The sequence below is a fragment of the Rhodococcus sp. 06-418-5 genome, from assembly GCF_002258285.1.
GTDB lineage: Bacteria > Actinomycetota > Actinomycetes > Mycobacteriales > Mycobacteriaceae > Rhodococcoides.
On record NZ_NOYE01000031.1, the window covers coordinates 113589 to 170585 of the forward strand.

General features: G+C 65.4%; 57 protein-coding genes and 1 tRNA gene (1 of these 58 cut by a window edge). 22 read left to right on the top strand and 36 right to left on the bottom strand.

Annotation, left to right across the window (positions count from 1 at the left end; translation table 11 throughout):
• From CH274_RS21845 to CH274_RS21855, 3 genes are all read left to right on the top strand, one after another.
• Positions 1-1553, top strand: the 3' portion of a protein-coding gene (locus CH274_RS21845; RefSeq protein WP_179275820.1) for a DEAD/DEAH box helicase. Its footprint begins 817 nt before the window's first position; only the last 1553 of its 2370 coding nucleotides appear in the window; the start codon falls outside the window, past its left edge; its stop codon occupies positions 1551-1553.
• A gap of 351 nt (positions 1554-1904) precedes the next feature.
• On the top strand, positions 1905-2441 hold the full coding sequence (locus CH274_RS21850) for an FAS1-like dehydratase domain-containing protein (protein WP_094658924.1): 537 nt from the start codon (positions 1905-1907) through the stop codon (positions 2439-2441).
• A gap of 82 nt (positions 2442-2523) precedes the next feature.
• Positions 2524-3786 carry an alpha-hydroxy acid oxidase gene (locus CH274_RS21855; protein WP_094658925.1) on the top strand — a complete coding sequence of 421 codons (1263 nt, stop codon included), beginning with the start codon at positions 2524-2526 and terminating at the stop codon, positions 3784-3786.
• 239 nt (positions 3787-4025) lie between these two features.
• On the opposite strand, the gene CH274_RS21860 is transcribed toward CH274_RS21855, so the two are convergent.
• From CH274_RS21860 to ssd, 7 genes are all read right to left on the bottom strand, one after another.
• On the bottom strand, positions 4026-4391 hold the full coding sequence (locus tag CH274_RS21860) for an Rv3654c family TadE-like protein (RefSeq protein WP_094658926.1): 366 nt from the start codon (positions 4389-4391) through the stop codon (positions 4026-4028).
• Positions 4388-4720, bottom strand: a complete 333-nt coding sequence (locus CH274_RS21865; protein WP_256993657.1) for a TadE family type IV pilus minor pilin — start codon at positions 4718-4720, stop codon at positions 4388-4390. Before CH274_RS21865 ends, CH274_RS21860 begins: the two co-directional genes overlap by 4 nt.
• A 2-nt stretch (positions 4721-4722) precedes the next feature.
• Complete coding sequence (locus CH274_RS21870) at positions 4723-4926, bottom strand: DUF4244 domain-containing protein (RefSeq protein WP_032395244.1); 204 nt, start codon at positions 4924-4926, stop codon at positions 4723-4725.
• 63 nt (positions 4927-4989) lie between these two features.
• On the bottom strand, positions 4990-5562 hold the full coding sequence (locus CH274_RS21875; protein WP_179275840.1) for a type II secretion system F family protein: 573 nt from the start codon (positions 5560-5562) through the stop codon (positions 4990-4992).
• Positions 5559-6338, bottom strand: a complete 780-nt coding sequence (locus tag CH274_RS21880; protein ID WP_094658928.1) for a type II secretion system F family protein — start codon at positions 6336-6338, stop codon at positions 5559-5561. Before CH274_RS21880 ends, CH274_RS21875 begins: the two co-directional genes overlap by 4 nt.
• A complete protein-coding gene (locus tag CH274_RS21885) occupies positions 6335-7519 on the bottom strand; it encodes a TadA family conjugal transfer-associated ATPase (RefSeq protein WP_094658929.1) in 1185 nt (394 codons plus the stop codon). The genes CH274_RS21880 and CH274_RS21885 overlap by 4 nt, the downstream gene beginning before the upstream one ends.
• On the bottom strand, positions 7516-8631 hold the full coding sequence (gene ssd, locus CH274_RS21890) for a septum site-determining protein Ssd (RefSeq protein WP_094658930.1): 1116 nt from the start codon (positions 8629-8631) through the stop codon (positions 7516-7518). Before ssd ends, CH274_RS21885 begins: the two co-directional genes overlap by 4 nt.
• Positions 8632-8965: 334 nt before the next feature.
• Between ssd and CH274_RS21895 the strand changes: the two genes are divergently transcribed.
• Positions 8966-9811 carry an HAD-IB family hydrolase gene (locus tag CH274_RS21895; protein WP_256993658.1) on the top strand — a complete coding sequence of 282 codons (846 nt, stop codon included), beginning with the start codon at positions 8966-8968 and terminating at the stop codon, positions 9809-9811.
• Between the two features lie 403 nt (positions 9812-10214).
• On the opposite strand, the gene CH274_RS21900 is transcribed toward CH274_RS21895, so the two are convergent.
• The 5 genes from CH274_RS21900 to CH274_RS21920 form a co-directional block, all read right to left on the bottom strand.
• Positions 10215-10961 carry a hypothetical protein gene (locus CH274_RS21900; protein WP_032395248.1) on the bottom strand — a complete coding sequence of 249 codons (747 nt, stop codon included), beginning with the start codon at positions 10959-10961 and terminating at the stop codon, positions 10215-10217.
• A gap of 40 nt (positions 10962-11001) precedes the next feature.
• Positions 11002-12675 carry an ABC transporter ATP-binding protein gene (locus CH274_RS21905; RefSeq protein ID WP_094628731.1) on the bottom strand — a complete coding sequence of 558 codons (1674 nt, stop codon included), beginning with the start codon at positions 12673-12675 and terminating at the stop codon, positions 11002-11004.
• Position 12676: 1 nt separating this feature from the next.
• The gene (locus tag CH274_RS21910) at positions 12677-13615 is read right to left on the bottom strand and encodes an ABC transporter permease (RefSeq protein WP_094628733.1); all 939 of its coding nucleotides are present in this window, start codon (positions 13613-13615) and stop codon (positions 12677-12679) included.
• A complete protein-coding gene (locus tag CH274_RS21915) occupies positions 13608-14531 on the bottom strand; it encodes an ABC transporter permease (RefSeq protein WP_094628735.1) in 924 nt (307 codons plus the stop codon). Before CH274_RS21915 ends, CH274_RS21910 begins: the two co-directional genes overlap by 8 nt.
• Positions 14532-14678: 147 nt before the next feature.
• A complete protein-coding gene (locus tag CH274_RS21920) occupies positions 14679-16301 on the bottom strand; it encodes a peptide ABC transporter substrate-binding protein (RefSeq protein ID WP_256993659.1) in 1623 nt (540 codons plus the stop codon).
• Positions 16302-16745: 444 nt separating this feature from the next.
• Between CH274_RS21920 and acs the strand changes: the two genes are divergently transcribed.
• Positions 16746-18689 (top strand): acetate--CoA ligase, encoded by a 1944-nt coding sequence (gene acs, locus CH274_RS21925; RefSeq protein WP_045198427.1) that lies wholly within the window; start codon positions 16746-16748, stop codon positions 18687-18689.
• A gap of 41 nt (positions 18690-18730) precedes the next feature.
• Here the strand turns inward: acs and CH274_RS21930 are convergent, their stop codons facing one another.
• Both CH274_RS21930 and CH274_RS21935 read right to left on the bottom strand, forming a co-directional pair.
• The gene (locus CH274_RS21930) at positions 18731-20575 is read right to left on the bottom strand and encodes a glycosyltransferase family 39 protein (RefSeq protein WP_256993660.1); all 1845 of its coding nucleotides are present in this window, start codon (positions 20573-20575) and stop codon (positions 18731-18733) included.
• 152 nt (positions 20576-20727) lie between these two features.
• Positions 20728-22098 (bottom strand): MFS transporter, encoded by a 1371-nt coding sequence (locus tag CH274_RS21935; protein ID WP_045200857.1) that lies wholly within the window; start codon positions 22096-22098, stop codon positions 20728-20730.
• A 247-nt stretch (positions 22099-22345) separates the two neighbouring features.
• Here CH274_RS21935 and CH274_RS21940 point away from each other — a divergent pair, with 247 nt between their 5' ends.
• Together CH274_RS21940 and CH274_RS21945 are read left to right on the top strand one after the other, a co-directional pair.
• Entirely contained in the window at positions 22346-22840 is a 495-nt protein-coding gene (locus tag CH274_RS21940; protein ID WP_032395253.1) for a phage holin family protein, read from the top strand.
• A gap of 21 nt (positions 22841-22861) precedes the next feature.
• Complete coding sequence (locus CH274_RS21945) at positions 22862-23794, top strand: alpha/beta fold hydrolase (protein ID WP_094646660.1); 933 nt, start codon at positions 22862-22864, stop codon at positions 23792-23794.
• Here the strand turns inward: CH274_RS21945 and marP are convergent.
• Genes marP through nth form a run of 4 tightly spaced genes read right to left on the bottom strand, consistent with a single transcriptional unit; the run spans position 23791 to position 27114 of the window.
• Positions 23791-24981, bottom strand: a complete 1191-nt coding sequence (marP, locus tag CH274_RS21950; protein WP_032395255.1) for an acid resistance serine protease MarP — start codon at positions 24979-24981, stop codon at positions 23791-23793. The genes CH274_RS21945 and marP overlap by 4 nt on opposite strands.
• Positions 24978-25664 (bottom strand): NUDIX hydrolase, encoded by a 687-nt coding sequence (locus CH274_RS21955; RefSeq protein WP_094659133.1) that lies wholly within the window; start codon positions 25662-25664, stop codon positions 24978-24980. The genes marP and CH274_RS21955 overlap by 4 nt, the downstream gene beginning before the upstream one ends.
• Before the next feature lie 23 nt (positions 25665-25687).
• Positions 25688-26296: a TlpA family protein disulfide reductase gene (locus tag CH274_RS21960; RefSeq protein WP_179275841.1), complete on the bottom strand. Its 609-nt coding sequence runs from the start codon at positions 26294-26296 to the stop codon at positions 25688-25690.
• A gap of 50 nt (positions 26297-26346) precedes the next feature.
• Positions 26347-27114 carry an endonuclease III gene (gene nth / locus CH274_RS21965; RefSeq protein WP_032395257.1) on the bottom strand — a complete coding sequence of 256 codons (768 nt, stop codon included), beginning with the start codon at positions 27112-27114 and terminating at the stop codon, positions 26347-26349.
• Between the two features lie 92 nt (positions 27115-27206).
• Between nth and CH274_RS21970 the strand changes: the two genes are divergently transcribed.
• Positions 27207-27476: a hypothetical protein gene (locus CH274_RS21970; RefSeq protein ID WP_094658932.1), complete on the top strand. Its 270-nt coding sequence runs from the start codon at positions 27207-27209 to the stop codon at positions 27474-27476.
• Positions 27477-27743: 267 nt separating this feature from the next.
• Entirely contained in the window at positions 27744-28418 is a 675-nt protein-coding gene (locus CH274_RS21975; protein ID WP_027494494.1) for a Crp/Fnr family transcriptional regulator, read from the top strand.
• On the opposite strand, the gene CH274_RS21980 is transcribed toward CH274_RS21975, so the two are convergent.
• Positions 28415-29206 carry an MBL fold metallo-hydrolase gene (locus CH274_RS21980; protein ID WP_032395259.1) on the bottom strand — a complete coding sequence of 264 codons (792 nt, stop codon included), beginning with the start codon at positions 29204-29206 and terminating at the stop codon, positions 28415-28417. The two genes, CH274_RS21975 and CH274_RS21980, sit on opposite strands and share 4 nt — an antisense overlap.
• 58 nt (positions 29207-29264) lie before the next feature.
• Here CH274_RS21980 and CH274_RS21985 point away from each other — a divergent pair, with 58 nt between their 5' ends.
• Positions 29265-30119, top strand: coding sequence for a Gfo/Idh/MocA family protein (locus CH274_RS21985; RefSeq protein ID WP_094658933.1), 855 nt, complete (start codon positions 29265-29267; stop codon positions 30117-30119).
• A 67-nt stretch (positions 30120-30186) separates the two neighbouring features.
• Here the strand turns inward: CH274_RS21985 and CH274_RS21990 are convergent, their stop codons facing one another.
• Together CH274_RS21990 and CH274_RS21995 are read right to left on the bottom strand one after the other, a co-directional pair.
• The gene (locus CH274_RS21990) at positions 30187-30645 is read right to left on the bottom strand and encodes a RidA family protein (protein WP_032395261.1); all 459 of its coding nucleotides are present in this window, start codon (positions 30643-30645) and stop codon (positions 30187-30189) included.
• Positions 30646-30649: 4 nt separating this feature from the next.
• Positions 30650-30817, bottom strand: coding sequence for a DUF4177 domain-containing protein (locus CH274_RS21995; protein WP_094609297.1), 168 nt, complete (start codon positions 30815-30817; stop codon positions 30650-30652).
• Positions 30818-30864: 47 nt separating this feature from the next.
• Between CH274_RS21995 and CH274_RS22000 the strand changes: the two genes are divergently transcribed.
• Genes CH274_RS22000 through CH274_RS22010 form a run of 3 tightly spaced genes read left to right on the top strand, consistent with a single transcriptional unit; the run spans position 30865 to position 34400 of the window.
• Positions 30865-32220 carry a wax ester/triacylglycerol synthase domain-containing protein gene (locus tag CH274_RS22000; RefSeq protein ID WP_094658934.1) on the top strand — a complete coding sequence of 452 codons (1356 nt, stop codon included), beginning with the start codon at positions 30865-30867 and terminating at the stop codon, positions 32218-32220.
• Between the two features lie 45 nt (positions 32221-32265).
• Complete coding sequence (locus CH274_RS22005; protein WP_094658935.1) at positions 32266-33273, top strand: ArsA family ATPase; 1008 nt, start codon at positions 32266-32268, stop codon at positions 33271-33273.
• Positions 33270-34400: an ArsA family ATPase gene (locus CH274_RS22010; RefSeq protein WP_032395265.1), complete on the top strand. Its 1131-nt coding sequence runs from the start codon at positions 33270-33272 to the stop codon at positions 34398-34400. Before CH274_RS22005 ends, CH274_RS22010 begins: the two co-directional genes overlap by 4 nt.
• A gap of 44 nt (positions 34401-34444) precedes the next feature.
• On the opposite strand, the gene CH274_RS22015 is transcribed toward CH274_RS22010, so the two are convergent.
• Positions 34445-34768, bottom strand: a complete 324-nt coding sequence (locus CH274_RS22015; protein WP_008712729.1) for a WhiB family transcriptional regulator — start codon at positions 34766-34768, stop codon at positions 34445-34447.
• A gap of 294 nt (positions 34769-35062) precedes the next feature.
• On the opposite strand from CH274_RS22015, the gene CH274_RS22020 reads away from it, so the two are divergent.
• Positions 35063-37411, top strand: coding sequence for a penicillin-binding protein (locus CH274_RS22020; protein ID WP_032395266.1), 2349 nt, complete (start codon positions 35063-35065; stop codon positions 37409-37411).
• A gap of 66 nt (positions 37412-37477) precedes the next feature.
• Here the strand turns inward: CH274_RS22020 and CH274_RS22025 are convergent, their stop codons facing one another.
• Positions 37478-37942 carry a GatB/YqeY domain-containing protein gene (locus tag CH274_RS22025; protein WP_032395267.1) on the bottom strand — a complete coding sequence of 155 codons (465 nt, stop codon included), beginning with the start codon at positions 37940-37942 and terminating at the stop codon, positions 37478-37480.
• Positions 37943-38118: 176 nt separating this feature from the next.
• Here CH274_RS22025 and CH274_RS22030 point away from each other — a divergent pair, with 176 nt between their 5' ends.
• Together CH274_RS22030 and CH274_RS22035 are read left to right on the top strand one after the other, a co-directional pair.
• On the top strand, positions 38119-39087 hold the full coding sequence (locus CH274_RS22030; RefSeq protein ID WP_032395561.1) for a metallophosphoesterase: 969 nt from the start codon (positions 38119-38121) through the stop codon (positions 39085-39087).
• Positions 39088-39104: 17 nt separating this feature from the next.
• Positions 39105-39178: transfer RNA gene (locus CH274_RS22035), tRNA-Pro, on the top strand.
• Between the two features lie 169 nt (positions 39179-39347).
• Here the strand turns inward: CH274_RS22035 and CH274_RS22040 are convergent.
• The 3 genes from CH274_RS22040 to CH274_RS22050 all read right to left on the bottom strand — a co-directional run bounded on the left by CH274_RS22040 (position 39348) and on the right by CH274_RS22050 (position 42304).
• Positions 39348-40334 (bottom strand): 4,5-dihydroxyphthalate decarboxylase, encoded by a 987-nt coding sequence (locus CH274_RS22040; protein WP_094659135.1) that lies wholly within the window; start codon positions 40332-40334, stop codon positions 39348-39350.
• A gap of 180 nt (positions 40335-40514) precedes the next feature.
• Positions 40515-41495 carry an NmrA family NAD(P)-binding protein gene (locus CH274_RS22045; RefSeq protein WP_256993661.1) on the bottom strand — a complete coding sequence of 327 codons (981 nt, stop codon included), beginning with the start codon at positions 41493-41495 and terminating at the stop codon, positions 40515-40517.
• On the bottom strand, positions 41492-42304 hold the full coding sequence (locus CH274_RS22050; protein WP_256993662.1) for a polysaccharide deacetylase family protein: 813 nt from the start codon (positions 42302-42304) through the stop codon (positions 41492-41494). Before CH274_RS22050 ends, CH274_RS22045 begins: the two co-directional genes overlap by 4 nt.
• Before the next feature lie 99 nt (positions 42305-42403).
• Between CH274_RS22050 and CH274_RS22055 the strand changes: the two genes are divergently transcribed.
• Positions 42404-43279, top strand: a complete 876-nt coding sequence (locus tag CH274_RS22055; protein WP_256993663.1) for a LysR family transcriptional regulator — start codon at positions 42404-42406, stop codon at positions 43277-43279.
• A gap of 18 nt (positions 43280-43297) precedes the next feature.
• On the opposite strand, the gene CH274_RS22060 is transcribed toward CH274_RS22055, so the two are convergent.
• From CH274_RS22060 to CH274_RS22070, 3 genes are read right to left on the bottom strand one after another with little or no spacing between them, the layout of a single operon-like run.
• Positions 43298-44542 (bottom strand): aminotransferase class I/II-fold pyridoxal phosphate-dependent enzyme, encoded by a 1245-nt coding sequence (locus CH274_RS22060; protein WP_094658936.1) that lies wholly within the window; start codon positions 44540-44542, stop codon positions 43298-43300.
• A 27-nt stretch (positions 44543-44569) separates the two neighbouring features.
• Positions 44570-44986, bottom strand: a complete 417-nt coding sequence (locus CH274_RS22065; protein WP_094658937.1) for a tautomerase family protein — start codon at positions 44984-44986, stop codon at positions 44570-44572.
• 44 nt (positions 44987-45030) lie between these two features.
• Positions 45031-45666 (bottom strand): carboxymuconolactone decarboxylase family protein, encoded by a 636-nt coding sequence (locus CH274_RS22070; protein WP_094658938.1) that lies wholly within the window; start codon positions 45664-45666, stop codon positions 45031-45033.
• 71 nt (positions 45667-45737) lie between these two features.
• Between CH274_RS22070 and CH274_RS22075 the strand changes: the two genes are divergently transcribed.
• From CH274_RS22075 to CH274_RS22095, 5 genes are all read left to right on the top strand, one after another.
• Entirely contained in the window at positions 45738-46661 is a 924-nt protein-coding gene (locus CH274_RS22075) for a LysR family transcriptional regulator (protein WP_094658939.1), read from the top strand.
• Between the two features lie 273 nt (positions 46662-46934).
• Positions 46935-47360, top strand: coding sequence for an SRPBCC family protein (locus CH274_RS22080; protein WP_052049550.1), 426 nt, complete (start codon positions 46935-46937; stop codon positions 47358-47360).
• Between the two features lie 86 nt (positions 47361-47446).
• Positions 47447-48349 (top strand): ABC transporter ATP-binding protein, encoded by a 903-nt coding sequence (locus CH274_RS22085; protein WP_094658940.1) that lies wholly within the window; start codon positions 47447-47449, stop codon positions 48347-48349.
• Positions 48350-48354: 5 nt separating this feature from the next.
• Positions 48355-49092 carry an ABC transporter permease gene (locus CH274_RS22090; RefSeq protein WP_256993664.1) on the top strand — a complete coding sequence of 246 codons (738 nt, stop codon included), beginning with the start codon at positions 48355-48357 and terminating at the stop codon, positions 49090-49092.
• Positions 49089-49844 (top strand): ABC transporter permease, encoded by a 756-nt coding sequence (locus tag CH274_RS22095; protein ID WP_094658942.1) that lies wholly within the window; start codon positions 49089-49091, stop codon positions 49842-49844. The genes CH274_RS22090 and CH274_RS22095 overlap by 4 nt, the downstream gene beginning before the upstream one ends.
• 50 nt (positions 49845-49894) lie before the next feature.
• Here the strand turns inward: CH274_RS22095 and CH274_RS22100 are convergent, their stop codons facing one another.
• From CH274_RS22100 to CH274_RS22130, 7 genes are all read right to left on the bottom strand, one after another.
• The gene (locus CH274_RS22100) at positions 49895-50866 is read right to left on the bottom strand and encodes an LLM class F420-dependent oxidoreductase (RefSeq protein WP_032395274.1); all 972 of its coding nucleotides are present in this window, start codon (positions 50864-50866) and stop codon (positions 49895-49897) included.
• A 9-nt stretch (positions 50867-50875) separates the two neighbouring features.
• Positions 50876-51676: an SDR family NAD(P)-dependent oxidoreductase gene (locus CH274_RS22105; protein WP_094658943.1), complete on the bottom strand. Its 801-nt coding sequence runs from the start codon at positions 51674-51676 to the stop codon at positions 50876-50878.
• 29 nt (positions 51677-51705) lie between these two features.
• Positions 51706-53505, bottom strand: coding sequence for a glycoside hydrolase family 15 protein (locus CH274_RS22110; RefSeq protein ID WP_179275822.1), 1800 nt, complete (start codon positions 53503-53505; stop codon positions 51706-51708).
• The gene (locus CH274_RS22115; RefSeq protein ID WP_032395277.1) at positions 53502-54191 is read right to left on the bottom strand and encodes an HAD family hydrolase; all 690 of its coding nucleotides are present in this window, start codon (positions 54189-54191) and stop codon (positions 53502-53504) included. The genes CH274_RS22110 and CH274_RS22115 overlap by 4 nt, the downstream gene beginning before the upstream one ends.
• A gap of 98 nt (positions 54192-54289) precedes the next feature.
• On the bottom strand, positions 54290-54763 hold the full coding sequence (locus CH274_RS22120) for a Dps family protein (protein WP_032380678.1): 474 nt from the start codon (positions 54761-54763) through the stop codon (positions 54290-54292).
• A gap of 144 nt (positions 54764-54907) precedes the next feature.
• Complete coding sequence (locus CH274_RS22125; protein ID WP_176459424.1) at positions 54908-56440, bottom strand: catalase; 1533 nt, start codon at positions 56438-56440, stop codon at positions 54908-54910.
• A 91-nt stretch (positions 56441-56531) separates the two neighbouring features.
• On the bottom strand, positions 56532-56966 hold the full coding sequence (locus CH274_RS22130) for a Fur family transcriptional regulator (protein WP_094658944.1): 435 nt from the start codon (positions 56964-56966) through the stop codon (positions 56532-56534).
• Between the last annotated feature and the right edge of the window lie 31 nt (positions 56967-56997).

A 56997-nucleotide genomic window follows, 5' to 3' on the forward strand; every position in this document is an offset into this window, starting at 1 on the left:
CACGCACCGTCGCATTGTGGGAACCGCCGCTGCTCGAGGAGATCACCGGCGAGAACGGTGCGCCGGTTCGCAAGTCGGCCGGGGCCGAGGCGTCGCGCATCATGGCCGACCTGTTGGTGGAGGGCGCGCGAACCCTGGCATTCGTGCGGTCCAGACGCGGAGCCGAAGTGACCGCTCTGGGTACCCAGCGAATTCTTGCCGACGTCGATCCGCAGTTGGTACGACGCGTGGCCGCCTATCGCGCAGGGTATTTGGCCGAGGACCGGCGCAAGCTCGAATCCGATCTGTCCGACGGCACCCTGCTCGGCGTGTCCACCACCAATGCGCTCGAATTGGGCGTGGACATCGCCGGTTTGGACGCGGTGATCGTCGCCGGCTTTCCCGGCACCGTCGCGTCGTTCTGGCAGCAGGGCGGCCGGGCAGGACGACGCGGGGAAGGCTCGTTGCTGGTACTGGTGGCGCGTGACGATCCCCTCGACACGTATCTGGTGCATCACCCGGCGGCCCTGCTGGACAAGCCTGTCGAGGCCACCGTCACCGATCCCACCAACCCGTACATCCTGGCTCCGCAATTGCTCTGCGCTGCAGTCGAACTACCGATCACCCTCGTCGAGGCCGAGGAGCTGAACGCGGAATCGGTGCTCGAGGAACTCGAGCTGAAAGGCTACGTACGCAAGCGTCCGCACGGGTGGTTCATCACCCCCGAGGGACAGCAACTCTCGCCGCACGGCGCGGTCAACATTCGCGGCGGCACCGGGGTGCAGGTGGCCATCGTCGACGGCGAGTCGGGCCGCATGCTCGGCACAGTCGACGGGGGAAGAGCGCCCGCCACCGCCCACCCCGGTGCCGTCCACATCCACCAGGGCGAGTCCTTCGTCGTCGACGAACTCGATCTCGATGCCGGTCTCGCACTGGTGCACGCCGAGCAGCCCGAATGGAACACCTCGGCGCGCGAGATCACCGACATCTCGATCACCGCGGTGCACGAATCCGTCGACTACGGCGAGGTACGCGTCGCGCTGGTTCAGGTGAACGTCACACATCAAGTCGTCGGATATCTGCGACGCCTGCTCTCCGGCGAGGTACTCGATTCAATCGAACTCGACATGCCCGCACAGACTCTCGACACCCGAGCCGTCATGTACACCATCACTCCGGAGTTGCTCGAGCACAGCGGAGTTCCGTACGAACGATTCCCCGGATCACTGCACGCCGCAGAACACGCCGCGATCGGATTGCTGCCACTGGTGGCGACCTGCGATCGCTGGGACATCGGCGGAGTGTCGACGGCACTGCACCCCGACACCGGCCTGCCGACGGTGTTCGTCTACGACGGATACGACGGCGGAGCAGGCTTCGCCGACCGAGGACACGTCGCCATCGCAGACTGGCTCACCGCCACGAAAGACGCCATCGTCTCGTGCGAATGTCAGACCGGATGTCCCTCGTGTGTGCAATCACCCAAATGCGGAAACGGCAACGATCCACTGGACAAAGACGGCGCTGTTCGAGTGTTGACGGCGGTGTTGTCGGCCATCACTCGGGAGGGGTGAGCCGGCCGCCCCAGTTCGGCCGCAAACGCGCGCGCATTCGCTGAACGCGAGCGAAGTTGCTGCCGCATCGGGGCGGATCTGCGCGCAGCGGTGCCCCAGTTCGGCCGCAAACGCACGCGCATTCGCTGAACGCGAGCGAAATTGTCGCCGGATCGGGGCAGATCTGCGCGCACCTGGCAAAAGCGCGCGCGTTTGCGAACCTGCGGCGAGTCGCACCCTGGCGAATCTCCAGCACACCGCCGACTCCACTGTGATCGTTCGCAAATATGCGCAACTCTGACGACCTGTCAGTTCTGAGTCTGTTCCAATGTCGATGACTCGACAAAGCCGGAGGACTTGTGGAGGTCCGACATGCCTGTGACCGATCGCGTGACGGGCCGGTATGCAGCGGCTGTTCCGGCCATCGTGGAAAAGGTGGGTTGTCACTATCTCCCGCCGCAGGACTACGAGATCGGGCGTGAACAGATTCGAGAGTTCGCCCGGTCCGTCCAGGACGACCATCCATCGCATCACCTCGAACGTGCCGCAGCCATTCTCGGCTACGACTCGTTGATCGCCCCCGTCACGTTCGTCAGCGTCATCGGCACGCGGCTGTTGCCCGAACTGTTCGAGCACCTGCTGATCGGCTACTCCGTGAGCGACGTGCTGCACACCGATCAGCAGATCGTGCTCCGACGACCGTTGCAGGTGGGCGACCGGATCAACTCCGACCTGTGTCTGGAATCGTTTCGACAGTCCTCGGGCAGCGACGTGATGGTCACCAGCAACACCCTCACCGACGCGTCAGGAATCGAAGTGATCACCTGTCGAACCACATTCGTGGCCAGGACCGGTGGATACACCGAACCCGCGATGGCCACGGCGCTCCGCACTCTGATGCGGAGCTGACGGGGCACCACCCTGCGCGTCGCTGCCGGGACCTCGGGTGGTGTGGTGGGAGGAGATCCGCCCACAGAATCGAGACCATGACATGCCCATCACCCGGCAGATTCCCAAAGCTACCGACCTGCGCGAGGTCCTCTCGTTCAAGAAGCCCGATCTGAACCTGCGCCGCCGACGCCTGAGCGCGGCACTCACCATCGACGATCTCCGCACCATCGCCCGTCGACGCACCCCGCGCGCGGCGTTCGACTACACCGACGGTGCCGCCGACGCCGAGATCTCACTCTCGCGAGCTCGTCAGGCCTTCCGCGACGTCGAATTCCATCCCTCGATCCTGCGGGACGTCTCCCACGTCGACACCTCGACGACAGTGTTCGGTGGGCCGTCCGCGCTCCCGTTCGGCATCGCGCCGACGGGATTCACCCGCCTGATGCAGACCGAGGGTGAGTACGCCGGGTCTGCCGCAGCCGGAGCGGCTGGAATTCCGTTCTGCCTCTCGACCCTGGGCACCACGTCGATCGAGGACGTCAAGGCCACCAACCCGAATGGGCGCAACTGGTTCCAGCTCTACGTCATGCGCGACCGCGACATCTCGTTCGGGCTGGTCGAACGCGCCGCGAACGCAGGCTTCGACACACTGCTGTTCACGGTCGACACACCGGTTGCAGGAGCTCGCCTGCGCGACAAGCGCAACGGGTTCTCCATCCCGCCGCAGTTGACCGCGTCGACGATCGCCAACGCCATTCCGCGTCCATGGTGGTGGTGGGACTTCCTCACCACGGCCAAGCTCGAGTTCGCGTCACTGTCTTCCACTGGCGGCACGGTCGGCGAGCTGCTCAATTCGGCGATGGATCCGTCCATCTCGTTCGAGGATCTCGACGTCATCCGGGAGATCTGGCCCGGCAAGCTGGTCGTCAAAGGTGTTCAGTCGGTGGCCGATTCGGCCCGTCTCGCCGAACTGGGAGTCGACGGCATCATCCTGTCGAACCACGGAGGCCGACAACTCGATCGCGCTCCTGTCCCCTTCCACCTGCTGCCGCAGGTCGTGCGCGAAGTCGGCTCCGACTTCGAGGTCGCCGTCGACACGGGCATCATGCACGGTGCCGATATCGTCGCCTCCATCGCGATGGGGGCGTCGTTCACACTCGTCGGCCGGGCGTACCTGTACGGCCTGATGGCCGGAGGTCGCGCGGGCGTCGACCGCATGATCGAGATCCTGCGCGAGGACATCGTGCGCACCATGCAACTGCTGCAGGTCAATTCGATCGCCGAGCTCACCCCGGAGCACGTCACTCAACTGACTCGATTGGCCCCACTGCAGTCCGGGGCCCGCACCGTTACTCCACACTGACCGCTGAAGTCGGACCGTCGAGGCCCGTGGGGCCCGTCGGGGCCGGGTTGGAGGTCGCGGTTCGGCGCAAATGCGCGCGCATTCGCTGAGCGCGCGCGAAATAGCCGGCTCGAACGGGGCGAGTCCGCCCGCACCTGACAAACGCGCGCGCGTTTGCGAACCAAGGCGGGCGCGCCTGACAAACGCGCGCGCGTTTGCGAACCAGGGCGGATCCAGACGGGTCCCCGGCGGACGTCCGGTCACCCCGGACCCGCCCGCGCCGAGGCGATGGCGTCGGACATTCCGAAGCGACCGAGGAACACCGGTTGGCCCACCGTGACGATCACGTCCCACTCGTCGATCGTGCACTCCCGCAACTGGGTACCCAGACGCACCGCCAACCCCCGCGCCGTCTCGCACGCATCGGCCACCCCACGATCGAGAGCCCCCGCACCCGCCAGCGCCGCGAGATCGGCCGCCGACTGCGCCTGATGACGAGCACCCACCGCCGAGCCGACGTGGATCACCATCACAACGACAGCGATCAACGCCGACATCGCCAGCGCCGCCAACACCGTCGCCCCGCCCTCGTCGTCCTGCAGCGCCCTCCCGAAAGCGGGCCTCATTCCGCTGCAACCGGTTCCGCAGCAGCAACCGCCTCAGCTGACAATGTCAACCCCGGCAGCGGACTCGCCACCTCCACCCGAGCGACGAAGAACTCACCGTCCTCGGTCACCGTCACCCGAGCGCCGTCGGGCCCGACCCGTTGCCCCACCGAGACAGCCTGCGCACCATCACCTCTGGCCGCCAACCGAGCAGCTTCTCTGGCGGCATCGACGCACCCGATGTGCATCGTCACCGACACGATCGCCCCGATACACACCACGATCACCGCGACGATGGACGCGATCGCGAACGCCGCCTCCACCGTCACGGCCCCGTCATCATCGCCCAAGATCAGACGGCAGTGTTCAACGCTCGATCGATGATCCCGGTCAACGCCGTCACGATGCTGTTGCCGGTCACCACCGTGTACAACACCGCCCCGAACGCCGCGGCCGCGATGGTGCCGATGGCGTATTCCGCGGTCGACATGCCGTCGTCCTCCACGCCGAACAGCATGATTCGAGTCTTCAACTCCTGCAGTGCATTCTCGATCATCTCGATTCCCCTCCCTGTTCTCCGATGCAGCATCTCCGCATCGGACACTCGAGTGCGCGGCGGTCACAGCAGACCGCCGCCCAGTACGTTGCCCGCCAGTCCGATCACCACGGGGATGATGCCGAGGCAGATGAAGGCAGGCAGAAAGCACAGCCCCAGTGGCCCGCTGATCAGCACACCGGCGCGCTCGGCGGCAGCAGCCGATGCGTCTTCGGCCCGGGTTCGTTGGGTCGCAGCGAGTTCCGTCATCGCCGACGCCATGGACGACCCGGCTCGGGCAGATCGCCGTGCCATCCTCGCCAGAGCCTCGGTCTCCGGATCCTGCGCGACGGCGTCCCACGCTGTGGTGGCGTCGGCTCCGAGTTCGAGCAGATCGGCGGCCTTGCGCAACGCGACACCGAACGAGATCGGAGCGGAATGTGCCGCTGCCGCAGCGGCAGTCGCCACGGGAAGGCCCGAACGTAGGCACGCTGCGAGCAGATCGAAGGTCGTGGCCACCGCGAGCGGGTCGGGGGCAGGCGCATCGTCGGCGTCGGCATTCGCACAACCGTCGGGTGCCAGCCTGTGCAATCCGCTCGCGACCGTGGGCAGCGTGATCAGTGCCGATGCCAGACAGAGCACCGTCGCCCACATCAGGTCGTCACCTTGCCGGTGATCGCGTCGGTCCACAGCAGTCCCGCGCAGCCCAGGGCCGTGCCGATGAGTAGAAGCATTCCGCCGAGCCCGCCACCGAGCAGGATCTGCAGTGGATTGGCTCCCATCAGCTGACCGAGCGCGACTCCGAGGATCGGTAGTCCGGCCAGGACCAGCGCGGTGGCGCGGGCTCCGGCGAGCGCTGCGTCCGTTCGTTCGCGAAACCGTCTACGCCCCAGCATGTCCTCACGGGTGGCGTCGAGCAGTTCGGCGAGCGCGAGTCCGTGCTCATCCGCCACCCGCCACGCTGCGGCCAATCGGGCCAGCTCCGCGTCCAGCAATGAATCGGACGCAGCGATGCCGTCGGCAGCCCTGCCGCCCAGCCGGGCCCGCGACGCCGCGCCGCGCAGTGCCGTCGACGCGATTCCGCCGCACTCGTCGGCCGCAACCGCGCTGGCCGTGGCGGGATGGGATCCGACGCGGAGCTCGCCGATGACCACCTCGACTCCGGTTGCGAGCCAGTTCAATTCCTCGGCCCGCCGATCGCGTTCGAGTCTCCGACGGAAACGCCGCCATCCGGTGCCACCCGCCACCGCCGCCGCGCTCACGGCCCAGAACCCGCCGAACCACCACACCGTCCCTGCCACGACCAGAGCGCAGCCGGTCGGCATCAGCCATCGCGGCGCGCTCGACGCCGTTCGTGCCTCCCGCGGCAGCCGACGAAAACTGCTCGGCCACAGTACGACTGCTGCAGCGAGGACCACGAGCGCGGCCGTCATCGGTTGTCACCGCAGCGGCGATCGAGCAGTTCGAGGAGTCGATCTCGCCCCGGCGTCGCGTCGGCAGCCGCCGACCAGGCCGGAGCGATGTGTACACGCCCGGTGGGATCGACGTCGACCACTCCGATCTCACGTAGTCGTCGGGTACCGTCGGCGCTGCGGTGGACGTGCAACACCACCTGAACCGCCGCGGCAAGTTGGCTGTGCAGCGCGTCTCGACCCATTCCGCCCAGCGCGGCAAGAGCTTCGAGCCGGGCGGGCACCTCCCCCGGGGAGTTCGCGTGGATGGTTCCGGCTCCGCCGTCGTGACCTGTGTTGAGCGCCGTCATCAGGTCGATCACCTCGGCCCCGCGCACCTCACCGACCACGAGTCGATCGGGTCGCATTCGCAAGGCCTGACGCACCAGCTGCCGCACCGACACCTCGCCGACACCTTCGACGTTGGGTGCGCGGGCCACGAGACGAACAACGTGCGGATGGGCCGGTGCCAACTCGGCCGCGTCCTCGACACAGACGATCCGTTCGGACGGATCCACTTCGCCCAGCAGCGCAGCAAGAAGGGTCGTCTTCCCTGCCCCGGTACCGCCGACGACCAGGAAAGCCAAGCGACCGAACACGATTCGACGCAGTAGCTCGTACCCGTCCTCGGTCACGGCTCCCGATGCGCGGAGAGCGGAGAGTCCCTGCGTCGCGGGTCGCAGCACCCGGAGCGACACGCACGTTCCTCCGCTCGCCACCGGTGCCAGCACAGCGTGCAGGCGGACGCCGAACGCTCCCTGCCCGACGCCGGGCAGTCGGCCGTCGACCCAGGGCTGCGCGTCGTCGAGTCGACGGCCGGCCGAGAGGGCGAGCCGTTGCGCGAGCCGGCGAACGGCAGCCTCGTCGACGAAACGAACTCCGGTGCGCTCGAGTCCGCGCCCACGATCGATCCACACCTGATCCGGTGCGGTGACCAGTACGTCGGTCACTCCCGGTTCGGACAGCAGCGGCTCCAACGGCCCCGCGCCGGTCAGCTCGGTTTGCAGAACCCTCAGGGCCGCAAGCATATCGGTGTCGCCGATGACCCCGCCTGCTTCCGCTCGAATGGCTGCGGCGACGGTGGCGGGAACCGGAGCGTCGGCCGATGCAGCCAAACGATCGCGGACGCGGTCGAGCAGATCCGCGGTGACGACGGCGCTCATGCCGCCCTCCGCTGCCCACCGGGCTTGTGCGCGAACGTATCGAGCACGGCGTCGGCTGCTGCGGCCAGCGGCGAACGACGGCCCAGCACCAGACCTCCTCGTTCGAGGCGCTCGGCCAGTGCAGGCTCGGCCCGCATCGACGTCAACAGCGGAAGCCCGAGGGCGACGGCGATGTCGTCGGCCCTCAGCCCACCCGGAGCCGGCCCGCGAACGACCAGTCCGACATTGGCATTTCGATCCACCACGTGCGCGGCCACCGCCTCGGCCGACGTCACGGCGCGCAGCTCGGCCGGAAGTACCAGCGTGACGAGGTCCGCCGCGGCATACAGAGCGTCGGAGACGTCGCTGGGATGACGCGGGGCGTCGCACACCACGAGATCGCCCGCTGCGCGTCCTGCATCGAGTACAGCCGCCACTGCGACGGCAGAGAGTCCGATACCTCGGCCGTCGGCTCGGCCCAGTGCCAGCACCGACAATCCGGAGCGGGAGGGCAGGGCCCCGTGCAGAGCGTCGGCGGAGACTCGGCCGCCCTCGACGACCAAGCCGGACCACCGCAGACCTGGAGCATTCTCCCAACCGAGCAGCAGGTCCAGGCCGCTGCCGTACCGGTCGCCCTCGACCACGAGGGCACGTCGACCCGAACGGCTGCTGCACAGTCCGAGTGCGGTCGCGAAAGTGGATGCGCCCGCGCCACCGCGAGCGCCGACCACAGTGATCACGCCGCCGTCTCCGGATGGTGCCGACGCGGGTTCGCCGAGTATCCGCACGAGTACGTCCTCGTCCCACGGCAGGGCGATCACATGCTCGGCACCGAGCGATGTGGCGATTCGCCAATCGTCGAGCGTCGGCGGTGCGGACGTGACCAGAATGACCCCCGGTCGTCTCGGAAATCCCGCCGACAGTGCCGTCTCTGCGGACGCGAAGTCGACCAAAATAATTCCGCAACGGTCCCACATCGAACGTGTCGAGCCGATACCGACCAGTAAGTTCTGCTCTTCCACAACACAATCCGCGGCCGCGGCGATTCGGTAGACGTCCTCGCGCAGTCCGCGAAGCTCGATCGACATCGTCACTGCCGGGTGCGCGGTCCGCTGCCGCGAGTCCGTTTCCATGCGCCAAGCGTGCGTGAGAATCTGCTCGAGATGCGCGCGACTTGGGGAAATGTGGATAGATTCGGGCCTGTGGATGAATACCGGTACTGCTGTACCAATTTTCGACCTACCCCAGAAAAGAGGACGACCCTCGCCAGGGGGGGAGGAGGCGAGGGTCGTCTGGTTCAGCCCCGGGGGGTCGGGCTGAACACCGCCCGGAATGAACCGGGCTCGTAGAAAATACTACACCCGTGGACGTCCTTGTTTGCAAGTTCAACCGTCGGCTTTTCTCGACCGCGTCGAACCGAGTCCGCCAGTGGCACCGCGCAACATCCAACGGTCACCACCGGCCACTATGGTGACAAACGTGACCCAGAGCGCGAGCAACGACGACGTCCCGGCCGGCCGACGCACAGCGCGCGTCGCGGCATTCTTCGACCTCGACAAGACGATCGTCGCCAAGTCCAGCACTTTGGCATTCAGCAAGCCGTTCTTCGACCAAGGACTCATCAACCGGCGCGCCGTTCTCAAGAGCAGCTACGCACAATTTCTGTTCCTGCTGTCCGGAGCCGATCACGACCAGATGGAGCGCATGCGCGCGCACATCGCGAGCATGACCGCAGGCTGGGACGTCGAACAGGTGCGAGCAATTGTCGCCGAAACGCTGCACAACATCGTCGACCCCCTCGTGTTCGCCGAAGCCGCCGATCTCATCGCCGACCACAAGCTCCGTGGACACGACGTCGTGGTCGTCTCGGCGTCCGGTGACGAGATCGTGCGCCCCATCGCCGAGCTGCTGGGGGCCGATCACAGCATGGCGACGACGATGGTGACCGTGGAGGGCAAGTACATCGGCGAGGTCGACTTCTACTGCTACGGCGAGGGCAAGGTCGACGCCATGAACTCTTTGGCCGCGCAACATGATTACGACTTGGCGTCGAGCTACGCGTACTCGGATTCGATCACCGACGTGCCGATGCTGCGCGCAGTCGGGCATCCCACGGCGGTCAACCCCGATCGTGCACTGCGCAAGGAAGCGGCCTCCCGCGGATGGCCGATTCTCACCTTCTCCAACCCGGTCTCGCTGCGATCACGAATCCAGACCCCGTCAGGCAAAACCGTAGCAGCAAGCGCCGCAGCAGGTTTCAGCGCTCTCGCGGCCGGCGCGATCACCTACGGACTGCTCCGAAGAAAAAGATGACGTCCAACCCCTTGATGTGAGGAGCGTCACGGGGTACAAATGACGTACGGAAGAACGGAAGGCCAAGAACGAATCGGAAGAGAAGATTCGCTCTCCCGACCGGGATTCCCAGCACGGACACCGGCACCCACGCGGAGCTTGCCACCTAATGGCAGAAGCGCTGTGGGCCTGCGACATTCGTCAGTGATCAGCAAGAACCCTGCACCGGTTGCAGGGATGACCTCATCACCGTCGAATTCTCGCCGAGGCCACGTGGTAGTCCATCACAGCCCACCTGTGCACGCTTGGTAACCAGGCGCTCCGTGCTAACGGGCGGCGACGTCGACGCAAGTCGGCATCGCCGCCCTTTTATATGCTCACTACTGCAGGCTCCGCTCGCGGCCCTTTTACGTGTGCACAACTCCTACTGAGCAGCCTCGGCAATCGAAGTCGCTTCTGCCGCACCGGCTTCGAATGCCCCGCAGCACAGGATCACCCAACTCCCGACGCCGGTTGCCGTACCCTCCGCGAATCCTGTCGCGCCGTCTCGGTAGGCATTCGCCCGACGCATCCAGCTCACCTCCGGTACTCCCAGGTTGTGGGGGTCGAATCCCGACGACGCTGCCACCAGTCGCGATGCAGCCCGCGCAACGATGCCGTCGGCCGATCCGAAAGCTTTGAGCGTCAACAGTTCACCGTGCACCACCGCCGCGATCACCGGGGCCGGTGCCGACGTTCCACCGGTCACCAGCTGTGCGAGGAGGTCGAGTCGCTCGCCGACACCTGCATCGCTGCGGGGACGGCCGAGCTCGGAGGCGTCGTCGACGAGGTCGGCTGCGGCCAACAGGTGCAGTCGTGCGAGGGTCTGCAGCGGTGCGCGCTTCCACGTCGAGACCGTGTTCTGCAGCGCATCACCGTCGAGGGCGGCCGCGACTCGCAGCGCACCCGCCAGAATGGGGTCGCCTTCTTCGCCCTCGCGGGGGAAATCCATCGAACCGCCCTCGAGCGTCGACGACGAGCGAGCCGCACGGACCGCGGCCTCGGCGGCGGTGGCCGGCCATCCCCGACGATTGGCCTTGTGCCGATGCACCGCGCCCAGAGCGTCGCGCGCACGTTCGGCGGAGTCGAGAACTCCAGGTAGTTCCAGCAGTGGGGCGAGGGGGTCCGTCACGACAGACGACGGTACCCCCTCCCCCACTCGGCGTTTTCGCCTACTTCGCTCCGGCCGCCAACAGCTCGGCGCGCGCCTGACGACGCTTGGCCTGTTCGGCCGGGTCCGGCACCGGAACGGCCGCGAGCAACCGCTTGGTGTACTCGTTGGTCGGCCGACGCAGAATCTGATCCGTCGTACCGAACTCGGCCAACTTGCCCTTGTTCAACACCGCGATGCGCTTGGCCAGCACCTCCACGACAGCGAGGTCGTGACTGATGAACAGGCATGCGAACCCGTACTCGTGCTGGAGTTCCTTGAACAGCTCGAGCACCTTGGCCTGCACCGACACGTCGAGCGCAGACGTCGGTTCGTCGGCCACCAGCAGCGTCGGCTCCAGGGCGAGTGCCCGCGCGATACCGACTCGCTGACGTTGACCGCCGGACAGCTGGTGCGGGTAGCGGTTGCGCATGGTCCGCGACAGGTGGACCCGGTCGAGCAATTCCTCGACCTTGCGGTTCCGCTCTGCAGCACTGTGCTCGGTGTGCAACAGCATCGGCTCGGCAATCGACTGTCCGATCGGCCAGCGTGGGTTCAGCGACGAACCCGGATCCTGGAACACGATGCCGACCTTGCTGCGCACCGACCGCAGCTCACGATTCGACAGGTTGGTGATGTCGACCCCTGCGATCGACAACGAGCCGCCGGTGAGCTTGTTCAGTCCCACCACGGCCTTGCCGATCGTGGACTTACCCGAGCCCGATTCACCGACGAGCCCGACGACCTCACCCATCTCGATGTCGAGGCTGACCCCGTCGACGGCCCGGAACACGGTGCGGCCCGGATACTCGATGACACCGTCGACGATGCTCAGTGCCCGGGTCTCCTCGACGGCACTCGGCTCGGCGATCCTCCCGGCGGTCACGGCCTCGATGCTGCTGCCCAGGTGCGGAACCGAGGCAAGCAACTGCTGCGTGTACGGATGCGACGCGTTCTTGAAAATAGTGTGCGCAGCATCGGTTTCGACGATGACGCCGTCCTTCATCACCGCGATGCGATCGGCCATGTCGGCCACCACGCCCATGTCGTGAGTGATGAGCACGATCGACGCATCGATTCGGTTACGCAGGTCTCGCATCAGGTCGAGGATCTCGGCCTGCACCGTCACGTCCAGAGCCGTGGTCGGCTCGTCCGCGATCAGCAGGGACGGATCCGAGGACAGTGCCTGGGCGATCATGGCGCGCTGACGCTGACCACCGGAGAGCTGGTGCGGGTAGAAGTCGACCCGCGTCTCCGGATCCGGCATCTCGACGAGCTTCAGGAGTTCCACGGCCCGCGCCTTGGCTTCCTTCTTCGACAGCGAAGTGTGTGCCCGAATGGCCTCGGTGATCTGCCAGCCGATCGAGTACACCGGATTGAGCGCCGTCATCGGTTCCTGGAAGATCACCGCGACGTTCTTGCCGCGGATGGGTGCGAGCTGCTTCTCGGGCAGCCCGACCAGTTCCTTCTCACCCAGCTTGATGCTGCCCGACACCCGCGAATTATCGGCCAGCAGACCCGGGACGGCCATGGCGGTGGTCGACTTGCCGGAGCCGGATTCACCGACGATGGCCAGCACCTCGCCGGAGGCGACCGTGAACGAGACGGTGTCGACCGCCTTGCGCCACACCTTCTCGACCTCGAACTCGACCGTCAGATCGGTCACGCTCAGAACGGTGTCCTTCGCAGTACTCATGTCAGTTCCGTTTCGGATCGAGTGCGTCACGGAGTGCGTCGCCGAGCATGATGAACGCCAGCACCGTGACGGAGAGGAACGCGGCCGGGAACAGCACCAGGTGCGGTGCCGTCAGGAACACGTTCTGACCGAGGTTGATCTGCAGGCCCCAGGAGATCTCGGGAGCTTGCAATCCGATTCCGAGGAAGGTCAGCGTCGCCTCGGCCGCGATGAACGTACCCACCGAGATGGTGGCGTAGATGATCACCGGAGCCAGAGCGTTGGGCAGGATGTGTCGCACCAATATGCGGTAGGTCGACGCTCCCAATGCCTGTGCAGCCTGGACGTATTCACTGTTCTTGATCGAGATCACCGACGATCGCACCAGACGCATCGCGGTCATCCAGCCGAAGGCCACCAGGGCGAGCGAGACGGTGAAGATGGTGCGCTGGGCGGTGACGGTCAGCAGGATCAGGGCACCCAGGAGTAGCGGAATGCCGAAGAACACATCGGTGAAGCGCGCCAGGATGCTGTCTGTGATTCCACCGAAGTACCCGGCGAGAGCACCGATGAGGACGCCGATGACCAGCACTCCGATGACCGAGAGCACACCGATGGACAGCGAGATCCGAGCACCGTAGATGACGTTGGCGTAGTAGTCGCAGCCCTGGACGTCGGTGCCGAACCAGTGTGCAGCGCTGGGAGTCTGACGGGAATCGGACAGCGAACACACTCGCGGATCGATGCCGCGGGCAAACAGCTGCGGGAACACCGCCATCACCAACAGCACCAACAGCAGGAACGTGCCGATGATGAAGAACGGACTCTTCCGCAAAAACTTCCACGCGTTGCCCCACAGGCTGGCCTGACCGACCAACTCGACGGCCTCGCCGGTGACGACGTTCCCGGGCTGGCCCTCCTCTGCGGCGTGCTGAGCTGCGCTCGAATCTTCTTTATTCATAGCGAATCCTTGGATCGAGAACCGCGTAGAGAACGTCCACCACGAGGTTGAAGAAGATGTAGAAGAACACGAAGAGCGTCACGATGCCGACGACGACGGCACCTTCCTGACGGGCCAGGCCGTCGTAGATCGCGCGACCGAGACCGGGCAGGTTGAACACCGTTTCGGTCACGATGGCACCGCCCAGCAGTCCACCGACGTCGGCACCGATGAAGGTGACGACGGGAATCAACGAGTTGCGCAGCGCGTGCCGAACGATGATGCGGCGGTTGCTGATTCCCTTCGACTTCGCGGTGCGGATGTAGTCCGCGGCCATCGATTCGGCGACCGATGTCCTGGTCAACCGCGCGACGTAGGCCATCGACAGCGATGCGAGCACGAGGCCGGGCAGCAGGAAGCTCGACCAGCCGTCGTTGATGCCGGAGATCGGGAAGAGCCCCAACTTCAGACCGAGGGTGAACTGGGCGATGAAGCCGAGAACGAACACCGGGACCGACACCAGCAGCGTCGTCGAGATGAGCACCAGGTTGTCGAAGAACGATCCGCGCTTGAGGGCGGCGAGCACACCTGCGGCGATGCCCATGACGGTCTCGATGACGACGGCCACGATGGTCAACCGGACCGTGACCGGAAGTGCCCGCTCGATGGTGTCGAGGACGGGGCGTCCGGAGAAGTCGGTGCCGAAGTCGCCCTGGAAGAAGCCGCCGATGTACTTGAAGTACTGCACGAAGAGGTTGTCGTCGAGGTTGAAATCTTCTCGCAGCTGGGCGACGACGCCCGGTGCGAGGGGACGATCTCCGGCGAGGGCGCGGATGGGATCACCCGGCAGCGCGTAGACCATCGCGAAGATCAAGAACGAGGAGCCGATCAGGACGGGAATCGTCAGCAGTAATCGGCGAGTGATGTAGCGACCCACTGTGTGTCTTCTCCTTGAACAAGGGACGAACCTGCGCCTCGGGTCTTGCCGGCGCAGGTCGGTGTGGGACTCATGCGACCCACGGTTGAACGAGACCCGGTGGGTGGCAACCGATCATGCTCGGCTGCCACCCACCTGGGTGCGTCGTCAGCTGACTACGACGTCCTCGAGAACGATGTTGCCTCGGTTGTCGATCTTGACGTCGGAGACGCGATCGGACCACACGGCCTGGTTCAGGCCGTAGAACAGCGGGGTCGCGGGCATCTGGTCGATCAAGATGTCCTCTGCCTTCTGGTAGTCCTCCGTTGCAGCGTCGATATCTGCAGCGTTGTTTCCTTCTGCCAGTGCGGCGTCGAAGGCCGGATCGTTGAAGAAGGTCGCGTTGCTACCGGCCGGCGGCAGAGCCGACGCCGAGTACAGCGGGGAGAGGAAGTTGTAGATCGACGGGTAGTCCATGATCCAGCCCGAGCGGAACGGACCGGTCATGCCCTGAGCGTCCTGCAGCGGCAGGTACTGGGCGAACTGCAGATCGCCGCGGAGTGCGTAGTCGACACCCAGGTTCTCGCGAAGCTGGTTGCCCACGGCGGTCATCCACGAGTCGTGACCTGCTCCGGCGTTGAACCACAGGTCGACCGGCTGGCTACGGTCGAAACCGGCCTCGTCGAGCAGACGGTTGGCCTCGTCCGCGTTGAGCTCACAGGTGGCACCGCATGCATCCTCGCGGTAGCCGTCGACGACGGGAGAAGCGAAAGAGTCTGCGGGGGTGCGGGTGTCGGTGAAGATCGCGGTTGCGATGGCCTGACGATCGATGGCCATCGAGAATGCCTTGCGCACGTTCGGATCCCGGAACCGCGGGTCGTACGTCGGGAAGCCGAGCGAGGTGATGTCCGGGCGAGCGCGCTCACCGTACCGGTCACCGAACGTGTCGCGGGCGGTGGCCCACGCATCCTCGGGCAGGTCGAGCATGACGTCGAGTCCGCCGCCCTGAACGTCGTTGTAGCCGGTGCTCACCTCGGTGTAGACCTTGAAGTTGACGCCTGCGGACTGGGCGGGGTTGTCGCCTGCGTAGTCGTCGTACTTGGTGACGGTGAATCCCTGTCCCGGAACGAAGTCCGAGTCGGCCTTGAACGGACCGTTACCGATCGGGCGGGCGCCGTATGCGGTCGGGTCGGCGTAGAACGCCTCGGGCAGTGGGTCGAACGCGGTGTAACCGAGAGTCAGCGGGAAGATTGCGAACGGTCCGGTGAGCTTGACGGTGAAGGTCGTCTCGTCGACGACGTTCAGACCGCTCAGTTCGGTCGCGGTGGGCTCGGCGGTCTCGCTGCCCTGCAGATCTGCGTAGCCTTCGATGTTCTCGAAGAAGTACGAGGCACCGAATGCGTTGGTGCTCAACGCGTTGTAGCTCCAGGCCTTGGTGTAGGACTCGGCCGTGACAGGGGTGCCGTCGTGGAACGTCCAGCCGTCCTTGAGCTTGACGGTCCAGGTGGTGTTGTCCTCGGATTCGACGGACTCGGCAACGCCGTTGTACTCGACGCTGTTGTCCTCGTCGTTGAACGTGACCAGCGGAGTGAAGAGGGCCTCGAGGACCTGGCTGCCTTCGCTCTCGGTGGTGTTTCCGGGAACCAACGGGTTCTCCGGCTCACCGATGTAGATGCTGTAGATCCCGTCGGAACTGCCACCGGAGCTCGAGCCTCCACCGCCACAGGCGGCGAGCAGGCTCGCACTCATCAGCACAGCCGTGGTGACTACCACGGCACGTTTGATACGCAAGAAAATCCTCCATCCAGATGTGAACACGGGGTCATCCGTGCTCAGTTCCTCGGGCGCGACGCCCGGGGATTCGTGGGCGACCGCATGGCACGGCAGGTGGGCCGTTCCAACGATCTGATGGGATGGACTTTAGACACATCCTGAAACGAACATGTGAACTCCCCCAACTTTTGCTGACCCGTGAGTAAGCCGGAAACATGATCGAAACGTTTCGGCAAGTCGATTTCTCACAGTTCGGACATCCTCGTCGCCACGGGTCCACGCCGACGGCCCCGATGACCGCCCAGCGTGCAGAAACTACCGATCACCGCAGATCAGGGGGTTGCAGGCGATTGCAACGGTGCGATCGCCATCACATGTGACTACCCTCACAAGGGGCTCGAGACAGGCACGGGAGTGCAGTTTCATGAGCGAAATGCACCGGACGAAAGTGAGCTATTCGAGATGACGACCAGTACCTCCGGAACCGACGAGACCGCGGTTGCCTCCTACGCGCCGTCGGCCGAGTTCACGGCTACGGCGAACGCCGGGGCCGAGCTCTACGCCGCCGCCGAGGAGGACCGACTCGGCTTCTGGGCCGAACAGGCTCGCCGACTCCACTGGCACACCCCGTTCACCGAAGTACTCGACTGGTCCGACGCCCCCGTAGCCAAGTGGTTCGCCGACGGCGAGCTCAACGTCGCCTACAACTGCGTCGACCGCCACGTCCTCGACGGACACGGCGACCAGGTGGCCATCCACTGGGAAGGCGAGCCAGGCGACAGCCGCGACGTCACCTACTCCGATCTGCTCGCAGACGTCAGCCAGGCCGCCAACACCCTGACCGAACTCGGCCTCGTCTCCGGAGACCGCGTCGCGATCTACATGCCCATGATCCCCGAGGCCATCGTCTCGATCCTCGCGTGCGCACGCCTGGGCCTGACCCACTCGGTCGTCTTCGCCGGCTTCTCGGCCACCGCACTGCGCTCACGCATCGACGACGCCGAAGCCAAGCTCGTCATCACCACCGACGGCCAGTGGCGACGCGGCAAGCCCGCACCCATCAAGGACACCGTCGACGAGGCCGTCGACGGGGCGGCTTCGATCGAACACGTCCTCGTCGTCAAGCGCACCGACTCCGACGTCGCCTGGACCGACGGACGCGATCTGTGGTGGCACGAGACCGTCGCGAAGGCATCGAAAGAACATGAGGCACAGCCTTTCCCGGCCGAGCATCCGCTGTTCATCCTCTACACCTCGGGTACGACGGGTAAGCCCAAGGGCATCATCCACACCTCCGGCGGCTACCTGACGCAGACCTCGTACACCCACCACAACGTCTTCGACCACAAGGCAGGCAAGGACGTCTACTGGTGCACCGCCGACATCGGCTGGGTCACCGGACACTCCTACATCGTCTACGGCCCGCTCTCCAACCGCGCCACGCAGGTCGTCTACGAGGGAACGCCCAATTCGCCCGACGAGCACCGGCATTGGAACGTCATCGAGAAGTACAAGGTCTCGATCTACTACACCTCTCCCACCCTCGTGCGCACGTTCATGAAGTGGGGCAAGGAAATCCCCGAGGCCCACGATCTGTCCTCGATCCGTCTGCTCGGTTCCGTCGGCGAGCCGATCAACCCCGAGGCGTGGCGCTGGTTCCGCGACGTCGTCGGCGGCGGCAGCGCCCCGATCGTCGATACCTGGTGGCAGACCGAGACCGGCGCGATCATGATCTCCCCGCTGCCCGGCGTCACCGCCACCAAGCCGGGCTCCGCGATGGCCCCGCTGCCCGGTATCTCCGCCAAGATCGTCGACGACGACGCCAAGCCACTGGGCAACGGCGGCAACGGTTATCTCGTCCTCGACGAGCCGTGGCCGTCGATGCTGCGCGGCATCTGGGGCGACATGGACCGCTACAAGGAAACGTACTGGTCGCGCTACGCCGAGGAGGGCTGGTACTTCGCCGGTGACGGTGCCAAGTACGACGAGGACGGTGCCCTGTGGGTCCTCGGCCGCGTCGACGACGTCATGAACGTCTCCGGCCACCGCATCTCCACCTCCGAGGTGGAGTCGGCCCTGGTCAGCCATCACAGTGTCGCCGAGGCCGCAGTGGTCGGTGCCGCCGACGAGACCACCGGTCAGGGCATCGTCGCATTCGTCATCCTGCGCGGCGGCGAGGAGAACACCGGCGATGCGTTGATCGCCGAACTCAAAGCTCAGGTCTCCAAGGAAATTTCGCCGATCGCCAAGCCGCGGGAGATCTCCATCGTTCCCGAGCTGCCGAAGACCCGATCGGGCAAGATCATGCGCCGCCTGCTGCGCGACGTGGCCGAGGGCCGCGAACTCGGCGACGTGTCCACCCTCGTCGACCCCAAGGTGTTCGAGGCGATCACGAAGGGTCGCTAGCGCTCCCATGTGAGTGAAACTTCGTAGCCTGCTACGAGGTTTCACTCACATGCGGCGCAGCCGCTCAGATCGAACACCGTGTAGTCGCCGACGGTTTCGGGTGTGAAGGTCGCTGTCACCCAGTCAGCGATCGCCGACGGTCGGTTCTTGTCGGTGCCGGCGATGAAGTAGTGGATTTTTCCGGCTGCCACGTCGGCCCGGAACTGGTCGAGCGTGGGCGACGGGTCGGTTCCGGAGAACCCGCCCACCGGCATCACCGGGTCGTCGGTCGCGAGCTGTAGGCCCGCGGCGGCGTTGGATCCGATCGTCGCCGCCACCCAGGTGTAGTGCTGTGCATCGGATTCGAGCAGCCCGGTGAGTTGGTCGTCCGGTGCCTGGGCAGTGAAGTGCGCCGAGTGCCCGGCATTGTCGTCGGGCACTCCGGTTCTGGACCCTGCCGCCTCGGACGGAATCGAGGGGCCCGCCGATGGACCTCCCCCACTGTGCGGGGTGACGACAGTGTCGGCGACATACGCGACCGGCCCCGCCAACGCGACAGCCAGAGCGACTGCTCCCAACGCCATCGATGCCTGCCGAGATCCCCGGAACAGCAGCGCGACGGCCACGATCACTCCCGCTGCCAACACGACCCACCGCAGCCACGGCACGAAGTCGGGAGTGCGGGCGAGAAAGACGAACGACGTTGCCGTGGTAACAGCCGAAACGAGCGCGAGAATCACACGCGCCCAAACTCTCTCGCGTCGCACCCACAGTTCACGCAGGGCAGCGCCGACGATCGCGGCGATCGCCGGCGCGATCACGATCGTGTAGTACGAGTGGAAGGTGCCCGACATGAAGCTGAACACCAGCGAGCACCCGACGAGCCACAATCCCCACATCACGAACCAGGCGCGAGCGAAGTCCCGTCGAGGAGCTGTGCCGCGCATGATGATTCCCGCCACCACGAGCACCAGCGCAGCCGGAATCAGCCACGAGATCTGACCACCCTGGGCATCCGCGAACAAGCGGGTGATTCCCGTCTGCGCACCGTGCCCGGCCGGGCCTGCACTGCCCGAAAACGACTCCGCGACGCCGCCGTGTTCGTTTCCCGTCAGTCGGCCCAGGCCGTTGTAACCGAACGTCAGGTCCAGAATGCTGTCGGTCTTCGACCCGCCGACCCACGGCCGGTCGGCAGCCGGAACCAACTGGACGATCGCGACCCACCACCCGGCCGTCACGAGCACCGCCGCACCGGCCGCCAGTAGCTGGAGAAGTCGAACGCCGAGCCTCGGTGGACCGAACGCCGCGTACGTCACGGCAAGAGCCGGCACGACGAGGAACGCCTGGAGTTGCTTCGTCAGAAACCCCAGGCCGACAACAGCTCCGGTGAGCACCAACCATCGAGTTCGCCCGTCCTCGAGCGCGTGAAGCATCGCCCACGCTGCCCCCAACAAGGTGAGGGTGAGGAGGGCGTCGGGATTGTCGTAGCGGAACATCAGGGCGAAGGTCGGCGTCGTCGCCAGTACTGCGCCCGCGATCGATGCGGCCCCGTAGCCGAATCGACGGGCGACGATCGCGTACATGATTCCCACGCTCAGCACAGCCATCAGCACCTGCGGTAGCAGCAACGACCACGAGTTGAGGCCGAAGATCCGCACGGACAGTTCCATGATCCACAGCGACGCAGGCGGCTTGTCCACCGTGATGGAGTTCGCGGCGTCGGACGAACCGAAGAGGAAGGCCTTCCAGCTCACCGAGCCAGCTTGAACGGCGGCTGCGTAGAAGGAATTACCCCAGTGCTCGCGGTTCAGATCGAGGGCGTAGGCCCCTGCGGTCGCAACGAGAAGGGCGGCGAGAGTGGGCATTGCCCAGCGCGGGCGAGCGATGTCGCGTTCGAGGACGGTCACAGTCGATCACTGTTGCCCCCGATCCTGAGGATGTGCGATCAAGTTGCTGACAATCGCCCGTCAATCGTCGCAGCGGACGAAAACGAGCGGACCCACGTGAGCGGAAATTCGACCCCTGCTACGAATTTCCGCTCACGTGCGGCGCAGCCGCTCTACACGCTGTCGAGCGACTGATCTCGTGTTTCCTTCATGATGATCAGCGAGATCAGCGTCAACGCTGCGGCGATGGCGAGGTACACGCCCACCCAGCCGACGCCGTAGCTGCTCACCAGCCAGGTGGCGATGAACGGTGCGACTGCGGCACCGAGGATCGACGCGGTGTTGTACGAGATTCCCGAGCCCGTGTACCGAACGTTCGTCGGAAACAGTTCGGGCAGAACGGCACTCATCGGTCCGAAGGTCAGGCCCATCAGCCCGAGGCCGACGCACATGAACACCAGCATCTTGCCTGCCGAGGCGGACGCCGGATCTGCGAACCAGTGGAACGACAGACCGAACAGCACGATCGCCGACGTGATGACGATCAGCGTGGGGCGACGGCCGTACTTGTCGGCCAGCAGTCCGGCCACCGGAATCAGCGCCGCGAAGAACAGCACCGCGATCAGCTGGAGCTCGAGGAAGTCGGTGTACGGGATGGCCAGCTTGGGGCCGTTGACGTCGGCCACCTTGCCCGTTCCGTAGCTGACCACCCACGTGGTCATGATGTAGAACAGCGTGTAGGTGGCGAGCATGACGAACGTTCCGATGATCAGCTGACGCCAACTGGTCTTGAACACCTGCGCCAGCGGGGTCTTGACCTTCTGGCCCCGCTCGACGGCCAGCTTGAACACCGGCGTCTCCTCCAGCTTGAGCCGCACGTACAGGCCGATGATGACCATGACGGCGCTGAGCAGGAACGGGATTCGCCAACCCCATGTGAGGAACGCGTGATCGGTGCCCGAGTTCACGGAGTCGTAGCCCGTCGCGATGACGATGAGCAGGAAGATGCCGTTGGCGAAGAAGAAGCCGATCGGCGCGCCCAGCTGCGGGTACATCGCCGCCCACGCTCGCTTGCCCGGCTTGGCGGTTTCGGTGGCCAGCAACGCTGCCCCGCTCCACTCGCCGCCGAGACCGACGCCCTGGGTGAAGCGCATGATCGCCAGCAGAGCCGGAGCCCACAGGCCGACCGCGGCGTACGTCGGCAACAGTCCGATCGCGAACGTCGCGACACCCATCGTCAGCAGGGAGCCGACGAGCGTCGCCTTGCGTCCGATGCGATCGCCGAAGTGGCCGAACAGAATCGACCCGACGGGCCGCGCGATGAACGCCAGGCCGAAGGTCGCGAACGACGCCAGCAGAGCGGTGGTGTCGTTGCCCGCGGGGAAGAACAGACGCGGGAAGACGAGCACTGCGGCGGTGGCATAGATGTAGAAGTCGAAGAACTCGATGGACGTGCCGACCATCGAGGCGATCACGATGCGCGACCGCGGCACCTGGGGTGCGGGAATGGCGCCGTCGGCGGTGACGGCGTGTGCTGAACTCACGAATGCTCCTGAAGGGGGAAGTTCCCTGCAAATTACCTGATGAACACCTGAGAATTTCACGCCCCGGGGCTGTTCGTTGCCGGTTCGTGCAACATTGTCGTGTTTGCCCTCGCGGACGCGGAGGTACCCGGCCACGACAGCCGAGCGTCGCTCGACTAGCGGGAAACAGTTAATCTGCTACCTAGGCACTACTGTCGATACGATCTTCCGCACAACACCGAGCAGAGCAATTACAAGGGGTCGAGAGTTGAGCGTCAGCAATGACAAGGGATACGGCAACGGCGTCCCGAACACGATTTCGTCGATACCTCTGACCGATGTCGATGCCCGCACCCCTGGTAGCGCCAGCATCGGAAACCTCGTCAAGGACGCCACCACTCAGGTCTCGACGCTCGTACGCGCCGAAGTCGCCCTCGCCAAGGCCGAGGTCACCGGCGAGGTCAAGAAGGGACTGCAGGGCAGCGTCTTCTTCATCATCGCGTTGACGGTGTTGCTGTTCAGCTCGTTCTTCTTCTTCTTCTTCGCCGCCGAACTGCTGGACGTGTGGCTCTACCGCTGGGCGGCATTCCTGATCGTGTTCGCCGTCATGGTGTTGGCGGCGGCCCTGTTCGGATTCCTCGGATACCGCAGGGTCAAGAAGTTGCGCAAGCCCGAGAAGACCATCGACTCGCTCAAGCAGGCGTCGACGGTGCTGCCGAACCAGCACGATTCCATCCCCGGAGTTCCCGGCTACAAGAAGTAGTAGCCCGGCGAGTCGAGCAGTATGAATCAGCCCGATCCGTCCACGGTCCGATATCCGGGACAGTGGATCCACCGCGACATCCACGCCAACGGAATTCGGTTCCATGTCGTCGAGGTCGGCGAGCACGCGCCGGACGCACCGTTGGTGGTTCTGCTGCACGGCTTCGCCGACTTCTGGTACTCCTGGCGACACCAACTCGAGGCGCTATCGCGGTCGGGTGTTCGCGCCATTGCCGTCGACCTGCGCGGATACGGTGACTCCGACAAGCCTCCACGCGGCTACGACGGGTGGACCCTGGCGGGCGACATCGTCGGCCTGGTTCGAGCACTCGGTTACCCGAACGCCACCTTCGTCGGCCACGCCGACGGCGGTCTCGTCTGCTGGGCCAGTGCAGCGCTGCACCCCCGCCTGGTGAACTCGATGGTGCTCGTCAACGCGCCGCATCCCATCTCTCTGCGTCGCTCCGTGTTGAAGGACTCGGCGCAGCGCGCCGCCCTGCTGCCCCACTTCGTTCGCTACCAGGTTCCGCTGCGCCCCGAGAGACTGCTGACGCGTCGAGGCGGTGTCGCGGTGGAAGAACTGATGAGCAGCCGCGCCGGGAACGCGTGGCAGCGCACCGAGGATTTCGCGGACACCACGGCCAAGATGCGGTCGGCCATCCGTATTCCGGGGGCTGCGCACTGCGCACTGGAATATCAGCGGTGGGCGTTCCGCAGTCAGTTCCGTTCCGACGGCCGCCGCTTCATGGACGCCGTGGACGTCCGCACCTCGATTCGCGTCGCGCAGATCAGCGGCGACCTGGACCCGTACGTCCTGCCCACCACCCTCGACAGAGATCGGCACTGGGCTCCGGGGCTGACGCGTCGAACAGTGCGAGACGTGGGGCATTACGTGCACCAGGAATCCCCCGACGTGGTGTCGGAGGAGATCCTGCGGGTCGTGCGCGAGCGCTAGACGATGCAGTCGCCCGTGCCCACCGGCACCGGGGCATCGAAACTCTGCGCGAGCTCGTCCGCGATCTCCGACGCGGTCAGCACGAATCCGGTGTCGGGGTCGTCGACCGCCGCGCCGAACACCACACCGAGTACCTCACCGGACGAGTTGACCAGCGGTCCACCGGAATTGCCCTGCCGCACCGATCCGCGGACGGTGTAGACCTCGCGTTGGACGGTGCCGGTGCGGTAGATGTCCGGTCCGCTGAGGTTGATGATCTCGCGGATGCGCGCCGGGCTCGCCGTGTACGGCCCGCCCCCGGGGTAGCCGAGCACGATGGCGTCGGTTCCGGATTCGGCAGGTGCCGGCGCGAACGGCAAGACCGGGGCCTGAAGCTCCGAAACCCGAAGCACGGCAACGTCTTCTTCCGGGTCGAACAGCACGACGTCGGCGTCGAGCGGTCCGTTGGGCGAATCGACCGTCACCTCGGACGTGCCTGCGACGACGTGTGCATTGGTCATCACCAGATCCGATCCGACGACGAAACCCGAACCTTCCAACGCCTTCTGGCAGCTCGGCGCGATGCCGTTGATCTTGATGACGCTCGATTGCAGTTGCACCGGAATCGGTCCCGCTGCGATCCCGGAATCGGGTGCGGCGACGTTCGCGACCGGAGTGCGTCCGAACGGTCCGATGACGTCGGGAAGCCCGGACGTATCGAGTAGCGCCGAGAATTCCTTGGGCACCTGACGTAACCAGTCGGGTGCCACCTCGTCGACTTTGCCCAGAACCGTCGAGCCGCGTACAGCGCTGGCGACCTCGGGCTGCGAGGACGACGTCAGTGGAATGGCGAGCAGCCACGCGGCCGCGAGAACGGCTGCGGCCTGCAACCCGGCACCGATGGTGCTGTCGACCGATCGTGCTGCGCGCGAATGGATTCCGCTGCGCAATGCCCGACCGAGAACCATGCCGGCCACCTCACCGACGATCACCAACACCACGATCAGCGCGATTCCGACGAACACCCGCGTCCGCGAACCGTCGACGTGTTCGAGCACGTGCGGTGCCACCAGAATGCCGGCGACGGCCCCGAGCACGACACCGAGAAACGCCAGCGCCGACGCCACCGCCCCCTGCCGCCATCCCGACGTCGCCGCCAGCAGTGCGATGGCAACCACCGCGATATCGACCCACCCTGAACCTGTCACCGATCGAGCCTCGCTCCTACCGCAGTCAAGCTGGCCTCCAGATCGCGTATGTCCCCCGTGTCCCACTCGGGCTCCCAGCCCGATACAGCCAGCAGACCCGCCAGGATACCGCCCGTGAAGCCCCACACCAGCATGCCCTGCACAGCGAACGCGGGACCCTGGTATCCCGCAGGGTGGCGTACCTGGAATCTGTTGTTCGGATCGAGCAACTCGCGCAACGGAACTCGCACCACTCTCTCGGTCTCGCCGGGATCGACGACGCGAACCGGGGTCGGCCGCTCCCAGTACGAGAGCACCGGAACCACGTCGAAGCGCGAGGGCGGAACGTAAATTCCTGGCATCGTCGCCAACGCGACGACGCCTGCCGGGTCGAGCCCGGTCTCCTCCTGCGCCTCCCGCAGTGCCGTGCCGATCGGGCCGTCGTCGCCCGGGTCGGTGGCTCCGCCGGGAAAGGCGATCTGCCCGCTGTGATCTCGCAGTGTCGATGCACGCTGGGTCAGCAGGACGTCGGCGTCGGCAGGCAGTCCGCCGGGCGCACCGGGATCGGCGACGGGTGTGCCGCCGAACAGCACCAGCACGGCGGCGGACCGCGGCCGGTCGGACGGCGGCGCTTGACGCTGCAGCACGGGGTTGGTGCCGGTGGTGTCGGTGAGTCCGCCCGCCCTGCCTGCGACGTCGATCATGCGCCCGAGCCAGTCGGGTGCGGTCACGAGTCGACTCCGAGGTTCACGCGGACGGCGTCGGCGATGTCGTCGACGCTCCGGAAGGGTTGTGGCAGCACCTTGGCGACAGTGCCATCCGCAGATATCAAAACGGAAACGGGCAGCACGTTGGGCGCTCCGACGGCGGCGACGACTCTGCCCGCGCCGTCCTGAACGCCGGGCAGCGTGACGCCGTAGTCGGTGAGCCGAGTCAGGCCGTTGGCTTCGTTGGCGTCGTTGTGCACCGTCAGGACCTCGATCTTCTCGCCCGCCCGTTCGGCGTACTGCTGCAGGTAGGGCAGCTCTTCGGCGCAGGGCCCGCACCAGTACGCCCAGATGTTGAGCAGGGCCGGTCGGCCCGCGAGTACCTGGCCGAGGTCGACGGACGAGCCGTCGCCGATGCATTCGAGGGTGATGCCGGTCAGCGGACCGGATGCGGCACCCGACGACGTCGGACATGCGGCCAGCCCTGCGTCGCGCCGCAGCGGGGCGAGGGCCTCGGCGGTGTCGGCTGCGCGACGCTCGTCCGTGCCCGGTGCCCGCTGCCCGAGGCCGGGAGAGTCCGTGGGTTGGGCGGTCGGCGCGTCGCTTCGGGGCCACAGCGCGTAGACCATCCCGACCACCAGGATCAGAGCGACCAGTGACCACCGCAGGGCAGATCTGTTCACGGCACGATTCCGGCAAGGGCGAGGAGGTGGTCGGTTTCCGGGCCCTTCACCAACGCGGCCGCAGCGGCGGGGTCGGTCGGACCGGTGCCGAAGGACGGGCAGTCCTTGGCGAGGACGCACACCCCACATGCGGGTGTACGAGCGTGGCAGACGCGTCGACCGTGAAAGATGACTCGATGCGAGAGCAGCGTCCACTCCTTGCGTTCGATGAGTGCGCCGACGGCGTGCTCGACCTTGACCGGGTCCTCCTCCTCGGTCCACTGCCACCGCCGCACGAGCCGTCCGAAATGGGTGTCGACGGTGATTCCCGGAACATCGAAGGCATTGCCGAGCACGACGTTGGCCGTCTTGCGGCCGATCCCGGGAAGCGTGACGAGATCCTTCAACGTCGCGGGCACCTCGCCGTCGAAGTTCTCCAGCAACTTCTGTCCGAGTCCGATCAGTGAGTTCGCCTTGTTTCGGTAGAACCCGGTGGTGCGGATGTACTCCTCGAGCTCGGTGCGGTCCGCCTCGGCGTAGTCCCGTGCTGTGCGGTATTTCACGAACAGTGCCGGGGTGACCATGTTGACGCGCTTGTCGGTGCACTGCGCGGACAGGATGGTCGCGACGGCGAGTTCGAGGGGCGTGGTGAAGTCCAGTTCGCAGTACACGTGCGGGAAGGCAGTGTTCAACGTCCGGTTCATCCGCCGAGCTCGGCGCACGAGCCCGAGGTGCGTCTCTTCGCGTTTGCGCACGTCGGGGCGTTTCGGAGCTGTCGAATCCACTCCACAACTGTACGGACAAGAATGCGTAACGTTCCTCGCGGCAGCAGTGGGCTGTGTTTGTATCGAGACCTTTTCGGTGTTAACTGGCCGGTATGCAAGGACTCGCCGTGGTGCTCTTTCCGGTACTACTCATGCTCTTCGCACTCGCGATGGAACGCGTCGAGTTCCGGCTCAGCAAGCTCGGCGTCCGAGAGCAGGAAGTACAGGAGTTCCTCGATCAGGCGAGCACGTCCGAGGTCGCCACTCTGGCGAACGAGGGCTTCCCGCACGCACTGGCCCGATTCAACACCCGCAAACGCCGCCAAACCCCGCCGCGGACCATCGACACGCGCGACGGCATGGTCGACCAACGAGCCAGCTGAGCGCACGTTTCGTCCCATTGGTCGTAATTTCGATGAATTTGAGGTGAACGGGAACACACACCCGAGACCTCTGCCAACCTGTGGTGGCGTCGATCACTCGGTTTCCACCGACTCGAAGTAGACTCCCCTGAGGTAATTGTTGTGTTTGATCATCTGGTCGGCGTCGACGCCTGAACTGCACCGCAGTTCGGTGCATGGCACGAACTGTGTACAAACGCTTTCGATGGTGCGGGTTGCCGCGTCACCGACATCCCAAAAGGAGCGCAAGTGGACGACGTCCTGGCACGGGCCGGCATCTTCCAAGGAGTCGAACCCTCTGCGGTTGCGGCACTGACGAAGCAGCTGCAGCCTGTCGATTTCCCCCGCGGACACGTCGTGTTCAACGAGGGTGAGCCCGGAGACCGGCTCTACATCATCGTCTCCGGCAAGATCAAGCTCGGGCGACGCTCCCCCGACGGTCGCGAGAACCTGCTGACGATCATGGGACCGTCGGACATGTTCGGCGAGCTGTCGATCTTCGACCCCGGCCCCCGTACGTCCTCGGCCACCACGGTCACCGAGGTGCGCGCGGTCAGCATGGATCGAGCTGCGCTCAAGGACTGGATCGATCAGCGCCCCGAGATCGCCGAGCAGTTGCTGCGCGTGCTGGCCCGCCGGTTGCGGCGCACCAACAACAACCTGGCCGACCTCATCTTCACCGACGTTCCCGGACGCGTCGCGAAGGCGCTGCTGCAGCTGGCCCAGCGCTTCGGCACCCAGGAAGCGGGCTCGCTGCGCGTCACACACGACCTGACGCAGGAAGAGATCGCTCAGCTCGTCGGTGCCTCTCGCGAGACCGTCAACAAGGCACTGGCCGACTTCGCACACCGCGGATGGCTGCGCCTCGAAGGCAAGTCCGTGCTGATCTCGGACTCCGAGCGTCTGGCACGCCGAGCTCGCTAGCTCTCGCGGAGGTAGGCCAGCTGCGTCTTGACCGACATCCGCGCAGCAGGCCACAACTTCTTGTCCACGTCCGCATAGACGTGGCGTACCACCTGCATCGGTTTCGCGTTCTCGCCGAGTTCGGCGAGCGCCGAGCGAACCTGATCCAGCCGCTGCCGACGGTGAGCGCGATACGCCCGCGCCACCTCGGCGGTGTCCGGCAACTCCGGCCCGTGACCGGGAAGCACGGTCTTTCCCGCACCGGCCGCTTCGAGCCGGTCCAACGACTGCAGATAATCCGCGAGCGAGCCGTCCTTCGGGTCGAGCACCGTGGTGCCGCGGCCGAGGACGGTATCTCCCGTCAGGACCGCGTCGTCGAGCACGAAACTCACCGAATCCGCGGTGTGACCCGGCGTGTGCAGAACCTCGATCCGAAGACCCGCAGCCTCGATGACCTCGCCGTGGGCCAGAGCAGCGCCGTCCCCGTGCAGGAACTTCTCCCCGACCGCGCGCACCGGAGCCGCCGTCTTTCGGTGAAAACGCTTCAGCCCACCGGTGTGATCGGCGTGGCGATGGGTCACCAGGGTCAGCACCACCGTGCCCGATGCGGCGACGGCGTCGAGGTGGGCTCGGTCCTTCGGCCCCGGATCGACGACGATGCACTCCTCGGACCCCGGTGCCTGAAGAATCCAGGTGTTGGTTCCGTCGAGGGTCATCTTGCCCGGGTTGTCGGCGAGCAGAACCGACGCGGTCGGCGTCACCTGCCGGCGTAGTCCGTACGCGGGATGCTGGGGATTCGAAACGGCCATTGAAACACTGTAGGTCGCCGACCCCAGCTCGTGTCCATGCGGACTACCGTCGACACCTATGAAGATCGGACTCGTCGGAGCGGGCCCCTGGGCCCGCAAGACTCAAGCCCCCTCGTTGCTCGCTCATCCCGCCGTCGACTTCGCCGGAGTGTGGGCCCGACGGCCCGAGGCGGCGGCCGAGATGGGGGCACCGGTCTTCGAATCGTTCGAAGCCCTGCTGAGCGCGGTCGACGCGGTCGCCTTCGCGGTACCACCGGCCGTGCAAGCCGGGTACGCGCTCCGCGCGGTCCAGGCAGGCAAACATGTGTTGCTGGACAAGCCGATTGCCGCAACAGTGGCCGAGGCCGAGGAACTGGCAGCGGCGGTGACTGCAGCGGGCGTGCGCTCGATGGTGACGCTGACTCTCCGGTTCGCCCCGGAGACAAGGCGATTCCTCGACGCGGCCGCCGGTCGAGCGTGGGCCGCGGGCTCGGGAACCTGGTTTTCCGGTGCCGTCCTCGGCGGGGCGTATGCGAACTCCCAGTGGCGACACGACGACGGGGCAATCCTCGACATCGGACCACACGTGTTCGATCTGCTCGATGCAGCGCTGGGAACCATTGCGCGCGTTGCCTACTCGCACCGAGAGGTGGCGTCGGACAGTTGGACGGTGCTGCTCGAACACCAAGGCGGAGCCCGCAGCACGGTGCAGTTGTCCCTGCGGACGCCGATCATGCCGTCTCTGATGCGGATAGAACTCAGCGGCACCGACGGAGTCGAGACACTCACCGATAGATCGACCTCGTCGACCGACTGCTTCGCCGTCCTGCTGGACGAATTCCTCGAGTCGGTCGACAAGGGTGTCGATCACGAATGCTCGGTACACCGCGGCCTGCACCTACAGAAGGTGATCAGTGCGGCTACGCCCCAGTGACATGTGCGGCTACGCCGCAGTGGCGTGGTCGAGCGCCCCAGAGGGCACACAAACACACCACTGCGCGTCAGCGCAGTTCGACGATGAGCTCCACTTCCACCGAAGCACCGAGGGGCAGTTCGGCGACACCCACAGCCGAGCGCGCGTGCTTGCCCGCATCGCCGAAGATCTCACCGATGACGTTCGACGCCCCGTTGATCACCCCGGGCTGACCGGTGAATCCCGGCGCGGAGGCGACGAACCCGACCGCCTTGATCACCCGGGCCACCGAATCGATGCCAACGAGCGCGTGCACGGCGGCGAGCGCGTTCAGGGCACAGATGCGTGCCGCAGCGGTGGCGTCCTCAGCGGTGACGTCGGCACCGACCTTGCCCACGGACGTCAGGTTTCCGTCCACGATCGGCAACTGGCCGGAGGTGTGGACGAGCGAGCCCACCTGCACCGCCGGGACGTAGGCCGCCAGCGGCGGGACGACGTCGGGCAGCTCGATGCCCAGCTCGGACAGTCGTTCGCTCCAGTTCGCCACGCGCTCAGGCCTTCGGACGCTTGAAGTACGCGACCAACGTGTCGCCGCCGTTGGGTCCCGCCATGATCGTGACGAGCTCCCAGCCCTCGGAGCCGTAGTTGTCGAGAATCTGCTTGGTGGCATGAATCAGAACCGGTGCGGTGAAGTACTCCCAGATGATCTTTTCGCTCATGACTGTCGAGCCTATCGCCCACGCGGTGCCGGAACTACAGTCGTCGCATGGATCGGCTCGATATCAAGGACGCCATCTATCACTTCGCGCGCAACCTCGGTGATTCTCGAGACCAGTTCTCCCTGACGGTGTTCGACTCGGTCGATCGCGCCGCGCCCTCGTTCGAGGAGGTCGTCGCGCACATGGAGACCCGTGTGCCCCTCGTTCCCGGCCTGGGGCTACGGCTTCGGGAGGCGCCGCTGAACCTCGACTACCCGCGATGGGTACCCGACACGTCCCCGGTGTCCGAACGGATGTCCGACCACGATCTCGGCGGTGCTCCCTGGGCCGATTTCGAGGCCTTGATGGGCGACCTGCTCCGTACCCGTCTCGATCTGAGAGACCACTCCTGGCACGCGCACGTGGTGCGCGGAATCGGTTCTGCTCCGCTGGTGCAGGGAGCGGTCACGGTGGTGATACTGCAGGTCGGACACGCCCTGACCGATGGGCTCGGCGTATCGAGGATGGTTCGCGCACTGTTCGAGGCACAGTCCTCGGCGGGCGCGGCACCGTCTCCGCAGACCGAACCCGAGCGGGAGCACCCCGTTGCCGGCGTGTTGAGTGCGGTGGTCCGGGCACCGGTGGATCTCGTGCGATCGCGGTGGGAGGCCCGCCGCGCGATTCGCGCCTACCGAGGTACGACGCCCGGCCCGCCTGCGGTGCCCGCCACGTCGATCAACCGGGCCGTGGGGCCGTATCGAGTCGTCCGCATAGTGCCGATGCAGGCGACGGAGGTCCGCGTGGGTGCCGCGTCGTTGACGGTGTCCGCTCTCTGCGCCGTCGGCCCGTGCCTCGATCGGTATCTCGGTGACGGTCACGGGGCACTGTCCGAGACCGGAGGCATCGTGTCGGCGTTCGTCCCGATGGTCCTGCCTCGCGATACGGAGTGGCCTGCAGCGAATCGCGCGGTGGTCGGAACGGTCGATCTCCACGTCGGCGAACCCGATCTCGAGAAGCGTGCCGAGCTGATCACTCGGTCGCTCGCAGTCGAACGAGCCAGAGTGACGGCCGCGCCACTGCTTCGCATCGCGCGAGCGGACGAGCGGGTGCCCGCGCCGATCGTCCGATTCGTCCAGGGACGTCGATTCCGAAAACGCGACCGCTCTCCGGCGCGCGTCGGGGCTCAGACAACCGTGGTCAGTGTCGACCGTGGCCGCGCGGATCTCGAGCTGTGTGGTGCGGTCGCGCGTTTCTCGGCGGGTTTCGGGTTTCTCGAAGACGGCAGATGTCTCGCTCACGGCTTCTTCGGGTTCTCCGGCGTGGTCACGGTTGCCATGGTCGCCTGTCCCGACGCAGTTCCGGATCTCGACGGCTACACCCGGCAATTGGTCGACCGACTCCGCCGACACTCGGGGCAGAGTTAGAGACTTCGGTCGGACGCCCGGGGACGACCTCTATATGGTCGGGGTGTGGGTATAGCGAACGAAGAGGGATGGCCGGCGAAGGCAGATGCCGCGCGGCTGCATTTCGTGTCCGGTAAGGGTGGCACCGGCAAGACGACGGTCGCTGCCGCATTGGCGCTGGCGCTCGCGGCAGGCGGTCGACGGGTGTTGCTGGTCGAGGTCGAGGGCCGACAGGGCATCGCGCAGCTCTTCGACGTGCCGCAGCTCCCGCCGCAGGAGACGCGGGTCGCCTCGGCGGACGGCGGCGGTGAGGTCTACGCACTGGCGATTGACATCGAGACCGCGTTCCTCGAATACCTCGAGATGTTCTACAACCTCGGCTTCGCCGGCCGCGCGATGCGCAAGATCGGTGCCATCGAGTTCGCGACGACCATCGCACCCGGTCTGCGCGATGTACTGCTCACCGGCAAGGTCAAGGAATGTGTGGTGCGGACCGACAAGAAGGGCAACCGCATCTACGACGAGGTCGTCGTCGACTCGCCGCCGACCGGCCGCATCGGAAACTTTCTGGACGTCACCAAGGCCATGGCAGATCTCGCCAAGGGCGGTCCGGTTCGTTCACAGAGCGAGGGCGTGGTGCGGTTGCTGCACTCGGCCGACACCGTCGTGCACCTGGTGACGCTGCTCGAGGCGCTGCCGGTCCAGGAGACCGCCGACGCTGTGCGCGAGCTGGAGGCGGCCGATCTTCGGCTCGGCACGGTGATCGTCAATCGCACCGAACCGACGTACCTGCCTGCCGAGTCCCTCGACGCCATCGCCGGGGGCGAGATCGATGCCCTCGCCATTCAGGACGGTCTCGCCAAGACCGGAATCACGTTGTCCGAGGCGGACTTCGCGGGGCTGCTCACCGAATCGATCGAGCATGCGGCGACGCTCTCGGCTCAGGTGGAGAGCGCAACCACGCTCGACGAACTCGACGTCGCGCGGATGTCGCTGCCGATGTTGGCCGACGGTGTCGATCTCGGCGGCTTGTACGAGCTCGCCGCCAAGCTCGCAGAACAGGGTGTCCGATGACGCGACCAGTAGCAACCGAACTCGATGTCGACCGCATACTGACCGATCCCACGTCGCGAATCGTCGTCGTCTGTGGGGCGGGCGGTGTCGGCAAGACGACCACCGCGGCAGCGATGGCGCTGCGCGCCGCCGAGCAGGGCAGGCGCGTGGTGGTGCTGACGATCGATCCGGCCCGCCGCCTGGCTCAGGCACTCGGTCTCGGCGATCTCGACAACAGCCCGCAGCCGGTGAAGTTGGGTGCCGGTGCCAAGGGTGAGCTGCACGCGATGATGCTGAACATGCGACGCACGTTCGACGAGATGGTCATCGAGCACTCGACGCCGGAGAAGGCCGAGCAGGTGTTGGCCAATCCGTTCTATCAGACTGTGGCGTCGTCGTTTTCGGGCACGCAGGAGTACATGGCGATGGAGAAGTTGGGGCAGCTGTCCCTCGACTCGTCGTGGGATCTGATCGTGGTGGACACTCCGCCGTCGCGCAACGCACTGGACTTCCTCGATGCGCCGCAGAGACTCGGCTCGTTCCTCGACGGCCGTTTCATCCGACTGCTCACCGCTCCGGGTCGCGGCATCACCCGCGTGGTCACCAGCGCGATGAGCTTGGCCATGCGCGGCGTCTCCACCGTGATCGGTAGCCAAATGCTCTCCGACGCATCGGCTTTCGTTCAGTCGCTCGATTCGATGTTCGGTGGCTTCCGCGAGCGGGCGACGCGTACCTACCAGTTGCTACGCGAGGACGGCACCAGCTTCCTCGTCGTCGCTGCCGCAGAGCCGGACGCGCTTCGCGAGGCAGCGTTCTTCGTGGAGCGGTTGTCCGCGGAGAAGATGCCGCTGGCCGGCTTGGTGGTGAACCGGACGCACCCGACGTTGTCGACGGTGCAGGCCGATCACGCTGCGACGGCCGCAGATCTGCTCGATCGAATCGAGGACCCCGGCGCGGACCTGACCGCTGCAGTCCTTCGGATCCACGCCCAGCGCGCGGTCACGGCAGCGCGGGAGGTGCGGTTGCTTCGACGCTTCACCGGTGCGCACCCCCGGGTGCCCATCGTCGGTGTGCCGTCGCTGCCGTTCGAGGTCTCCGACCTCGCTGCGCTGCGCGCAGTGGCCGATCAGCTGACCCGCAAGGGCTAGATCGGCTGACCCGCACGGGCCGGGTCAGCCGTGCCCGGCATTGCCTAGATAGCTGCTTGCTGCTGACGCTGGGTCTCGAAGAACTCGGACCAGGAGTCGACCTCGGGGTGCTGCTTGAGCAGCGCCCGGCGTTGGCGTTCGGTCATGCCACCCCAGACACCGAACTCGACGCGATTGTCCAGTGCATCCGCTCCGCACTGCATCAGTACCGGGCAGTGCCGGCAGATGGTGGCGGCCTTGCGCTGCGCTGCACCCCGGACGAAGAGCTGGTCCGGGTCAGTGCCCTTGCAACGGGCGTGCGACACCCAGGCGATGCGTGCCTCTGCTTCTTCTACATCGAGTCGCGTCGGCGCTGTTGTCGTGTGCATGCGGATACCCCTTTGCGTTGCGGACGTCCTCACTGGACGTCCCGGAGGCTCGAAGCGGTTTGTACCTCGTCGGTCGAAGCACAAATTCTAGGAGCTGCCCCACATTCATTATCAAGTGTTATGCGAATCACACCGTGTTCATAATTTAGGTAACGCGAGCCCCGAATGCAAGACGGCGAGGTCACATTTCTGGTACGGCCGTCCCGAGCAGGGGCGCAGCACACAGCGCATGCAGGCCTCTGCCGGTCCGAGCGGTACCCACGTACGCTGTGCTCTGTGTCAGTTGGAAAAACCGTGGCGAAGCTCGCCGGATGTTCAGCGCTCGCCGGTGCATTGCTCGCCGGCGTGATGTTCCCCTTGGCCGGCGGGTTCGGGTACGCCTCCAACCGCGCCGCCGATACCGTCGACAACGTCTCGGCCGAGTTGGTGGAAGGCGCAGTGCCTGCCGTCTCGACGATGACGGACGTCAACGGCACGCCCATCGCCTGGCTGTACGAGCAGCGTCGATTCGAGGTGCCGAGCGACCAGATCTCCAACGAGATGAAGCTCGCCATCGTCTCGATCGAGGACCGCCGCTTCGCCGAGCACCAGGGTGTGGACTGGCAGGGCACGCTCCGAGCGTTCCTGACCAACACCACCAGTGGGCAGGTCGAGCAGGGCGCATCCACCATCGATCAGCAGTACGTGAAGAACTATCAGCTGCTCGTGGTGGCCAAGACCGACGCCGAGCGCCGCGCGGCCATCGAGACGACCCCCGCCCGCAAGATCCGCGAGATCCGCATGGCGTTGACGCTCGACAAGGAACTGACCAAGGACGAGATCCTCACCCGATACCTCAACCTGGTGCCGTTCGGCAACGCGTCCTTCGGCATCCAGGACGCGGCCCAGACCTACTTCGGCATCGACGCCAGCCAGCTCAGCGCCGTCCAGGCCGCGATGCTCGCGGGCATGGTGCAGTCCAGCTCGGCGCTCAACCCGTACACCAACGAGGAGGGCGTGATCGAGCGCCGGAACACCGTGCTCGACACGATGATCCAGAACCTCCCCGAACGCGCCGACGAGCTCGCCGCCCTCAAGTCCGAGCCGCTCGGTGTACTGCCGGTCCCCCAGACCCTGCCCCGCGGATGCATCGCAGCAGGTGACCGCGGATTCTTCTGCGACTACGCACTGCAGTACCTCGCCGACGCAGGCATCAGCCGGGAGCAGATCGACAAGGGCGGCTACCTCATCCGCACGACGCTCGACCCCTCGGTGCAGAACTCCACCAAGGCCGCCCTGGTCGGCAACACCAGCCCCTCGCTGGACGGTGTCGCCACGGTGATGAACGTCGTCGCACCGGGACAGGATCAACACCGCATCCTCGCGATGGGCAGCAGCCGCACCTACGGACTCGACGCCGATGCCGACGAAACCGTTCAGCCGCAGCCGTACTCGTTGATCGGCAACGGCGCGGGCTCGATCTTCAAGATCTTCACCACCGCCGCGGCGATGGAACGCGGACTCGGCACCAGCGCAACGCTGCAGGTTCCGCGTCGTGTCGAGGTCAAGGGCGTCGGCGACGGCGGAGCACGGAACTGCCCGGCAGCGACGTACTGCGTCGAGAACGCCGGCAACTACCCGCCCGCCCTCTCCATCACCGACGCCTTGGCCCAGTCCCCCAACACGGCGTTCGTCAAGCTGATCGAGTCGGTCGGGGTCACCCCGACGGTCGACATGGCCGTCCGCCTCGGCCTGCGCTCGTACACGAACCCCGGTTCCTCGGGAACCGACCAGTCCATGGCCGATTTCCAGAAGGACCAGAACCTCGGCTCGTTCACCCTCGGACCCACCTGGGTGAACCCCCTCGAGCTCTCCAACGTTGCGGCCACGCTGGCCTCCGGCGGCAAGTGGTGCCCGCCCACCCCGATCGACTCGGTCTTCGATCGCGAGGGCAAGCCCGTTCCCGTCACCCAGCAGGCCTGTGAGCAGGTCGTCGAGCCCGGACTGGCCAACACTCTCGCCAACGCGATGAGCAAGGACGACCAGGCAGGCGGCACGTCCGCATCCGCCGCAGGATCGGTCGGCTGGACGTTGCCGATGTCCGGCAAGACCGGCACCACCGAGTCGCACCGGTCGTCCGGCTTCCTCGGCTTCACCAACAACTACGCCGCGGCCGTCTACACCTACGGCGACTCTCCGACACCCAGCGAGATCTGCTCGTTCCCGCTGCGGCCCTGCGGGTCCGGAAACCTGTACGGCGGTAACGAACCGGCCAGGACATGGTTCGACGCGATGAGCCCGATCGCCAACAATTTCGGACCCGTCTCGTTGCCACCCGTCGACCAGAAATACGTCCGCGGCTCGGCCAACGGCCAGGTACCCGACGTCACCGGCCAGAGCCAGTCGTCGGCAACCGCGACCCTGCAGGGTGCGGGCTTCCAGGTGACGGTGGCCACCACGGCCGACCAGGCGGCCCGCGGCACCGTGGTGTCGACGTCGCCGTCGGGCTCGGCGGTCCCCGGGTCGAACATCACGATCTACGTCAGTGACGGTTCGGTTCGGCCTGCCCCGGCCCCGACGCCCTCGTTGCCGAACATTCAGATTCCGGATCTGCCGCCGGGAATCCAGATCCCGGCGATCCCCGGTATCACCGTTCCTCGGTAGTGCCTACGGCAGTGGTGCGGTTATGTGCCCCAGGGGGCACGCAACCGCACCACTGCGCGGAGCGCACTACAAGCGGTCTTTGACAGCCTTCGACAGGCGCGATCCGTCGGCCTTGCCCGCGGCGAGTCCCGACGCGATCTTCATGACCTGACCCATCTGCTTCATCGCCGGTCGCTCCCCGAGATCCTCGGCGACCTGCGCGATGGCGGTGTCGACGATGTTCGCCAGTTCCTCGTCGGTCAACGGAGTGGGCAGGTACTCGTCGATGATCTGCGCCTCGGCGCGCTCGTTGGCAGCGAGTTCGCCGCGGCCGTTCTGCGTGTAGATCTCGGCCGACTCGCCGCGCTTCTTCGCTTCCTTGGCAAGCACTTTGAGAACGTCGTCGTCGGTCAGGTCGTGGGCCTCCTTGCCGGAGACCTCCTCGGTCTGGATGGCGGCGAGAATCATGCGCAGCGTTGCCAGGCGGAGTTTGTCCTTCGCCTTCATCGCTGCGGTGAGGTCGGTACGGAGGCGGGCCTTGAGTTCGGACATGGCGGAAACGCTACGCGGCGCAGTCGTCGGCTCGCACGTCCATATCCGGTTGCTGCCGTATCGTGGATGAGGTGTCCGCACAATTCAGTCCCTCGTTTCTCCGCACCTCGACGCAACTGCGCAGTGCCTCCACGCAACTGCGCAGTGCCTCCACGCAACTGCGCTCTGCCGCAGAGCTGGCGCGAGATGCCGTCAGAGCGTCACCGCTGAAGAGTTCGGTGATCGGGACCGCAGGAGCCGCCGCGCTCGGCGTCGGATACGCCACACTCATCGAGCGCAATGCGTTCACGCTGCGCGAGACGTCCATGGCGGTGCTCGAGCCGGGTTCGGCGACGCTCCGCGTGCTGCACATCAGCGATCTGCACATGATGCCCGGCCAGCGGATGAAGCAGAACTGGCTGCGTGAGCTGGACCGCCTCGACCCCGATCTGGTCGTCAACACCGGAGACAACCTCTCGCACCAGCGCGCAGTGCCCAGCGTCGTACAGGCACTGGGGCCGCTGCTGGCCCGGCCGGGTCTGTTCGTGTTCGGCAGCAACGACTACTTCGCGCCCAAGCCGAAGAACCCGTTCAAGTACTTCGACAAGAATCACAAGCGCACCACCGGCGACTCGTTGCCCTGGCGCGATCTGCGCGCCGCGTTCTCCGAGCGGGGTTGGCTGGACGTGACGCACGTACGCCGCGAACTGGAGGTTGCCGGGGTGCGGATCGCGTCGGCGGGCGTCGACGATCCGCATCTGAAGCGCGACCGCTACGACACCATCGCCGGCCAGCCGAACCCGCTGGCAGACCTGCGCCTGGGCATCACCCATTCGCCGGAGCCACGCGTGCTGGACAAGTTCGCCCAGGATGGCTACGACCTCGTCCTCGCCGGTCACACCCACGGCGGCCAGCTGTGCCTGCCGTTCTACGGTGCCCTGGTGACCAACTGCGAGATCGACCGTTCGCGCGTCAAGGGGCCGTCCAAGTGGGGCGCACACACTCAGCTGCACGTCTCTGCGGGCATCGGAACCTCGCCCTACGCGCCCGCACGGTTCTGCTGCCGGCCCGAGGCAACCCTGATCACGCTGACTCCGGCCCCCAGAATGGGTCCGAAAAACGTCTCCGACGAGGGCGTTTCGCGTTCTGAGGCAGTCGTGAGTTAGACTTCTCCAGCGGTACACGGGGTGTGGCGCAGCTTGGTAGCGCGCTTCGTTCGGGACGAAGAGGTCGTGGGTTCGAATCCCGCCACCCCGACAGTTGGACCAACGAAAAGTAGCCCTCGCCGGAAGAATCCGGCCAGGGCTACTTTTTTCTGAGTCACCTGAGCGCGGGTGACCCAACATTCAGCTCGCGCTCCATTCGCGCCCGTATTCGCACTGTTCGATCGACGCCTGCAGCGACCGGCAAACGGTCCCACTTGCACTCACGTGTCCATCAGTTCGTCGAGGAAAAGCTCCTCGAGGTTCCAGCGGCGCGAAGTCAGACCTTGTTCGTAGTGGTACCGCAGATTGGTATCGAGTGCGTGACGGTTGGCGTCGATGCCGTACGGCCACCAATCATGACCGAGCAAATGCTGGTTTCGTTCGAATAGCGAGTTGGCCCACGGCAACATCGTGTGTACCTCGAAAAGTCGGTTGCGCTCTCGGTAGGCCTCTGCGGCCACGTACTTGGCCGAGAGGTAGGAGTTGTACACGCTGCGGGCCAGGCCTGGGTTCTCATCGAACAGCAGTCGGCGGCCGACGACCGCGTGCATGATCGGAAACAACCCGGTTCGCGCGAACCAGTCGCGCTCACGCTCTTCGTAGTCGGGGAAGAGGCGGACGATGTCTGGGGAGCCGTCGAGGAACGGTTGCGGAACATTGGCGGTGAAGAGGGCGTCGAGATCGCCCGTAACGAGCATGTCGCTCAGGCTGCGGCCTTCGGGCGCGGCGGAGAGGTCGAGGTCTGCTGGAATCGGGCGAGGAATGAAGTCGAAGGGCGGGGCCGAACGGTCGAGGCCACCGATGATCCAGCGATTGCGTTCGGGCAGGAATCCGTAGTCGTCCATGAGCATGCCCTTGGCCCAGACACCGGAATCCTGACCGTAGATCCCGAATTCGCCGATGGTGCGGTCCACGAGGTCGGAGGGCCCGATGACCCCACTGCCTCGGTGCACGAAGATGCATGAGTGTCGAAAGACCCGGTTCGGGAACACGGGCAGGGCCACGAGGTCGGAGCCTTGTTCCAGCACCCGAAGCAGAAAGGTCAGTCCGAACTCCCCGATATCCGCCTGACCGGTCAGGACATCGCGAAAGACCTCGGGCAACGTAGGCCTGGTCGACAAGGTCGTTCCGGTGGGCAGCGGCACGGTGCCGTCGAACAGCGCGCGGGTGGTGTCGTACTCGATTGTGGAAACCGACAAGCCGGTCATGGACCATTCCTCTCTTTTCGGTGCCGGGGCATCGCCGGGCCGATCGAAATCGAAGTGGTTCGCGAAGCACACAATGCTCGCATCGTGTTCAGCAGTTCATTCCATTTCAACAGTGGCCTCGTCGGGTGCTCTGCAAGGCGACATCTCGTGTTTCAGTGCGGAGCGTGCGACACGTCTCGATCATCTCCTCGCGGAGTCCAACACCGCAGTTGCCCCGTCCGCGACCAACCAGTCACGGAACGTCTGCAACCCAGGATGCATGCGGCGCAATACGGCGACGTCGCGGTCGAGAGCGAAGACGTCGCGTCGTTGCAGGAATGCGGCGAGCGCGGCGTAGTCGTGGCCTACCTCGGGCATCGACGCGGCGAGCACGTCCAGTTTCAGGTCGAGGTACTCACACGCGACACCTGTGATCTCCTCGAATGTGGCAGCGATCTCGCGACCGGTGAGGCTATCGCCGACGACGGCGAGATCGCGAGCACCCCAACTCTGCCAGTGACGCAGCATGTGGTCGACGAACCATGCGATGTCGTCGAGTGCGATTTGAGGATAGCGCCCATCGCCGAGCGGCAATGCGAAGTGCAACCCGTCCCGGCCGTCGCGCAGTGATCGCCGGATCGGCGACAGCTTGTCGGTGAAGTTCTCGAAATACGGCGCTGTCGTGAGAATCGAGACGTGATGGGTGAAGAAGCCGTCATCGACGAGCCGCATTGCCTCGTCGGCTCGGTGTGCCGCGATCCATGCTGCAACCGCGGCTTTCGAGTCGTAGTGCGGTACCGGAACGGCACCGCCGGTCAAACCGGCGGCGCTGTCCAGCGACGACCACACCACCCGGTCGAGGCCCGCGGCGCGGGCGGCTTCGAGAGCGGCCCTTCCCTGTCGGATCTCGCCCGGGACGCTACCGGTGGCGAAGAAGTCGGTGTTGCAGAATGCTCGGGCCGCACCTGCCATCACCACCTCCAGACTCACCGAGTCGTCGAGATCGCCCGGGACCAGTCGTACCCGATCGCTCAGTTCGGCCAGCGTTCGCGCTTTCGGTGACAACGGTGCACGCGTGAGCACCCGCACGTCCCCGGTGCCAGTTGCCAGAATGCGGCGGACGACCCGGGATCCCATCGCGCCCGTGCCGCCGAGGACGACTGTCGGCGCATCGCCCGTCACTGGCGCGCCGCCAACAACTCGGCCGCCAGCTGCCTTCGCGTGATGATCCGCAGTTGGGTACTGCGCCGGGCGACCAGCCCGAAGATTTCGCCCACCATCGATGCGAGCAGAGGACGGCCGCCGACGTGTGCGTGCAGCGCGATCGTCGCAGTACCGCCTGTCGGGCCTGCGCAGAGAACGTCGACCAACTCGACGAGCAGGTCGCGATAGCGGAGCGGATCGCCACCGTTACGCACGTCGGAGTAATCGCTGTGCATCATCTGCACCAGCGGTCCACGATCGGTGTCGATGATGACCGGACGGTCGCGGTCGGCGTGGTCTCCGCACCAGAGGTACCCCTGCTCGGCCAACAGCGTCTCCGTCTTCGGCGAGCGGGATGCACGTGGACTCATCCAGCCCACCGGGCGCTGACCGGTGATCGCGGTTATCGCGTCGGTACAGCGGGACAAGTTGGCACGCTCGGTCGCCTCGCCCAATTGCGCAGGTACGACGTCCTGTGTCCACGAATTGGCAGCGACCTCGTGACCCGCGTCGTGTACGGATCGGACAAGGTCGGGGTACTGCTCGGCGACAGCACCGTTGACGACCACCGTGGCTCGGAGACCATGTTCGGCGAGCAGCTTCAGCAGGGTCCGGGCACCGGTGTGCACGCCATATTCCGACCACGACCGACTGTGCGGGTCGTCGCCGGGTATCGGCCACGCCGCAGCCATCGGTGCGTAGAGCGGCACGTGGGCCGGACCCCACAGCTCGATCGAGACGAGGAAGGTCAGTGCGGGCAGGTGATCGGTCATAGCGGGAGCGGGCATGCATCCAGCCTGCAATCGAGAACCGGATGCGTCCAATACCTGTTCCGGACGGCGGGGTGCCGTGAAGGCATACATGCGGCTGCAGCGGATAATGAAGCTGTGCCGTCTGCCTCCTTCGACCTCGATCTACGGGTGTTGCGCTACGCGGTGTGCGTCGCGGACTGCGGCGGATTCGGCCGGGCGGCGTCCATGCTGCGCATCAGCCAACCCTCGTTGTCACGCCAGATCCGGTCGCTCGAGCAACACCTGGGCACCAACCTGTTCGACCGAACTCCCGCCGGGGCCCGGTTGACTGTCGAGGGCGAGGCATTCCTGCCCCACGCCCGGGGGCTCTTACGGGCTGCTGCCGACGCGGTCGCCGCCGTCAGCGGGAAGTCCGGTGGACTGACCATCGCGACTGCCCCCGGACTCGACGTCTCCGCTGCGGTGCAGACGTTGCGTGACGAGTTCCCGGCCGCGTCGGTGCACACCCGCTACCTGGGCTGGCGACGACCGGGCGAAACACTCCTGGGTACCGAGTTCGACGTCGTCGTAGCCCGGCTTCCGTTCCCGCAGAACGGGATCACGGTGGACAGGCTCTACGACGAACCGAGGTTGGTCGCGATGCATGCACGTCATCGGCTTGCCGGGTGTGAGTCGGTCACCGTCGCCGATCTGGCCGGTGAGCCATTGCCCGATCTACGCGGACTCCCGGACGACGTGCGCGCGTTCTGGAGTCTCGCGTCGATGCGAGAGGCCGATGCGCCCGTCGGACCCGTCATGGACGTTCTGGACGACACCTGGCAGATGGTGCTGAACGGCGACGTGCTGGCGGTCGTCACCGCGAGTCAGGCTCGAGCCGCCGGCCCGGACGTGGTTCTCGTTCCACTCTCCGGTGTACCGCCTGCGACGGTGGTGTCGGCAACGCGCACCGGGGATCCGTCCCCACTGGTCACCCGCGCTCGCGCGGCCTTGCAGGAGCCGCGCCTACGCTGACCGATTCGCGACAACTGATCACCGACGACTCCGAGGGTCCTCCAGGATGCGGGTCAGAGCGGATAGTCCACGCTCGAGATCGACCCGTCCCAGGCCAATACGCAGATGGTGCCCCGGTGTGCATAGAGCTTTCGAGGGCACGGTGAAGACACGATGCTCGACGGCCAGGCGACGGGCGACGTCCTCGGCGTCGTGTGCGAGCAGCTCGACCCAGGCGGTGGTGCCGCCCTGGGGTGCGACATGGTCGACATCGTCGCGAGCCGCAACGAAGTCGCGGACGAGATCGGCGTTGACGTCGACGATCCGATTGGCGCGATCGAGCAGTCGCGATGCGGCGCGCAAGGTGTGGACGGCCATCGAGTCGGTTAGCGGCGATGACGACAATGTGGTCCAGTATCGGACGGTGCGCAAGCTGTCGCGCAGTTCAGCGTCGCGGGTGACCACCCACCCCACTCGCAGCCCGGCCGTCCCATAGGTCTTGGACACCGATCCGACGACGACAGCGCTTGCATGCAGCTGAACAGCGGTGGACGTGACCGGCCCGATGCCGCGATACACCTCGTCGCTGACGAGGACCGCTCCGATGTCGTGGGCGAGAACGGCGAGCTCGGCGAGCTGCGTGTCGGTTGCCGTCCAGCCGGTCGGGTTGTTGGGCGAGTTCACCACGATGGCGCGGGTGGTGTTCCGGACGGCGTTGGCAACCGCGATCGCAGGGAGCACCCATCGTTCGCCGTCACGGACCAGAGGGACCTCGGTGACGGTCGCACCGAGGGCCGTGGGCAGGTCGACGAGCAGTTGGTACACCGGCGTGACAACGACCACATGATCGCCGGGCCGAAGTATGGCGGAGTAGAGGGCGAGGACTGCTTCGGTCGCACCCGTCGTGCACTGGACATCGGATGCACCAGTGCCGGGATGCAGCTCGGAGACCTGCTCCCGCAGTGCGAGCGAGCCACTCGCGCCGCCGTATTCAAGCGAAACGTCACCGACGCGGGTATCGGGTTCGAGCAGATCGGCGACCGTGACCGGTTCGACGTCCGAGCTTCCGATGTTGACGTCGCACTCGGGCTTGTATCGGGCGAACCAGTCCTCCAGGGCGAAACGGGGCAGCCACATCCTCAGATCCTTGTCGTCGGCCGGCCCGCGGGCGGCGCTGAAACTATCGGCGAGGTTCGCGTTCACCCCCACCATCATCTCGTTCGACATGGCCACCCGCCGCGGGGACGGCTCCTCGATGGCACCGTCGGGCACCGAACCGAACAAGCCGACATCATCGCTCGAACTCTTGCGTCAGGTGGGGACGTTTGTCATACGGGTGTCGTAGCCCGTCTCCGGGTCGACGCTACGACCCTCTGCCCACCAGTTTTCGCTCGCAGTCTCGACAATCCGGATGACCACCTCGTCGCTCTGCACCCCTGCGGTAGCGGCCAGATGCCTGACCGTCGACTCGTACAGAGCGTTCTTCAGCCGCGCTGAGCGCGTATTGAACGAGAAGGTGAGGAAGAACAGCCGCTCCGTGCGAGGCACGCCGAACATCACGCGCTCGTGAAAGATGCTGCCTCGAGGCAGCACATGAAAGAAGTGGATGCGGTCGTCTTCGGGGATGGCGAGAGTCTCGATCATCGCGTCATGGATCGCGTCTGAAATCGCCTCGCGTTGCTGAGCGTCGTATGAACCCTCGTGCAACTCTATGGTGGTGAAAGGCATGGTGTAGCTCCTGTCAGGTGAGTGGATCCTGGTTCCGGTCCGAATCAGGTGTGGTCGTTCGGCGCGGGTACGCGAAAACACGTGGTGATCGCCGATGTCGTTAGATATTGGCCGACGAGTTCGACGAGTTCGACGAGTCGCTGCTCACCGAAAAAGCCGACGAGCTCGGCGTAGAGCTCGTCGGGCACGTCGTGATCATGGACGAGCGCGAGGGCCAGCTGGTGAGCCAGCCGTTCCTCGACCGGCCATCCGTGCGGAGTCCGTTGTGCGGTCAGCTCGGCAACAGTGCGTTCGGAGACACCGGCAACGCGGGCGCTAATGCGGTGCGCGTAAAGGATGTAGGCGGCGTTCCATTCGGTCGCCACGGTGAGGATCGCAACTTCTCGCACCGCGGCGGGTAGCCTGCCGGAGGAAATCGATTCCACCCAGTCCAGTTGCGGCCCAGCGATGTCGGGGATCCGCAGCATCGCATTGAAAGGGCCGATGAGCCGACCGTCTTCCAACGACGCTCGATAGCCATTGCTGTTCCCGCGGGAGACGCGGCTTGCGGTCAATCGGTCGTGTAGTTCGCGCTGGGGGTTCGTCAGTTGTTCCGGAGCCAGCAGCCGCAGTCGGCCGCCCAGTTCGCACCCGAGGTCCGTCGGGGTTACGGGCTCCGGACCCGCCGTGTTCTCGTCCATGTCCTCGAATTTAGGCGGCAATCGGCCATGCGAAAAGCGACAGTCATGCATACCTACTATGCTCATCGAGCATGGAACTGAGCCTGGGCTCGTTGCGAACGATCCGGACCGTCGCCGAGCGCCGCAGCTTCACAGCGGCCGCTGCAGAACTTGGGTATACCCAGTCCGCAGTCTCCCGTCAGGTAGCCGCAGCCGAGCGCGAGCTGGGCACGAAGCTCTTCGATCGCGTGCGAGGCGGTGTGCGGTTGACCAACACCGGGAGCATGGTGCTGCGCCAGGTCGTGATTGCTCTGAACGCCCTGGATCAGGCCCAAGAGGACATTCGACCGACGATCCCCTCGCTCCGTCGGCTTCGGCTCGGCGCGTTCTCTGCCGCCGGCTCCGCCCTGCTGCCGCGATCCATCGCAGCACTGTGCAGCGCGCATGCCGACCTCGAAGTGAGCACCAGGCAGGGAACCACGCCGGCGCTCGTGCGCGGAGTCAGATCCGGGTCACTGGACGGCGCTCTGATCGCCGAACGTCAGCCCTACCGTTCTCCCGATCAGGAAGCTCCCCCACTGGTCGGGCACGCCTTGTTGGACATCCGACTCATGCTCGCTGCCAGTGCGAACGGCCGTTTCTCCGGCCTGCGGTCGGTCCACTACGAAGAAGCTGCCCGGGAAGCATGGATAGCAACCCCGTCCGGCTCCGATGAACCTCAGCTCGGCGTATGGCCGGGCCTTCCAGGACGACCACGAGTTCGGCACTGGGCCCGCGACTGGAACACGAAACTCGCGCTTGTCGCCGAGAATGTCGGGGTGACCACGATTCCGGCCGAACTGTTCCCCTCGCTCCCGGTTGGCGTCGCGCTCCTCGGGATAGATGGCGTACCCGACGAACTGCGGCGGGTGACACTCGTGCATCGACACGACGCCGACCGGCAGACCGTAGACGCTCTCGTCAATGTATTCGGCAGCGCCGCGGCTGCTCTCGCCGCGGCAGTTCAGCCCACCTGACATCATTCCGTCCCCACATTCTCCGAGATCGGTGGATGCACTTTCCCTGTGTACGCTTCGCGTATCTTCCGAACACGTCGCAGCCGAGTCGCCCATCGCGCCACTGCAGAGCAAATCCCAGCCTCATTGGATCGCGAAATTACATTGTGGCGCACGCATTTTCGAGGGGATCCGCTGCCACATGATTACCGCCGCCCAACACGGGCGAGGCACCGATATTGGCGTACTGTAGGTCGTCCCTACCCGCAGCCGAGCGAACGGATCTCACGACCCATGCCGACCCCCACCCGCGTTCATGTCACCCATCGGTTCTCCTCACCGCCCGAGGTCGTCTTCGCGGCATTGTCCGAACACGAGAACCTCGGGCCGCTGTTCATGGCCAAGATCCGCCGGGTTCGGGACGGTGACACCTCACGCAATGGAGTCGGCTCAACCCGCAGTCTCAAACTCGGCCCGCTACCGGCGTTCGAGGAAACGACGATCACCTCCGAGCCGAATTCGCTGATCGAGTACCGCATCACCAAGGGCGGTCCGTTACGCGGCCACTGGGGCGTGCAGAAGTTGACGCCCACCACCGACGGCGGCACCGAGCTCGACTACACGATCGGATTCGACGCGCCCGTCCCCGGACTCGCTGCGATCGTCGGTAAGGCACTGACGTCGAGCATCTCGAAGAATTTGTCGCGCCTGGCGCCGTAGAGGTACGTGCGGCGTCATCCTCGAGTATGAGGATCTCGATACTCTCGTGCGACGACTCCCGATGATCGACGCGCCAGAGTCGAGGCATGGACATCGTCAGAACTCACAGCCTCGGCAAGCGCTACGACACGCATACCGTCGTCGACGACGTGAACCTTCGCATTCCTGAGGGCTGCGTCTACGGCTTTCTCGGTCCGAACGGATCGGGCAAATCGACGACCATGAAAATGCTGCTGTCCCTGATTCGACCGACCTCGGGTGAGGTGGAGATCCTGGGTAGGCCGATGAATCACGGCACCCGCCGCGAAGTGCTCTCGCACATCGGATCACTGATCGAAGCTCCGCCCGGGTACGGACATCTCACGGGTGCGGAGAACCTTCGTATCGTGCAGCGCTCTCTCGGATTGCGCGCCGAGCAGATCGAGCGGGCAGTAGCCACCGTCCGTCTGCAGGAACACCTCGACAAGAAGGTGAAGAACTACTCGCTGGGAATGAAACAGCGCCTGGGCATTGCGATGGCACTCGCGCGCGAACCACGACTTCTGATCCTGGACGAGCCCACCAACGGCTTGGACCCGGCCGGCATCGAAGAGATCCGCGGCTTGCTCCGTCATCTCGCCGAACACGGTGTGACAGTGATGGTCTCGAGCCATCTGCTCGGCGAGATCGACAAGACGGCGAACATGCTCGGAATCCTGAGCCACGGCCGCCTGATTTTCCAAGGCACCCGCGACGAGCTGTTCGCCGCCTCCACTCCGGACGTGCTCATCGACGCGATCGATCCCAGCCGCGCGAGTTCGGTTCTGCAACAGAAGATCCCGGTGCAGGTCGACGACCATACATTGAGGCTCTCCGGCATCGACGATCGTGGTATCGCACAGGTGGTGGCGGAGCTCGTCGGCGCGAACGCAGGCGTCTACGGCGTTCGACGCGACGATCAGTCGCTCGAGGACGTATTCATGAACCTGACGAAGGGCGGCCGATTGTGACGACCGTGCGCAACGAATTCGCCAAACTCAGGCACCTGCACATCGGCGCGATCGCCGCATTGTTGGTCGCCGCGATCGTAGGGTTGACCTTCGTCGGCGCTCTCACCGCGGCGACGTCGAACGATTCGACCGCGGTCTCCTGGGCACTGCCACTGGCCGGGCTGTCCCTTGCCGTCCCCATCGCGTCGCCACTGCTGATCGCAGTGATGGCAAGCCGCACAGTGGAAGTCGAGCACCAGTCCAACGGCTGGTTACTGAACCAGACCACTGGAGCCGACCGCGGAGCCCTCGTGCGGGCGAAGCTCGTCTCGACGGGCCTCGTCGTCGGTGGCGCGACGGTGGCGGCCAGCGCTGCAGGCGCATTTCTCGGAACCGCCATCGGGGTGACGCAACCGTTGCCTGCCGGTCTGTGGTTGGGCTACACGGCGGCGGCAGTGACGGTGAACATCGTAATACTTGCACTCCACCTGCTGATTTCGGCGCGAGTGGACAACCAACTGGTCGCGCTGGGAATCGGCATCGTGGGTACCGTCATCGCGATCTGCGCCTCCGGATTCCCCTCCTGGGCAGCACACCTGACGCCGTGGGGGTACTACTCCTCGGCGTCCGCCGCCGACTACCGAGGCGAGCAGGTGGTGACACTGAACCCGTCCTACGCCAGCATCGTCGCTCTCGGAGTTGTCGGGGCAGTGTTGTTCTGGCTCATGACCGTTCGACTCGATCGACAGGAGGTACGAGCATGAATGCGTTTTCAGCAGAGATGATCAAGCTCAGGCGCTCGCAGGCATGGGCTGTCGTCGTTCTCCTCCCTCTGATCATCGCGGGGGTCGGAACGTTCAACACGATCGCGTCGGGCGCAGAGTTGGCAGAGGGATGGCGCACATTGTGGTTGCGCACAGTCGTGTTCTACGGCCTGTTCCCACTCGCACTCGGCGTTGCCGTGCTGGCCTCGCTGGCGTGGAAATCCGAACACCGAGGAGGGAACTGGAATGCCCTGATGAGTGGGCCGGTTCCGTCGACGCGCATCGTGATCGCCAAGACGGCTGTGGTGGCAACGCTGACCGCGTTCATGAACATCGTCATGCTGGCAGCGGTCGTCGTTCTCGGCAAGGTGGTTTTCTCGCTCGACGGCATGCTTCCTTCCGAGCTCTTCGCGACCAGTGCACTCGTCGTGGTGGGGTCGATACCGGTGGCGGCTCTGCAATCCGGTCTGTCGATGGCGATCAGGTCGTTTGCGGTGCCGATTGCCATCGCTCTCGTCGGGGCCGGTATATCGGTGTTCCTCCTCACCGCCGAGGTGACCGAGGCAATCTTCGTGTTGCCCTACGCCCTGGCAACTCGCGCAACCCAACTGGCCTCCGGCACTTTCGGTGACTCGGGTTCGCTCACGACCGGCTCCGCAATGTCGGTGCTGACGGCCACGGCACTACTCACTGTCGTAGTCGTCGCAGTGACCGGCAGGGCACTCGACCGCAGAGACATTCAGGTTCGGTGACAGCGCGAGACCCCGATCGACGGTCTCGATCGGGGTCTCGTCGCTTGTGCTCAGCTGGATGCAGCGCGCAGCTTCTCCAACAGTGGGCCTGCGGCCTCGGCGAGGAACCGTTCTTGGGTTTCGTCGCCGACCTGCACGAGGGCGATGTCGGTGTAACCGGCCTCCCAGTACGGCTTCACGGCCTCGACGATGGCATCCAGGTCCGGTCCGCACGGAATCGTGTCGGCCACATCTTCTTTCCGCACGAACTTGGTGGCTCCGGCGAATCCCGCCGTCGTCGGAAGATCGGCGTTCACGGCCCAGCCACCGGCGAACCAGCGGAATCGGTCGTGTGCGCGATCGATGGCAGCGTCCTTGTCCGGGTCCCAGGAGATGGGGATCTGGCCGATGGACCGCGCCGGTCCCTCGTGGTTGTCGGACCACGCCTTGACGAGACCGGCGTCCGGCTCGGTGGCGATGAGGTGATCGCCGTACTCGGCGAACCGCGCCACCGCCTTCTCACCACCGGCGGCGATACCGATCGGCACGCCGCCCTCGGGCAGGTCCCAGATCCGGGCGGAGTCGACGCGAAAGTGCTTTCCCTCGTAGGTGACCAAGCCGCCGGCGTGCAATGCGCGGATGATCTCGAGCGCCTCGACGAACATGTCCTGGCGCTTGTCGATGGACGGCCATCCCTCGCCGACGACGTGCTCGTTCAGGTTCTCACCACTGCCGAGTCCGAGGGTGAAGCGTCCGTCGGCCAGGATCTGCAACGTCGCAGCCTTCTGCGCGACGACGGCGGGGTGGTACCGGATGATCGGGCACGTCACGTACGTCATCAGCTCGACGCGTTCGGTGGCCTGAGCCACCGCGCCCAGAGTCGTCCAGGCGTACGGCGAGTGGCCCATGGACGAGAGCCACGGTGAGTAGTGATCGCTGCTGACCTCGAAGTCGAAGCCGACTTTCTCGGCACCGACGGCGTACTGCACCAACTCTTTCGGGCCGCTCTGCTCGGTCATCAAGGTGTATCCGAAATTGGTCATATGTGTCTCCTAGATAGTTGCGACGGAGCCGGCGTCGACTCGGTAGTTCGATCCGTTGACGAAGCTGGCGCGGTCCGAGCACAGGAAGGTGATCACCGAGGCGACTTCCTCGGGCTCGCCTCGACGTCCGAGTTCCATGTACGGACGCTCCTCGTCGAGGAAGCTCTCGACGGCACCGTCGCGGTCGGTGCCCTTCTCCTCGGCGCGTTTGTCCATCATCGCGTCGGTCATCGGGGTGTGGATGAACGCGGGAGAGACGGCGTTGACCAGTAGTCCCTCCGACGCGTAGCTGCGCGAGAGGCCCTTGGCCAGAGCCAGAACCCCGGCTTTGGCCGAGCAATAAGGTAATTCGTCGTCGTAGGGCTGCACGGCATCCTCCGACGTCAACAGCACGATGCGTCCCCAACCGCCGCGGCGTAGTGCAGGCAGAAATGCCCGCAGCAGGCGGACCGGGCCCATCAGGTCGATGTCGAGGGTGGACCGCCACCCTTCCTCGTCGATCTCGTGGAACAGTCCCTGCGCTCCGGTCACGCCCGAGGACTGAACGAGAATGTCGATGTCGCCCAGTGCCTTCTGTGTCTGTACGGCCAATTTCTCGACGGCCTCGGTGTCGGTCACGTCCGCAGCGAACGCGAACAACCGGCCCTCCGCTGCTGCGAGTTCGGCCGCGGCGGCGTCGAGCGAGTCCTGATCCTTGTCGCTGATGACGACCCGAACGCCCTCGGCCAACAGCATTTTCGCCGTGTGCCAACCGATGCCGGAGTCGGCCCCGGTCACCAGCGCTGTTCTACCGTCGATTCCCAGATCCATACGATCCCACTTTGCGCTAGAGGTTAATGTCAGGCTGTGGCGTCGTGCGAGCGCGCGATGGTCAGCGCCGCATTCACCAGGGCCAGGTGGCTCAAGCCCTGCGGGAAGTTACCCAGAAACGATCCATCCGAAGCATCGATCATTTCGCTGTACAACCCCACGTCGTTCGAGAGCTCGACCAGCTGGTCCATCAGGGCTGTGGCTTCGTCGTCTCGGCCGACGCAGGAGAGCGCCGACACCCGCCAGAAGGCGCAGGCCACGAAGGTCACTTCTTCCTCGGACACCCCGCTGTATCGATACATCAGCGGTCCGGCACCGAGTTCTTCGACGAGAGCATCGATGGTGGACGAAAGACGTTCTCCACGATCGAAATCCATCTCGGCTGCCAGCAGCACCGACGCGTCGAGGCCGTCCGCACCCGGGTACGCGAGATAGGCCTGGCGATCGTCCGACCAGCATTCGGATTCGACGTAGTGGCGGATGCGTTCTCTCTCCGCCTTCCACCGATCGGGTATGCCCGGGATCTCCCCCGCTTCGGCCAGGTGCACCGCACAGTCCAGCGCTTGCCAACAGCCCAGTTTGGAACTGGTGTAGTGCTGCTCGTCCTCGAGCTCCCAGATCCCGGCGTCCTTGCGCTGCCACGAATCGCACGCCTCGTCGGCGATGGTCGCGAGCAGCCGACCGGTCTGCGCATCGAGGATGTTTCCTGCGTCGACGTACTGCCGGATGATCGAGAACAGGTCACCGAAGATCATCAACTGCAGCTGGTCCGCCGCGGCGTTTCCGTTGACCACCGGCCCGATGCCCCGCCAACCGGGAACGTCGGGTTGTTCGGTCCCACCGGGCAATTCACCGCCGAGGGTGTAGAAGACGTTGACCAACGGATCGTTGACACGGATGACCCTCAGCAGCCACGCCACCGCAGCGTGGATCTCCTCACGAAGACCGAACCGTTGCAGCGCGCGAATGGTGTACGCGGCGTCGCGAACCCAGGCATAGCGGTAGTCCCAGTTCTTGCCACCGGTCCGGTTCTCGGGTAGCGAGGTTGTCGCGGCGGCGGCGATGGCACCGGACGGACTGTGCAGCAACAGTTTCAGGGCCAGCGCGCTGCGAGCCACATGCTCTGCCCACGGACCCTCGTACGAGAACTCGTCGGACCACACACGCCAGTTGTCGATGGTGCGGTCGATCCCCTCGTCGAGATGCTGCGGATCGGGCAACGGCAGCGGCTCGTTTTCCGTCCCCACCACACCCAGCACATGCCGAGAACCCGGTTGCGTGCTGACGACCCCACCGATGTCGCGGTCGGCCACGCGCACGTTCTCGATGCCCAGAGTCCGCACCGCCAAAGTCAATCCGTCGACCCGCAGGACGGTGCCGTGCTCGGTGTCGTACGCCCACGGCGACGCGATGCCGAGCATGGTGCCCGGCGCTACGGACCACCTCAGCTCGACGGTGCCGTCGAGACCCTCGACGCGGCGGGCCAACTCCACCCACGGGAGCCGGCCGGCGACCCCGGTGTTCAGCGAGTCGGTGATGCGCACGGAACCGGAGTCGGTGCGGAACGTGGTACTCAGAACGTTTGTCCCTGGGACGAATTCGCGTTGGACGGTGAACTCTTCCACGGGCGTCAGTTCGATGTAGCCGCCGTGTGGCGCGTCGAGCAAGGCTGCGAACGGCGGCGGCGAGTCGAGGTTGGGCACCGGAAACCAGTCGATGCGGCCGTCGTCGGCGATCATAGCCACGGTTCGGCCGTCGCCGATGGCTCCGTAACTTTCGATGGCGACATAACCGTCCACCCGGGGGTACGGCTTTCGGAAGTCGTTCAAGCACGTGCCTTTCCAGCGAAGATCGGGCTGCTCTCGACGTGCTCGAGCAGATCGGCCGGGTCGTCGAACACCGCTGCCGCGCCCGCGTCGAGCAATTCGCTGCGCGAGATTCCGCCGCTCAACACGCCGATGGCGCGTACGCCCGCGCGCCCGGCCGACTCGATGTCCCACACACTGTCGCCGACCATCACCGCGTCGACAGCCTCGACGCCTGCCCGTTCCAGAGCCACCGCGATGATGTCGGGCTCCGGCTTGGCGACCTCTGCGTCCTCACCGGACGTGACGACAGCAACCGAATCCTCGACGTCCAACAGATCTCGCAACGTCGACAGTTCGCTCTCGGGAGCCGATGTTGCGAGCACGACGGTCACTCCACGGGTACTCAAGTCCGCCAACAGTTCCCGAGCACCCGGTAGCACTTCGAGATCGGACGAGGCCTCGGCGTAGTACTCGCCGTGCAGCTTCTTCGCTTCCTGCGCCAGTGCACTGTCGGACGAGCCGACGAGTGTCTCCAGCAACTTCGACCCGTCCATGCCGATGCTTCGATGAACACGCCACGACGGCACTTCGTGGCCCGCCTCACGAAACGCACGCGACCAGGCGTCGACGTGTACGTAGTTGGAATCGACGAGGGTGCCGTCGATGTCGAGCAGAACTGCACCGACAGTCGGTGTGGGGACAGGCATGAGCGTCGGATACCCGGGGGTGGTGCGGGCAAACAATCGTCGGACGAAAGCAACAGGCCCCCCGCAGTACGCGAGGGGCCTGTCGTGGAGAAGAAACGTCAGCTGGCCTGGGCCTGCCACATCCAGTGCAGCTGCTCGAGCCGAGCTGTGATGCCGATGAGCAGGTCCTGGGTCACCGGATCGGCTTCGCCGGTGTCGGCGATGCGTCCGCGAAGACGCTCGACGACCGCGGCGATGTTGTCGACGACCGCGGGGACGACCTCGCTGTCCTGAGTCCACCCGGCACCGAAGCCCTTGGTGCCCGCCGTCGAGGAGACGGTGGCTGCACGGCCGTCGGGGCTGACCCCGATGGCGGTGGCGCGCTCGGCGGCCTGATCGGTGAATTCACGTGCGGCCGTGACCAACTCGTCGAGTTCGAGGTGCACCGACCGGAAGTTCTTACCGATCACGTTCCAGTGCGCCTGCTTCGCGATCAGCGAGAGGTCGATGAGATCGACCACGGTTCCCTGGAGTGCGTCGCCGGCGATCTTCTGCTGACCTGCGTCGAGGGTACTGGTGATGGGGTTCGTCATGATGTGGCCTCCCTGCCGTTGGACGACGGTGTGCATCGCACGCCATTATTGTGCTTTCGTCTGTACTGCACAACGGCAGGTCGACGTACATTGTTCCGGATCGGCGCCACCGTCGCTGTGACGCCGATCCCAGAACCGGTCGGATCAGACCTTGGCGGCCTCGTCGGCAGGATCGTCGACTGCGCCTGCACCGGTGGTCGGTGCGGTCTCGTTCTGCTGCGACCGAACGCCTTCCTCGACCTTCTTGCCGAGGTCGGCATCGACATTGGTCCAGTACTCGAACACCCGGCTCAGAACGGGCTCGCTCACGCCGTTGAGGACGTGTCCGACGATGTTTCCGACGAGACGCTCACGCTGCGCGTCGTCCATGACCTCGCGGACCAAGGCTCCGGCCTGCACGAAGTCGCCGTCTTCGGGGTGCTCGATGTACCCGGTACGCACGAAACGAGGCTCGAAGTCCCACGCTCCGTCGTCGCCGTACTTGTTCGTGTCCGCCGACGGGCCGCCGAACGAGTTCGGCGCGTAGACGGGCGTCTCCGGAGAGTTGAACGAGTACCGCATGTTGCCGTCCTTGGAGTACGAGTTGACCTCGGACTTCGGGGCGTTGACCGGCAGCTGCGCGTAGTTCGCTCCGATGCGGTACCGGTGCGCGTCGGCGTAGGAGAAGACGCGTCCGAGCAGCATCTTGTCGGGGCTGAAGCCGATGCCGGGCACGGTGTTGGACGGCTCGAACGAGCTCTGCTCGATCTGCGCGAAGAAGTTCTCCGGGTTGCGGTTCAAGGTCATCTTGCCGACCTCGATCAGCGGGTAGTCCTTCTGCGACCAGACCTTGGTGAGGTCGAACGGGTTGTACTTGTAGTTCTCGGCCTCGTCGTACGGCATGAGCTGCACCTTGAGGGTCCAGCTGGGGAAGTCGCCGTTCTTGATGGATCCGAACAGGTCCTGACGGTGATGGTCGGGCGATGTGCCCGCGACCTCGTCCGCCTTGTCCTGTGTCAGGTAGTCGATCCCCTGGTCGGTCTTGAAGTGGAACTTCACCCAGGTCTTCGTGCCGTCCTCGGCGATGAGCTGGTAGGTGTGCGAGCCGAATCCGTCCATGTGGCGGAACGACTTGGGGATGCCGCGGTCACCCATGAGCCATGTCACCTGGTGTGCCGACTCGGGCGAAAGGGTCCAGAAGTCCCACTGCATGTTGTTGTCGCGCAGACCGGAGTCGGGCATGCGCTTCTGGCTGCGGATGAAGTCCTGGAACTTGATCGGGTCCTTGACGAAGAAGATCGGGGTGTTGTTGCCGACCAGGTCCCAGTTGCCTTCCTCGGTGTAGAACTTGAGCGAGAAGCCACGCGGGTCGCGCCAGGTGTCGGGGCTGCCCTGCTCGCCGGCGACGGTGGAGAAGCGCGCCAGCATCTCGGTCTTGGCACCGGGCTGCAGCGCCTTCGCCTTGGTGTACTTGCTGATGTCTCCGGTGATCTCGAGTTCACCGAACGCGCCTGCGCCCTTGGCGTGCACGACGCGCTCCGGGACCCGCTCACGGTTGAACTGCGCCATCTTCTCGATGAGGTAGTGATCGTGCAGAAGAATCGGACCCTGCGTTCCGGCGGTCAGCGACTGATCGTCGCTGGGCACGGGAATTCCCGAGTTGCTGGTAGTCGGTTTGTTGGTGATCGGCTTGGTCATACGAAGCCTCCTGAAGGGCTGAATCGGGTTCGAGAAGGGGCTGCTTCTCGAAAATCGGTGAAACCGAGCGGCCGTACGCTGGACCGCAGTACTAGACGGAATGCCTCGTGCAGTCGCCGCACAAACCCCAGAAGACGATTTCGGCTTCGTCGACGACGAAGCCGTGCGTGTCCTCTGGTACGAGACACGGCGCTGCTCCGACGATGCAGTCGACATCGGCCACCGCGTGGCATTCCCGGCACACGAGGTGGTGATGATTGTCCGCCGTCCGGCTCTCGTACAGCGCAGCCGAACCGGCAGGTTCGATGCGACGCAGCAGACCTGCGTCGACGCAGGCCCTGAGCACGTCGTAGACGGCCTGGGTCGACACCGAGCCGCCGCTCTCGCGAACGGCGGCAGCGATGTCGTCGGCGTCCGAATGCGGTCGGGCTGTGACCGCATCCAGAACTGCAACTCGGGGTCCGGTGACGCGTAGACCCACCGAGCGCAACTGCGCTGCGGGGTCGACGCGTTCGGTGAGCTGCATGCACCCCAGTATGCCCCTAATCTGGACTAAG

Coding starts and splice junctions, on each gene's coding strand:
- CH274_RS21850 (WP_094658924.1), top strand. CDS start 1,905: ATGCCTGTGACCGATCGCGTGACGGGCCGGTATGCAGCGGCTGTTCCG.
- CH274_RS21855 (WP_094658925.1), top strand. CDS start 2,524: ATGCCCATCACCCGGCAGATTCCCAAAGCTACCGACCTGCGCGAGGTC.
- CH274_RS21860 (WP_094658926.1), bottom strand. CDS start 4,391: ATGAGGCCCGCTTTCGGGAGGGCGCTGCAGGACGACGAGGGCGGGGCG.
- CH274_RS21870 (WP_032395244.1), bottom strand. CDS start 4,926: ATGATCGAGAATGCACTGCAGGAGTTGAAGACTCGAATCATGCTGTTC.
- CH274_RS21880 (WP_094658928.1), bottom strand. CDS start 6,338: ATGACGGCCGCGCTCGTGGTCCTCGCTGCAGCAGTCGTACTGTGGCCG.
- CH274_RS21885 (WP_094658929.1), bottom strand. CDS start 7,519: ATGAGCGCCGTCGTCACCGCGGATCTGCTCGACCGCGTCCGCGATCGT.
- ssd (WP_094658930.1), bottom strand. CDS start 8,631: ATGGAAACGGACTCGCGGCAGCGGACCGCGCACCCGGCAGTGACGATG.
- CH274_RS21895 (WP_256993658.1), top strand. CDS start 8,966: ATGGTGACAAACGTGACCCAGAGCGCGAGCAACGACGACGTCCCGGCC.
- CH274_RS21905 (WP_094628731.1), bottom strand. CDS start 12,675: ATGAGTACTGCGAAGGACACCGTTCTGAGCGTGACCGATCTGACGGTC.
- CH274_RS21910 (WP_094628733.1), bottom strand. CDS start 13,615: ATGAATAAAGAAGATTCGAGCGCAGCTCAGCACGCCGCAGAGGAGGGC.
- acs (WP_045198427.1), top strand. CDS start 16,746: ATGACGACCAGTACCTCCGGAACCGACGAGACCGCGGTTGCCTCCTAC.
- CH274_RS21945 (WP_094646660.1), top strand. CDS start 22,862: ATGAATCAGCCCGATCCGTCCACGGTCCGATATCCGGGACAGTGGATC.
- CH274_RS21955 (WP_094659133.1), bottom strand. CDS start 25,664: ATGATCGACGTCGCAGGCAGGGCGGGCGGACTCACCGACACCACCGGC.
- CH274_RS21960 (WP_179275841.1), bottom strand. CDS start 26,296: ATGGTCTACGCGCTGTGGCCCCGAAGCGACGCGCCGACCGCCCAACCC.
- CH274_RS21970 (WP_094658932.1), top strand. CDS start 27,207: ATGCAAGGACTCGCCGTGGTGCTCTTTCCGGTACTACTCATGCTCTTC.
- CH274_RS21980 (WP_032395259.1), bottom strand. CDS start 29,206: ATGGCCGTTTCGAATCCCCAGCATCCCGCGTACGGACTACGCCGGCAG.
- CH274_RS21985 (WP_094658933.1), top strand. CDS start 29,265: ATGAAGATCGGACTCGTCGGAGCGGGCCCCTGGGCCCGCAAGACTCAA.
- CH274_RS21995 (WP_094609297.1), bottom strand. CDS start 30,817: ATGAGCGAAAAGATCATCTGGGAGTACTTCACCGCACCGGTTCTGATT.
- CH274_RS22000 (WP_094658934.1), top strand. CDS start 30,865: ATGGATCGGCTCGATATCAAGGACGCCATCTATCACTTCGCGCGCAAC.
- CH274_RS22010 (WP_032395265.1), top strand. CDS start 33,270: ATGACGCGACCAGTAGCAACCGAACTCGATGTCGACCGCATACTGACC.
- CH274_RS22015 (WP_008712729.1), bottom strand. CDS start 34,768: ATGCACACGACAACAGCGCCGACGCGACTCGATGTAGAAGAAGCAGAG.
- CH274_RS22025 (WP_032395267.1), bottom strand. CDS start 37,942: ATGTCCGAACTCAAGGCCCGCCTCCGTACCGACCTCACCGCAGCGATG.
- CH274_RS22040 (WP_094659135.1), bottom strand. CDS start 40,334: ATGACCGGCTTGTCGGTTTCCACAATCGAGTACGACACCACCCGCGCG.
- CH274_RS22050 (WP_256993662.1), bottom strand. CDS start 42,304: ATGCCCGCTCCCGCTATGACCGATCACCTGCCCGCACTGACCTTCCTC.
- CH274_RS22065 (WP_094658937.1), bottom strand. CDS start 44,986: ATGCCTTTCACCACCATAGAGTTGCACGAGGGTTCATACGACGCTCAG.
- CH274_RS22070 (WP_094658938.1), bottom strand. CDS start 45,666: ATGGACGAGAACACGGCGGGTCCGGAGCCCGTAACCCCGACGGACCTC.
- CH274_RS22075 (WP_094658939.1), top strand. CDS start 45,738: ATGGAACTGAGCCTGGGCTCGTTGCGAACGATCCGGACCGTCGCCGAG.
- CH274_RS22080 (WP_052049550.1), top strand. CDS start 46,935: ATGCCGACCCCCACCCGCGTTCATGTCACCCATCGGTTCTCCTCACCG.
- CH274_RS22085 (WP_094658940.1), top strand. CDS start 47,447: ATGGACATCGTCAGAACTCACAGCCTCGGCAAGCGCTACGACACGCAT.
- CH274_RS22095 (WP_094658942.1), top strand. CDS start 49,089: ATGAATGCGTTTTCAGCAGAGATGATCAAGCTCAGGCGCTCGCAGGCA.
- CH274_RS22100 (WP_032395274.1), bottom strand. CDS start 50,866: ATGACCAATTTCGGATACACCTTGATGACCGAGCAGAGCGGCCCGAAA.
- CH274_RS22105 (WP_094658943.1), bottom strand. CDS start 51,676: ATGGATCTGGGAATCGACGGTAGAACAGCGCTGGTGACCGGGGCCGAC.
- CH274_RS22115 (WP_032395277.1), bottom strand. CDS start 54,191: ATGCCTGTCCCCACACCGACTGTCGGTGCAGTTCTGCTCGACATCGAC.
- CH274_RS22120 (WP_032380678.1), bottom strand. CDS start 54,763: ATGACGAACCCCATCACCAGTACCCTCGACGCAGGTCAGCAGAAGATC.
- CH274_RS22125 (WP_176459424.1), bottom strand. CDS start 56,440: ATGACCAAGCCGATCACCAACAAACCGACTACCAGCAACTCGGGAATT.
- CH274_RS22130 (WP_094658944.1), bottom strand. CDS start 56,966: ATGCAGCTCACCGAACGCGTCGACCCCGCAGCGCAGTTGCGCTCGGTG.